Origin of the sequence: Pseudomonas sp. NFIX28 (assembly GCF_900107395.1) — a bacterium.
Lineage (GTDB): Bacteria > Pseudomonadota > Gammaproteobacteria > Pseudomonadales > Pseudomonadaceae > Aquipseudomonas.
Window position 1 is genome coordinate 1 of record NZ_FNPW01000015.1, and the last position, 57,142, is coordinate 57,142.

The 57,142-nt window shown below is 62.8% G+C and carries 51 protein-coding genes, 1 tRNA gene and 3 pseudogenes; 28 read left to right on the plus strand and 27 right to left on the minus strand.

Translation table 11 applies throughout. The annotated features are described in order from the left end of the window. Positions 1–273: 273 nt before the first annotated feature. From ycaC to BLV20_RS24325, 7 genes are all read right to left on the minus strand, one after another. Entirely contained in the window at positions 274–897 is a 624-nt protein-coding gene (gene ycaC / locus BLV20_RS24295; RefSeq protein WP_092304976.1) for an isochorismate family cysteine hydrolase YcaC, read from the minus strand. Between the two features lie 70 nt (positions 898–967). Next, positions 968–2,806, minus strand: a complete 1,839-nt coding sequence (locus BLV20_RS24300; RefSeq protein WP_092305123.1) for an amidohydrolase — start codon at positions 2,804–2,806, stop codon at positions 968–970. Between the two features lie 118 nt (positions 2,807–2,924). Then, a complete protein-coding gene (locus tag BLV20_RS24305; RefSeq protein WP_092304977.1) occupies positions 2,925–3,557 on the minus strand; it encodes an antibiotic biosynthesis monooxygenase in 633 nt (210 codons plus the stop codon). Beyond that, positions 3,550–3,966, minus strand: a complete 417-nt coding sequence (locus tag BLV20_RS24310; RefSeq protein ID WP_092304978.1) for a DoxX family protein — start codon at positions 3,964–3,966, stop codon at positions 3,550–3,552. The genes BLV20_RS24305 and BLV20_RS24310 overlap by 8 nt, the downstream gene beginning before the upstream one ends. A 112-nt stretch (positions 3,967–4,078) precedes the next feature. Then, on the minus strand, positions 4,079–5,002 hold the full coding sequence (locus tag BLV20_RS24315) for a LysR family transcriptional regulator (protein WP_092304979.1): 924 nt from the start codon (positions 5,000–5,002) through the stop codon (positions 4,079–4,081). Positions 5,003–5,048: 46 nt separating this feature from the next. Further along, positions 5,049–6,038 carry an MBL fold metallo-hydrolase gene (locus BLV20_RS24320; RefSeq protein ID WP_092305124.1) on the minus strand — a complete coding sequence of 330 codons (990 nt, stop codon included), beginning with the start codon at positions 6,036–6,038 and terminating at the stop codon, positions 5,049–5,051. 247 nt (positions 6,039–6,285) lie between these two features. Further along, positions 6,286–7,236, minus strand: a complete 951-nt coding sequence (locus BLV20_RS24325; protein ID WP_092304980.1) for a GlxA family transcriptional regulator — start codon at positions 7,234–7,236, stop codon at positions 6,286–6,288. A gap of 198 nt (positions 7,237–7,434) precedes the next feature. Between BLV20_RS24325 and BLV20_RS24330 the strand changes: the two are divergent. Further along, positions 7,435–7,637, plus strand: a pseudogene (locus tag BLV20_RS24330) (quercetin 2,3-dioxygenase); the annotation flags it as partial. Positions 7,638–7,724: 87 nt separating this feature from the next. On the opposite strand, the gene BLV20_RS24335 reads toward BLV20_RS24330, so the two are convergent. Next, positions 7,725–8,129, minus strand: coding sequence for a DUF3077 domain-containing protein (locus BLV20_RS24335; protein WP_092304981.1), 405 nt, complete (start codon positions 8,127–8,129; stop codon positions 7,725–7,727). 833 nt (positions 8,130–8,962) lie between these two features. On the opposite strand from BLV20_RS24335, the gene BLV20_RS24340 reads away from it, so the two are divergent. After that, positions 8,963–10,324 carry an OprD family porin gene (locus BLV20_RS24340; RefSeq protein WP_092304982.1) on the plus strand — a complete coding sequence of 454 codons (1,362 nt, stop codon included), beginning with the start codon at positions 8,963–8,965 and terminating at the stop codon, positions 10,322–10,324. Between the two features lie 72 nt (positions 10,325–10,396). Here BLV20_RS24340 and BLV20_RS24345 read toward each other — a convergent pair whose 3' ends face one another. Beyond that, positions 10,397–10,996, minus strand: coding sequence for a TetR/AcrR family transcriptional regulator (locus BLV20_RS24345; protein ID WP_092304983.1), 600 nt, complete (start codon positions 10,994–10,996; stop codon positions 10,397–10,399). A 146-nt stretch (positions 10,997–11,142) separates the two neighbouring features. On the opposite strand from BLV20_RS24345, the gene BLV20_RS24350 reads away from it, so the two are divergent. The 4 genes from BLV20_RS24350 (at position 11,143) to BLV20_RS24365 (ending at position 14,328) form a co-directional block, all read left to right on the plus strand. Next, the gene (locus BLV20_RS24350; protein ID WP_092304984.1) at positions 11,143–11,931 is read left to right on the plus strand and encodes an SDR family NAD(P)-dependent oxidoreductase; all 789 of its coding nucleotides are present in this window, start codon (positions 11,143–11,145) and stop codon (positions 11,929–11,931) included. A 102-nt stretch (positions 11,932–12,033) separates the two neighbouring features. Next, the gene (locus BLV20_RS24355) at positions 12,034–12,897 is read left to right on the plus strand and encodes an alpha/beta fold hydrolase (protein ID WP_092304985.1); all 864 of its coding nucleotides are present in this window, start codon (positions 12,034–12,036) and stop codon (positions 12,895–12,897) included. 78 nt (positions 12,898–12,975) lie between these two features. Beyond that, on the plus strand, positions 12,976–13,974 hold the full coding sequence (locus BLV20_RS24360; RefSeq protein WP_092304986.1) for an NADP-dependent oxidoreductase: 999 nt from the start codon (positions 12,976–12,978) through the stop codon (positions 13,972–13,974). A 135-nt stretch (positions 13,975–14,109) separates the two neighbouring features. Further along, entirely contained in the window at positions 14,110–14,328 is a 219-nt protein-coding gene (locus tag BLV20_RS24365; RefSeq protein ID WP_139192736.1) for a hypothetical protein, read from the plus strand. Between the two features lie 292 nt (positions 14,329–14,620). Here BLV20_RS24365 and BLV20_RS31135 read toward each other — a convergent pair whose 3' ends face one another. Further along, the gene (locus tag BLV20_RS31135) at positions 14,621–14,797 is read right to left on the minus strand and encodes a general stress protein (RefSeq protein ID WP_139192737.1); all 177 of its coding nucleotides are present in this window, start codon (positions 14,795–14,797) and stop codon (positions 14,621–14,623) included. A 151-nt stretch (positions 14,798–14,948) separates the two neighbouring features. Between BLV20_RS31135 and BLV20_RS24370 the strand changes: the two are divergent. From BLV20_RS24370 to BLV20_RS24380, 3 genes and pseudogenes are all read left to right on the plus strand, one after another. Further along, positions 14,949–15,089 (plus strand): annotated as a pseudogene (locus BLV20_RS24370) (general stress protein); the annotation flags it as partial. A gap of 321 nt (positions 15,090–15,410) precedes the next feature. Beyond that, positions 15,411–15,671 (plus strand): metallothionein, encoded by a 261-nt coding sequence (locus BLV20_RS24375; protein WP_092304988.1) that lies wholly within the window; start codon positions 15,411–15,413, stop codon positions 15,669–15,671. 159 nt (positions 15,672–15,830) lie between these two features. After that, positions 15,831–17,246 (plus strand): homospermidine synthase, encoded by a 1,416-nt coding sequence (locus tag BLV20_RS24380; RefSeq protein WP_092304989.1) that lies wholly within the window; start codon positions 15,831–15,833, stop codon positions 17,244–17,246. A gap of 93 nt (positions 17,247–17,339) precedes the next feature. Here BLV20_RS24380 and BLV20_RS24385 read toward each other — a convergent pair whose 3' ends face one another. Next, complete coding sequence (locus BLV20_RS24385; RefSeq protein WP_092304990.1) at positions 17,340–17,636, minus strand: hypothetical protein; 297 nt, start codon at positions 17,634–17,636, stop codon at positions 17,340–17,342. Between the two features lie 90 nt (positions 17,637–17,726). Beyond that, positions 17,727–17,981, minus strand: coding sequence for a DUF1652 domain-containing protein (locus BLV20_RS24390; protein ID WP_092304991.1), 255 nt, complete (start codon positions 17,979–17,981; stop codon positions 17,727–17,729). A 436-nt stretch (positions 17,982–18,417) separates the two neighbouring features. On the opposite strand from BLV20_RS24390, the gene BLV20_RS24395 reads away from it, so the two are divergent. From BLV20_RS24395 to BLV20_RS24415, 5 genes are all read left to right on the plus strand, one after another. Then, positions 18,418–18,801: an NUDIX hydrolase gene (locus BLV20_RS24395; RefSeq protein WP_092304992.1), complete on the plus strand. Its 384-nt coding sequence runs from the start codon at positions 18,418–18,420 to the stop codon at positions 18,799–18,801. A 132-nt stretch (positions 18,802–18,933) separates the two neighbouring features. Next, entirely contained in the window at positions 18,934–19,458 is a 525-nt protein-coding gene (locus BLV20_RS24400) for a DUF4142 domain-containing protein (RefSeq protein WP_175540258.1), read from the plus strand. Positions 19,459–19,510: 52 nt separating this feature from the next. Continuing rightward, positions 19,511–19,690, plus strand: a complete 180-nt coding sequence (locus tag BLV20_RS31140; protein ID WP_139192738.1) for a hypothetical protein — start codon at positions 19,511–19,513, stop codon at positions 19,688–19,690. Next, positions 19,687–20,187: a DUF4142 domain-containing protein gene (locus BLV20_RS24405; RefSeq protein ID WP_092304994.1), complete on the plus strand. Its 501-nt coding sequence runs from the start codon at positions 19,687–19,689 to the stop codon at positions 20,185–20,187. The genes BLV20_RS31140 and BLV20_RS24405 overlap by 4 nt, the downstream gene beginning before the upstream one ends. Positions 20,188–20,552: 365 nt before the next feature. After that, complete coding sequence (locus BLV20_RS24415) at positions 20,553–24,710, plus strand: CheR family methyltransferase (protein ID WP_092304996.1); 4,158 nt, start codon at positions 20,553–20,555, stop codon at positions 24,708–24,710. A 72-nt stretch (positions 24,711–24,782) separates the two neighbouring features. On the opposite strand, the gene BLV20_RS24420 is transcribed toward BLV20_RS24415, so the two are convergent. The 7 genes and pseudogenes from BLV20_RS24420 to BLV20_RS24450 all read right to left on the minus strand — a co-directional run bounded on the left by BLV20_RS24420 (position 24,783) and on the right by BLV20_RS24450 (position 29,626). Then, a complete protein-coding gene (locus BLV20_RS24420) occupies positions 24,783–25,034 on the minus strand; it encodes a hypothetical protein (RefSeq protein WP_371914337.1) in 252 nt (83 codons plus the stop codon). Between the two features lie 107 nt (positions 25,035–25,141). After that, a pseudogene (locus BLV20_RS24425) lies at positions 25,142–25,414 on the minus strand (hypothetical protein); the annotation flags it as partial. Between the two features lie 276 nt (positions 25,415–25,690). Further along, a tRNA-Gly gene (locus BLV20_RS24430) sits at positions 25,691–25,766 on the minus strand. Positions 25,767–25,829: 63 nt separating this feature from the next. Next, positions 25,830–26,390, minus strand: a complete 561-nt coding sequence (pgsA, locus tag BLV20_RS24435; RefSeq protein ID WP_009049612.1) for a CDP-diacylglycerol--glycerol-3-phosphate 3-phosphatidyltransferase — start codon at positions 26,388–26,390, stop codon at positions 25,830–25,832. A 257-nt stretch (positions 26,391–26,647) separates the two neighbouring features. Beyond that, positions 26,648–28,471, minus strand: coding sequence for an excinuclease ABC subunit UvrC (gene uvrC / locus BLV20_RS24440; RefSeq protein WP_092304998.1), 1,824 nt, complete (start codon positions 28,469–28,471; stop codon positions 26,648–26,650). A 2-nt stretch (positions 28,472–28,473) separates the two neighbouring features. Beyond that, complete coding sequence (gene uvrY / locus BLV20_RS24445; RefSeq protein WP_020295157.1) at positions 28,474–29,115, minus strand: response regulator transcription factor GacA; 642 nt, start codon at positions 29,113–29,115, stop codon at positions 28,474–28,476. Positions 29,116–29,260: 145 nt separating this feature from the next. Then, on the minus strand, positions 29,261–29,626 hold the full coding sequence (locus tag BLV20_RS24450; RefSeq protein ID WP_092304999.1) for a helix-turn-helix domain-containing protein: 366 nt from the start codon (positions 29,624–29,626) through the stop codon (positions 29,261–29,263). 81 nt (positions 29,627–29,707) lie between these two features. Between BLV20_RS24450 and BLV20_RS24455 the strand changes: the two genes are divergently transcribed. Next, a complete protein-coding gene (locus BLV20_RS24455; protein WP_092305000.1) occupies positions 29,708–29,938 on the plus strand; it encodes a DNA-binding protein in 231 nt (76 codons plus the stop codon). A 42-nt stretch (positions 29,939–29,980) separates the two neighbouring features. Here BLV20_RS24455 and BLV20_RS24460 read toward each other — a convergent pair whose 3' ends face one another. Further along, on the minus strand, positions 29,981–30,427 hold the full coding sequence (locus tag BLV20_RS24460; protein ID WP_092305001.1) for a GNAT family N-acetyltransferase: 447 nt from the start codon (positions 30,425–30,427) through the stop codon (positions 29,981–29,983). Further along, entirely contained in the window at positions 30,424–31,182 is a 759-nt protein-coding gene (locus tag BLV20_RS24465) for a carbon-nitrogen hydrolase family protein (RefSeq protein WP_092305002.1), read from the minus strand. The genes BLV20_RS24460 and BLV20_RS24465 overlap by 4 nt, the downstream gene beginning before the upstream one ends. 643 nt (positions 31,183–31,825) lie before the next feature. On the opposite strand from BLV20_RS24465, the gene BLV20_RS24470 reads away from it, so the two are divergent. From BLV20_RS24470 to BLV20_RS24525, 12 genes are all read left to right on the plus strand, one after another. Continuing rightward, positions 31,826–32,917 (plus strand): 3-deoxy-7-phosphoheptulonate synthase, encoded by a 1,092-nt coding sequence (locus tag BLV20_RS24470; RefSeq protein WP_092305003.1) that lies wholly within the window; start codon positions 31,826–31,828, stop codon positions 32,915–32,917. Between the two features lie 211 nt (positions 32,918–33,128). Next, positions 33,129–33,410 carry a peptidylprolyl isomerase gene (locus tag BLV20_RS24475; protein WP_092305004.1) on the plus strand — a complete coding sequence of 94 codons (282 nt, stop codon included), beginning with the start codon at positions 33,129–33,131 and terminating at the stop codon, positions 33,408–33,410. A 135-nt stretch (positions 33,411–33,545) separates the two neighbouring features. Next, positions 33,546–35,414 carry an extracellular solute-binding protein gene (locus BLV20_RS24480; protein WP_092305005.1) on the plus strand — a complete coding sequence of 623 codons (1,869 nt, stop codon included), beginning with the start codon at positions 33,546–33,548 and terminating at the stop codon, positions 35,412–35,414. After that, positions 35,414–36,475 (plus strand): microcin C ABC transporter permease YejB, encoded by a 1,062-nt coding sequence (locus tag BLV20_RS24485; protein WP_092305006.1) that lies wholly within the window; start codon positions 35,414–35,416, stop codon positions 36,473–36,475. Before BLV20_RS24480 ends, BLV20_RS24485 begins: the two co-directional genes overlap by 1 nt. Beyond that, positions 36,475–37,497 (plus strand): ABC transporter permease, encoded by a 1,023-nt coding sequence (locus BLV20_RS24490; RefSeq protein ID WP_092305007.1) that lies wholly within the window; start codon positions 36,475–36,477, stop codon positions 37,495–37,497. Before BLV20_RS24485 ends, BLV20_RS24490 begins: the two co-directional genes overlap by 1 nt. 17 nt (positions 37,498–37,514) lie before the next feature. Further along, a complete protein-coding gene (locus BLV20_RS24495) occupies positions 37,515–39,089 on the plus strand; it encodes an ABC transporter ATP-binding protein (RefSeq protein ID WP_092305008.1) in 1,575 nt (524 codons plus the stop codon). Between the two features lie 274 nt (positions 39,090–39,363). Beyond that, positions 39,364–40,782, plus strand: a complete 1,419-nt coding sequence (locus BLV20_RS24500) for a sigma-54 interaction domain-containing protein (RefSeq protein WP_092305009.1) — start codon at positions 39,364–39,366, stop codon at positions 40,780–40,782. Positions 40,783–41,057: 275 nt separating this feature from the next. Then, positions 41,058–42,449, plus strand: a complete 1,392-nt coding sequence (locus BLV20_RS24505; RefSeq protein WP_092305010.1) for a GntP family permease — start codon at positions 41,058–41,060, stop codon at positions 42,447–42,449. A gap of 7 nt (positions 42,450–42,456) precedes the next feature. After that, positions 42,457–43,242 (plus strand): 3-hydroxybutyrate dehydrogenase, encoded by a 786-nt coding sequence (locus BLV20_RS24510; RefSeq protein WP_092305011.1) that lies wholly within the window; start codon positions 42,457–42,459, stop codon positions 43,240–43,242. Positions 43,243–43,582: 340 nt separating this feature from the next. Next, the gene (locus BLV20_RS24515; protein WP_092305012.1) at positions 43,583–45,538 is read left to right on the plus strand and encodes an acetoacetate--CoA ligase; all 1,956 of its coding nucleotides are present in this window, start codon (positions 43,583–43,585) and stop codon (positions 45,536–45,538) included. 285 nt (positions 45,539–45,823) lie between these two features. After that, the gene (locus BLV20_RS24520) at positions 45,824–48,361 is read left to right on the plus strand and encodes a PAS domain-containing sensor histidine kinase (RefSeq protein ID WP_092305013.1); all 2,538 of its coding nucleotides are present in this window, start codon (positions 45,824–45,826) and stop codon (positions 48,359–48,361) included. 52 nt (positions 48,362–48,413) lie between these two features. Beyond that, positions 48,414–48,689, plus strand: a complete 276-nt coding sequence (locus BLV20_RS24525; RefSeq protein ID WP_007932676.1) for a peptidylprolyl isomerase — start codon at positions 48,414–48,416, stop codon at positions 48,687–48,689. Positions 48,690–48,878: 189 nt separating this feature from the next. Here the strand turns inward: BLV20_RS24525 and BLV20_RS24530 are convergent, their stop codons facing one another. From BLV20_RS24530 to BLV20_RS24550, 6 genes are all read right to left on the minus strand, one after another. After that, complete coding sequence (locus BLV20_RS24530; protein WP_092305014.1) at positions 48,879–49,796, minus strand: sugar kinase; 918 nt, start codon at positions 49,794–49,796, stop codon at positions 48,879–48,881. 145 nt (positions 49,797–49,941) lie between these two features. Then, the gene (locus tag BLV20_RS24535) at positions 49,942–51,174 is read right to left on the minus strand and encodes an amino acid deaminase (protein WP_371914338.1); all 1,233 of its coding nucleotides are present in this window, start codon (positions 51,172–51,174) and stop codon (positions 49,942–49,944) included. A gap of 36 nt (positions 51,175–51,210) precedes the next feature. Next, entirely contained in the window at positions 51,211–51,975 is a 765-nt protein-coding gene (locus tag BLV20_RS24540) for an IclR family transcriptional regulator (RefSeq protein ID WP_092305015.1), read from the minus strand. Between the two features lie 197 nt (positions 51,976–52,172). Beyond that, positions 52,173–52,562: a RidA family protein gene (locus BLV20_RS24545; protein ID WP_092305016.1), complete on the minus strand. Its 390-nt coding sequence runs from the start codon at positions 52,560–52,562 to the stop codon at positions 52,173–52,175. A gap of 644 nt (positions 52,563–53,206) precedes the next feature. Further along, a complete protein-coding gene (locus tag BLV20_RS31150) occupies positions 53,207–54,187 on the minus strand; it encodes a hypothetical protein (RefSeq protein WP_139192739.1) in 981 nt (326 codons plus the stop codon). A 2-nt stretch (positions 54,188–54,189) separates the two neighbouring features. Beyond that, positions 54,190–55,623 carry a DUF3696 domain-containing protein gene (locus BLV20_RS24550; RefSeq protein ID WP_092305127.1) on the minus strand — a complete coding sequence of 478 codons (1,434 nt, stop codon included), beginning with the start codon at positions 55,621–55,623 and terminating at the stop codon, positions 54,190–54,192. 666 nt (positions 55,624–56,289) lie between these two features. Between BLV20_RS24550 and BLV20_RS24555 the strand changes: the two genes are divergently transcribed. Then, positions 56,290–56,562: a hypothetical protein gene (locus tag BLV20_RS24555; protein WP_092305017.1), complete on the plus strand. Its 273-nt coding sequence runs from the start codon at positions 56,290–56,292 to the stop codon at positions 56,560–56,562. Positions 56,563–57,142 lie beyond the last annotated feature (580 nt).

A 57,142-nucleotide genomic window follows, 5' to 3' on the forward strand; every position in this document is an offset into this window, starting at 1 on the left:
ACGGCTGCGCCGCCGATCGCAGCCTGCGGCAGCGGCTACAGGGACCGCGATGCCTGTGTAGCCGCTGCCAAGCTTGCGAGGCTGCGAACGGCAACGCAGTTGCCGCAAAACCTCAGTCCGCGATCTGCCTGGAAAACCACATCGCCTGGTTTTACAACGGCTGCGCCGCCGATCGCAGCCTGCGGCAGCGGCTACAGGGATCGCGCTGTCCGCGAGGCAAAAAAATGCCCGCACGAGGGCGGGCATTCGTTTGCGGCAGCCGTGCAGCGCGGCTTACTTGGCGGTCAGCGCCGAGTAGCTGTTCATCAGGTTGCGATAGTTGGGAATGCGCTGGGACAGCAGGTTGCCCAGGCCTTCGATGTCGTTGCGCCAGTCGCGGTGCAGCTCACAGGCCACCGAGAACCAGTTCATCATTTGCGCGCCGGCTTCGGTCATGCGCACCCAGGCCGCCTGCTGCACGGTCTCGTTGAAGGTACCGGAAGCGTCGGTCACCACGAACACGTCGAAGCCTTCGGCCAGCGCCGACAGGGTTGGGAACGCCACGCACACGTCGGTCACCACACCGGCGATGATCAGCTGCTTGCGGCCGGTCGCCTTGATCGCCTTGACGAAGTCTTCGTTGTCCCAGGCGTTGATCTGGCCCGGACGCGGAATGTAGGGCGCATCCGGGAACATTTCTTTCAGCTCGGGCACCAGCGGGCCGTTCGGGCCGGATTCGAAACTGGTGGTGAGGATGGTCGGCAGCTCGAAGAACTTGGCCAGGTCCGCCAGGGCCAGGACGTTGTTCTTGAATTCGTTGGGCGAGAAATCCTGCACCAGCGAAATCAGGCCGGTCTGGTGGTCGACCAGCAGCACCACGGCGTCGTCTTTGTTCAAACGGTTGTAAGTCTTGCTCATGGGATGACTCCTTGTTTAGGGATAAGGCTTAGGCGCCGACACCGGCGCCTGGACAGGAAATTCACGTGACTCAGAAGGCGAAGCAGGAGCAGCCGAACGCCCCCCAGAAACCCTGGAAGTCGCTGACCGGCACGTTCGACAGGCGCGCCCGCTCATGGCTGTGCGAATGCACCGCACAGGGGCCGCTGCACTGGTGCACCTGGGCCGCCAAGGGCGAGGTCGGGCGCCAGTGGCCCGGCACCTTGACCACCGGCGACCAGTCGGGCATCACCGGCAGGCTGGCCGGGCCGAGCTTGGAGAAATCGCCGGCGGCATACACCACCTTGCCGTCGACCACCGTCAGCACCGACTCGATCCACTTGATCGCCTCTTCCTCGACGCTGAAGAAGTCCGCGGACAAGGCCGCCAGGTCCGCCAGCTGGCCGACCTTGATCTGGCCCTTCTTGCCCTGCTCCGAGGAAAACCAGGCGCTGCCATGGGTGAACAGCTCCAGCGCGGTCTGCCGTGGCAGGCCCTCGGCGTGCAGCTCCATGCCGCCCACGGTCTTGCCGCTGACCATCCAGTACAGCGAGGTCCAGGGGTTGTAGCTGGAGACGCGGGTGGCGTCGGTGCCGGCGCCCACCGGCACGCCTTCGGCGAGCATGCGCTTGATCGGCGGGGTCTGTTCGGCGGCCTTGGCGCCGTAGCGGTCGACGAAGTATTCGCCCTGGAACGCCATGCGGTCCTGGATCGCGATGCCGCCGCCCAGCGCCCTCACCCGCTCGATGTTCTTCGGAGTGATGGTTTCGGCGTGGTCGAAGAACCACGGCAGGCCATTGAACGGAATGTCGCGGTTGACCTTCTCGAACACGTCGAGCATGCGCGAGATCGATTCGTCGTAGGTGGCGTGCAGGCGGAACGGCCAGCGCTGCTCCACCAGGTGGCGCACCACCGGCTCCAGCTCCTGCTCCATGGTCTGCGGCAGGTCCGGGCGCGGCTCGAGGAAGTCCTCGAAGTCCGCCGCGGAGAACACCAGCATTTCCCCGGCGCCGTTATGCCGCAGGAAGTCGTCGCCCTGGTGCAGCTTGACGCTGCCGGTCCAGTTCTTGAAGTCGGTGAGTTCTTCCTTGGGTTTCTGGGTGAACAGGTTATAGGCGATGCGCACCGTCAACTGCTGCTCGCGGGCCAGTTGCTCGATCACCGCGTAATCGTCCGGGTAGTTCTGGAAACCGCCGCCGGCATCGATGGCGCTGGTCAGGCCCAGGCGATTGAGTTCGCGCATGAACTGGCGCGTCGAGTTGACCTGGTATTCCAGCGGCAGCTTCGGCCCCTTGGCCAGGGTCGAGTACAGGATCATCGCATTCGGCCGCGCCACCAGCATGCCGGTGGGGTTGCCATTGGCATCGCGGACGATTTCGCCGCCCGGCGGGTTCGGCGTGTCGCGGGTGTAGCCGGCCACGCGCAGCGCGGCGCGGTTGAGCAGCGCGCGGTCGTACAGGTGCAGCACGAACACCGGGGTGTCCGGCGCGGCCTGGTTGAGTTCTTCCAGGGTCGGCATGCGCTTCTCGGCGAACTGGAATTCGTTCCAGCCGCCCACCACCCGCACCCATTGCGGCGCTGGCGTGCGTTCGGCCTGGTCCTTGAGCATGCGCAGCGCGTCGGCCAGCGACGGCACGCCTTCCCAGCGCAGTTCCAGGTTGTAGTTCAGGCCGCCGCGGATCAGGTGCAGGTGCGAGTCGTTGAGGCCGGGAATCACCGTGCGGCCCTTGAGGTCGATGACCTGGGTGCCGCTGCCACGCAAGGCCATGGCCTCGGCATCGGTGCCCACTGCGACAAAGCGTCCCTGGCTGATGGCTACCGCACTGGCGCGGGGTTTCTCGCGGTCGACGGTATGGAATTGACCATTGAACAGAATCAGATCGGCGTTCATCGGATGTCCTTCTGAATGGGAAGAGGCAAGGGACAGCCGCGGCCAGAAAGCCGCCGCGGCGCTGAGCAAGGATCCGGCCGCGAGCAAGTGGCGGCGCAGCGGATCGGTCGGTTCGTCGTTATTGGCCATGGCCGGGCTCCAGGTGTCGATCGGCGACAGAGGCTTGCAACCAGGGGGCGAACAGCCGGGTCGCCAGGGGCATGCACAGGTAGACCACCGACAGCACGATGGTCAGGGTGATCAGAAAGGTCGCGACCACGTAGTTGGCAAGCAAGGGGTTGAGTTGCAGCACAGGCCCCCAGATCAGCGGCACCAGCAGGGTGTGCGGCAGAATCACCAGCATAGTCAACAGCGCCTGCTTCCAGCGTGGCGGTGCCGAGGCGCCATCGTCCTGGGCGGTAAACCAGAACTCGTGGACCGGGTGGACTTCGGTCTGGTCGCCGTCGGCCAGCATCGGCGCGGCCTCGGCCACCAGCGCCTGGCGCTGCGGCGAGTCGAGCCAGCGCTGCATCGCCGCGGTGGAGCAGAAACGCAGCACGCAGGTGAACAACGCGAGGCCGCCGCTCTTGCCGCGGATCACGTCCACGCCCAGGTGCCCCTCGTACTGCCCGGCGACCCCGACGATGCGCCGCAACCAGGCTTCATAGGGCGCCTCGGCACCGGCCTTGACCCGGTGCTTGACGATCAGGGTCACGACCTCGTCGGCACCCGGCAGCGCGCTTGCCGCGTCGCGGCGATTGGCATCAGACATAACGCAAGGCTCCAGCAAAACGATCATTGAGGGCCAGCCGTCCAGGGCCGGCGATAAGGATGCTGCCGAACAGGATCAACAGCAGCCAGGCGAACTGCCCTTCGGCCAGGCTCCACTGCGGATGCACCACCAGCAGCGCCACCAGCAGCACCGCCAGGATCGGCAGGCACGCCAGGCGCACCGCGACCCCGGCGACGATCAGCAAGGGGCACAGCACCTCGGCGAAGATCGCCAGCAGCAGCGTCGGCTGCGCGCCCAGCTGGAACGGGTCTTCGATGCGCTGCAGTTCGGCGTGGTAATCCAGCAGCTTCGGCAGGCCGTGCACCCAGAGCAGGAACAGCCCGGCACTGACTCGCAGAAACAGCAGCCCGAGGTCCCGGGCCCGGTCATCCCATGGTGAAGCGATCATTGGCGCCCCCGCTCAACGTGAAGAATCTTCGGCGTCTACACCGAGATTGCATGGTGCCGCCCCAGGGGCGGGAAAAATTGAATGGATGTGCTCTCTTCGCCAGCGGCAACGCCTAGGCGTTGTGGCCAGCCAAGGGCTCGGACATGAACCGGGCGATTCGCGAGCGCAGCCAGCGCTCGGCCGGATCGTTGTCGTGCACCCCGCTCCAGGCCATGGACAGCTGCGCCGCTTCGATCGGGAACGGCGGGTCCTCGGCACGCAAGGCGCAGCCTTCGACCAGCGCGCAGGCCGCGTAGTCCGGCACGGTGGCGATCATCTCGGTGCCGGCGAGCAAGGCCCGCAAGCCACTGAATTGCGGCACCCCGAGCACCACGCGGCGGCTGCGCCCGACCTTGGCCAGGTCGAGGTCGATGTTGCCGCTCAGGTCGCCGGAGAACGACACCATGGCGTGGGGTCGCCGGCAGTATTCATCGAGCGTCAGCGGCTCGGGCCGGGTGTCGCCGCGCAGCACCTTGCAGCCGATATCCCGCAGCTTCTTGCGCTTGGCGTTGGCCGGCAGTTCGGTGGTGTAGCTGACCCCGACGGAAATCTCGCCGGAGGCCAGCAAGGCCGGCATCAACAGGTAATTGGCCCGGCGCACCACCACCACGATGCCCGGGGCCTCCTCGCGCAACTGGCTCAACAGCGGCGGAAACAGACCGAACTCGGCATCGTCCGACAGGCCGATGCGAAACAGGTCGCAGCTGCTCGCTGGGTCGAATGCCTTGGCCCGGCTGACCGCGCCGGAAATGGCATCCATCGCCGGTTGCAGCTCCTTGAGGATCACCAGCGCGCGGGCCGTCGGCTCCATACCGCGGCCGTTGCGCAACAGCAGCGGATCGTCGAACAGGTCGCGCAGGCGCCCCAGCGCGGCACTCACCGCGGGCTGGCCCATGAACAGTTTCTCGGCGACCCGGGTCAGGTTTCTCTCGAACATCAGGGCCTCGAAAATCACCAGCAGGTTCATGTCGATGCGGCGCAGGTCGTTACGGTTCATGGGGCAGTCCCTTTGTGGTTGCGGCCAGGGGCGGGTCGGGCGGGCGTTACTCGATCAGTGGCACCTTGGCCGCCCGCTGGTACGGCCCGTACTCACCCGGCACCCACTGGAAATGCCCGTCCTGCGCGGCGATATGGCCCACGCCCGGAAACGGCAGGTGCGCCGCCGCGACCCAGGTCTTGCTGCTGGCCGCCTCGCTGAAGACCTCGGCCCGGCTCTTGATCGCCTGCTGGTTGTCGACGTCGAAGCGGATCGACACTTCGGGATGCTCGAACTGCACCGCCAGGTTATGCACCAGGTCGCCCATGAACAGGATGCTCTGGCCCTGGGACGTAAAGCGGTAGGTGCTGCTGCCCGGGGTATGCCCGGCCTCCAGCCGCGCCTCGATGCCCGGCAGCGGCGACTGACCGCCGGCGAAGGTCTTGAAGCGCCCGGCGGCGCGGTAAGGCGCGGTGGAGTCCTGGGCGATCTTGAAGTATTCGCGGGCACCGGCCGGCGCCTTGGCCAGCGCCTGCGGATCGAGCCAGTAATCGGCTTCGGCCTGCGCCGCGTAGACCGTGGCGTTGGCGAACAGCGGCTGTTGCTTGCCGTCCACCAGCCCGCACACGTGGTCCAGGTGCAGGTGCGTGAGCAGGATCGCGTCGACCTGCTCCGGGCGATAGCCGGCGGCCTGCATGTTCGCCGTGAGCATGCCGGCCGTGGCGCCGATGCACTGGCCGGCGCCGCTGTCCACCAGGATCAGTTGCTTGCCGGTGTTGACCAGGAAGGCATTGAAGGCGGTCTGTACCCCCGGCGCCTCGAGCGCACGGCGGGCCAGCAAGGCGCGGATCTGGCCCTGGCTCAGGCCTTCGAGCAGCTTCGGCGACAGGTCGTTGTAGCCATCGAACAACGCCGTCACTTCGTAATCCCCCACCGCCAGCCGGTAATAACCGGGGACCTGGGTGGCCTGGAGCGGCGCCTGCGCCTGGGCGCCAAGCGACGTCAGGGCCAATGCCAGGGCTGCTGCGCGCAGCGTGCAAACCAGAGAATGCTTCATGCCTTCACCTTTGATCGAATCAGTAAAAAACGGCCACAGCAGCACTGGCCGGACGAGTTCGATCATGCACCGGCCCTCTCCTTGAGAATTGCAAGCATGTGCTGAGTTGGCGCCCGCCCCGCCTGGCAGCGCGCCCCCCCCCGCGTGACCGGGAGTCGCCGACCATCTTGGCAGGCATCGATGACGGCACAACCGCCCTGGAGGGAGCGCAGCGGCCAACGCGCTGCGCCAGACGGACAAGCGGGCTTTAGCTGAACTGTTCGCGGTATTGGCTGGGGGTCAGGCCGAGTTTTTCGCCGAACAGGAAACGCATGTGCCGCACGCTGCCGAACCCGCTTTTGTAGGCCACGGTCTTGAGCGGCAGGTCGCTGGTCTCCAGCAGGTGCCTGGCGCGGTCGATGCGCGCGCTTTGCAGGAACTCCATGGGCGTCATCTTCACTTCACGGGCAAACACCCGGGCGAAATGCCGCGCGCTCATGTTCGCCAGGCTGGCCATGCGTTCGATGCCGAAGGCTTCGTCCAGGTGTTCGAGCACATAGTTCTGCACCCGCGTCACGGGCGTTTCCTGCGGCGCCACCTCGGCCATCAGCGGGCTGAACTGCGCCTGCCCGCCCTGGCGCTTCATCACCACCAGCAGCACCTTGGCCACGTCCTGGGCGACCTGCTTGCCGTGGTCCCGGGCGACCACCGCCAGGGCCAGGTCGATGCCGGCGGTGACCCCGCCCGAGGTGATCAGGTTGCGGTCCTCGACGTAGATCTGGTCGGTCTCCACCGTCGCCTTGGGGAAGGCCCGGATCAAGCGTTCCGTGTAATGCCAGTGCGTCGTCACCCGATAGCCATCGAGCAAACCGGCATGCCCGAGGATGAACGCCCCGGTGCAGATCGAGCCATACACGGCCGAGCGCTCCACGGCCCCCGGCAGCCAGTCGAGCAACGACGGATATTTTTCGTTGTAGGCCCCCGGGCCGCCCGGCACCAGCAACAAGTCATAGCGCTCGCACGCCTGGTCCAGGTGCACATCGGCCTGGACACTGACGCCGTTGGAAGCGCGCAACGCGCCGTGCTCGGTGCCGATGGTCGACAGCCGATAATGCGCGTCCGGCGGCAGGTAGCGATTGGCGATGGAAAACACCTCCATGGGCCCGGCCATATCGAGCAGGAGAAAGTCTGGAAACAGCACCATTGCCACGGTTTTCATGGGTTGGACATCACTGGAATCAAGAGGATGGAAGGTCTACGCCGACGCGGCACAGTATGCCCGGACGAGGTCTGGACTTCGGGCAAGAATACGTGATTCGGCGCACAAAATTGTCAACCAGCGAGGGACAGTCTTTCGCTTTCCAGCCACTTATTGCGCCGCTGGGTAAACATTAACCTTCTCCCCAAACGGGCCCATCAAAGCGCCACCCTGCACCTCGCCCCCCAGCGCTCCGCCTATGTGCACATGGCCCGCGGCTCGGTCGAGCTCAATGGCCTGCTCTTGCAGGAAGGCGATGGCGTGCGGGCCGCGAGGAACAGGCGCTGACCTTGAGCAACGGCGTGGATGCCGAAGTGCTGGTGTTCGACCTGCGGGCGCAGGAACTGCCGGAAATGCCTTGACCGGCAGCGGCCCGGGGGCTTGGGGCCCCCGGGGCTTTTTTCCCCTGCCCCGCTGCGGCCGTTCGGCGGGCGGGCGATGCTCCCTTCTCAAGACGTCTGCGCGTCTCCCTGCCTTCGCGCGCCATCGAGCAACGCATCCACCACCGCTCGCGCCATCTCCACCGAATGGATCATCGACCAGATCAAGCCCCGCTCGATCCCGCTGGCACTGGTGATCTCATCCGCCGTTTCCTCGGCGCACTTGAGCAACAACGACACATGCAACAACGCCTCCTCGGCACTGACGCCGGGGCGAACGGCGAATAGCGGACGGCCGTTGCCGTCGCGACAGCCGAAAGAGCTGCTGCCGGTTTCCTGCAAGCTACGGTGCAACGGCTCGCCGCCATCGCTGCGTTCCAGCGCCTGACGCAGGGTTTGATTGGGGATTTCCAGTTGGACGATCCGCTCGCGGCTGGGCGAAAGCATGGGCGGATCGGGGACGATCTTTTTCATGACGCAGCTCCTTCTTTGATGAAGACCGCCAGCATCACTTGCAGATGATGGGTGGCGGCTACGTGCAGGTCTGCAAGACCGGGAAGAAGAAGCAAACCCGGCAGACCCGAAAGTCTCCCGCACGCAGCCACCATAAATCGAGCTGATATCTCAACGATTCTGGGTGTGCGTCTAGCGCTTCTTGCTTGTTCGGGCTTGCAGTCCCGGTCGCTGATTTTGCAGCGACCGGGGCAGCCTAGCCCCGAACATTCAACAGGCACAAGACGCCAAAACCGCAGAAATGTAACCCCGCGATTCTCTCGGAAATACCTTACAAATCAAAGAGAAAAACCGTACAAGCCGCGAGCTTTTTTCCGCAAAAAATCGAGCATCGACCGCCTGCTCAAAGGACAAATGCACAACCTGAAAACGCCATCCCTGTAGCCGCTGCCGCAGGCTGCGATAGGACCGAAGGTCCTCCAGCGCTCTCAAGCCCCAGCGCCCGCCACCCGGGCAAATGCACAACCTGAGAACGCCATCCCTGTAGCCGCTGCCGCAGGCTGCGATAAGGCCGAAGGTCTTCAACGATCTCAAGATCCAACGCGCGCGACGTTGGTCCCGACGCTGCTCAAGGCGATGGCCGCGGGCAATTCAGCGGCGGGCACCCGTTCCGGGGTCCAACCGCCGAAGGCAGCACAGCCGTACAAGCCGCGCGCCCTGGAATACGCAACCATGCCTGGCCTCGATCCGATGGCCACGCCGAGCGGACGCGGGCAGACCGAAGGCGTGCCGACAGCCGCCGGAAACCAAGCCACGCGCGTTCCGGGCCGCCCACTTTGACGCGGGAACCAAGCATGCCGCTTGCATCGAAACACTGCACTGCGCCGGGCGCTGCGGGCTCCTGCCTGAAGCCGCTCTGGCTGCTGGCCGCGCTCACCGCCAGCGCCACGCCGGCATGGGCAACAGAGCCCGGGCAAAGCACGCCCGGCTTTCTCGAGGGAGCGCGGCTCGACGTGCTCGGCCGCAACTTCTACCTCAACACCGACTATCGCTCCCCGCCCCCGGGCGGCAAGAGCTACCAGCAGGAATGGGCCCAGGGTTTTATCGCTTCGTTCGAGTCCGGCTTTACGCCGGGCACGCTGGGCGTGGGCGTCGATGCCCACGGCTTTTTGGGCTTGAAACTGGACGGCGGCAAGGGGCATTCCGGGACCGGGCTGCTGCCGCTGGACCACGACGGGCGCAGCGAAAGCAGCTATTCCAGCGCCGGCGGCGCGCTGAAGTTCAAGGCCTCGCGCACCACCCTGGCGCTAGGGGAAATGACCGTGGCGACCCCGGTGTTCGACACCGCCGACAAACGCCTGCAACCGGAATACGCCAGCGGCCTGCTGCTCTCCAGCAAGGAAATCGAGGGGCTCGACTTGCAGGCCGGTCACTTCAGCGCCTTCAAGAACCAGGACGCCTCGACCGCCAGGGGCGATTTTTCCGGCTACGGGGCCACCACCCGCCACGCCAGCATCGACTTCATCGGCGCCGACCTGTTCGCCGGCCAAGCCGTGGGCGGCGCGCTCTACGCTTCGGCGCTGAGCGACACCTGGCGCCAGTACTACGCCAACCTGCACGCCAGCCTGGGTGCGCTGTTGCTGGACGGCAACCTGTACCGCAGCCGCGACCAGGGCCAGGCCAAGGCCGGCGCCATCGACACCACCGCCTACAGCCTCAGCGGCCAATACCGGCTCGGGGCCCAGGCGTTCACCCTGGCCTATCAGAAAATCCATGGCGACACGCCGTTCGATTTCGTCGGCGGCGACTCCATCTACCTCGCCAACTCGATCAAATACGCCGACTTCAACGGCCCGGGCGAACGCTCCTGGCAAGCGCGCTACGACCTCGACCTGGGCGCCCTGGGCGTTCCCGGCCTGAGCTTCATGAGCCGTTATGTGAGCGGCCGCGGCATCGACGGCAGCCATGCGCCCCAGGGCGGCGCCTACAACCTCTTCGATAGCCAGCGCGGCGCCTATAGCCCGCAACAGGGGCGCGGCGGACGCCATTGGGAACGCGACCTGGACCTGCGCTACATCGTGCAATCGGGCCCGGCCAAGGGCCTGTCGCTGCAGCTGTCCCATGTCAGTCACCGGGCCAACGCCGCCCAGGCCGGCGACGACATCGACCGGCTGTACCTGGTCATCCAGTACCCGCTCAAGTTCGGGCCTTTCTAAAACCGCGCGGGGCTGCGCGGCCTGCGGGCCGGGGGCGGCGCGGGTTCAACGCCCTTCAGGCGAAGCGCGCGCCTAGCCGTTGTCCTGCGGCTCGCCGGCCGTGGCCGCTGGCAATGCGGCCATGATCCGCGCCCGGCAAACGTCGAGAATCTCATCCGCCAAGGGCGAATCATCCGGGCAGGCACGCGACAGGATGAGCGCCCCGACGGCCTGCGCGAGCAGGTCGATCATGTCGGCCCGCACACCGGATTGCCCGCCGTCCTGCCCTGCCTCGTAGGGTTTGCCGAGTGCGGCCAGGGTGTGTTCCATGCCGCTGGCGAAGGTCGCCTTGAGGTCCGCGGGCTGACGCGCCGCGTCGCCGCACAGGGCCGCCATGGTGCAACCGCTGCCCCGGGCGTCGCGGTGTTCCCGCGACATATACCGATTGAAGAACTCCGGCACGCCAACGTCCGCGTGGTTGTGCAGCGATTGCGCAAGGCTGTGCGCGGCCGCTTCGGCCATCAGGTCGGCCTTGGACCCGAAATGCTTGTAGAAACCGCCATGGGTAAAGCCGGCGGCCGCCATCAGATCCGCCACGCCTACACCGTCGAAGCCTCGCTCGCGAAACAGCACTGAAGCCGTCTCGACGATGTGTTCCCGGTTTGCCTGTGCCTGGGCTTTGCTCACGCGCATTTTCCATCCCTCCGTACCGCGCTGAAATCTGCCGCCATGATACATAGATGTCGACCATAATCAAAACCGTTGACAGTTTAGATTTCGATCATCATCCTAATGAAAAGCAGGTGAATCCCCCGTCCAATCCTCAAGAGAATGAGCCCATGAACACTCGCCCAACGGTCCTTATCACTGGCGCCTCCACCGGCATAGGCGCCACTTACGCCGAGCGCTTTGCGCAACGCGGGCATGACCTGATCCTGGTTGCCCGCGACCAGGCGCGGCTGGAGGCGCTGGCAGCGCGGCTGCGCGACGCGCACAAGGTAGCGATCGAGGTGCTGCAGGCCGACCTGACGCGGATCGACGACCTGGCAGCCGTCGAGGCCCGCCTGCGCGATGACGCGCGTATCGGCATCCTGGTGAACAATGCGGGCACCGCGCAGGCCGGCAGCTTTATCGAGCAGACGCCCGACAGCGCCGCCCATCTGGTCTCGCTCAACACCACCGCCCTGGTACGGCTCGCCAGCGCCATTGCCCCGCGCCTGGCGCAGGCGGGTGACGGCGCGATCATCAATATCGGCTCGGTGGTCGGCCTCGCGCCGGAGTTCGGCATGTCGATCTACGGCGCGACCAAGGCGTTCGTGCTGTTTCTCTCGCAAGGCATGAGCCTGGAACTGGCGCCCCGCGGCGTCTACGTGCAAGCCGTCCTGCCGGCCGCGACCCGCACCGAAATCTGGGAACGCGCGGGCATCGATATCAATACCCTGACCGACATCATGGAGGTGGGCGACCTGGTCGACGCCGCGCTGGCCGGTTTCGATCGTCGCGAGCCGGTGACCATTCCACCCCTGCACGACGGCGCCCGCTGGGATGCGCTGCAGGCCGCCCGCCAGGGGCTGCTCGGGGAGATCAGGCAGTCCGAGGTCGCCGCGCGGTACCTGGCAGACGCCTGAATAGCCAGGCGCCTGCGGGGCGAGGGTTGATCCCCGCTGCAGGCGCCTGCTCCAAAGCCTTCCATGGGCATTCGCACTTCGCATCAGGGGCACGCAACAGACATGACGACCACAGACCAACACTCAGGCCCCGGATCGCCGTTCGCAGCGGCGGTGAATCGCTCGATCACGGTCGACGGCAGCGCCTTCGCCTACCGCGACATCGGGCCCCAGGGCGGCGTGCCGCTGGTGCTGCTGAACCATTGGGGCGCGGTTCTGGACCATTTCGACCCGCGGCTGGTCGACGGCCTGGCACGCACGCGGCGCGTCATCGCCACCGACTACCGGGGCATCGGCGCATCGGCGGGCACGGCGCCCACGACGGTCGCTGAAATGGCCGACGATGCGCTCCGGGTGATGCACGCGCTGGGCCTGGAGCAGGTCGACCTGCTGGGCTTTTCGCTCGGCGGTTTCGTGGCCCAGGAGATTGCGCTGAAAGCCCCGGAGCGGGTGCGCAAGCTGATCCTGACCGGCACCGGGCCGGCCGGCGGCGCAGGCATCGAGCGGGTCTGGTCGGTGGCGTGGCCATTGATGCTCAAGGGTCTGCTGACCCTGCGCGATCCCAAGTTCTATCTATTCTTCACGCCTACGGCCCAGGGCCGACAAGCCGCCACGGCGTTCCTGCAGCGGCTTAAGGAAAGAAAACGACAGCGTGACAAAGGCCCGACGCCCCGCGCCTTCCTGCGCCAGCTGCGAGCCATTGGCGCCTGGGGCCGGCAAGCGCCCCAGGACCTCGGGCGCCTGCGGATGCCGACGCTGATCGCCAATGGCGACAGCGACATCATGGTGCCCACCGCGAACTCCATTGAACTGGCGAAGCGGATCGCCCATTCGCAACTGATCATTTATGAAGACGCCGGGCATGGCGGCATCTTCCAGTACCACGCCGACTTCGTGGCCAAGGCCCAAGCCTTCCTCGATGCCTGACGAGGCGACCCGGCCGTTGGCCCATGCCGCGTCTTGACCGCCCCGCCACCGCCACTTGAAACCACAGAGCCTCTCAACATGAAAGCATTCTTCATCGACCGCTACGGCAAGGACACCGGACGCATTGGCGAGGTCCCCGACCCGCAGGTGGGGCCCAACGATGTCCTGGTCCAGGTCCACGCCGCCAGCGTCAACCTGCTCGATTCGAAAATAAGGGCCGGCGAATTCAAGGCGATCCTGCCGTATTCCCTGCCGCTGATACTGGGCAACGACCTGGCCGGCGTGGTGCTGCGCGTGGGTTCGGCGGTACGCCGCTTCCAGCCGGGCGACGAGGTCTACGGGCGCCCGCCCCAGGCGCGCATCGGCACCTTCGCCGAGCTCGTTTGCGTAAACGAACAGGCGCTTGCCTTGAAGCCGAGAAACATCGGCATGCAGGCCGCCGCGTCCATCCCGCTGGTCGCGCTGACGTCCTGGCAGGTACTGGTCGAGACCGCCCGCCTGCAAAAAGGCCAGAAGGTGCTGATCCATGCCGGTTCTGGCGGCGTCGGCAGCCTTGCCATCCAGCTGGCCAAGCATCTGGGCGCCTTCGTTGCGACCACCACCAGCACCGACAATGTCGAGTGGGTAAAGGCGCTCGGCGCGGACGTGGTCATCGACTACCGCAAGCAAGACTTTGCACAAGTGCTGCAGGGCTATGACGTGGTGTTGAACAGCCTGGGGGCCGATGTGCTGGAAAAATCGCTCAAGGTCCTGAGGCCGGGCGGCCAGCTCATTTCCATCTCGGGCCCGCCGACCCCGCAGTTCGCCGAAGAGCAGGGATTGTCCTGGGTGCTCAGGCAGGCCGTGCGCCTGTTGAGTAGCGGTATCCGAAGGAAAGCGCGCAGCAGGAATCTGCGCTACGCCTTTGTGTTCATGCGGGCGCAAGGTGCCCAGCTGGGTGAAATCACCAGCCTTGTCGAGGCCGGCGTGATCAGGCCGGTGGTCGACCGGTCTTTTCCACTGGAGGCCACGGCCGATGCGCTGGCCTATGTCGAACAGGGACGGGCCAAAGGCAAGGTGGTGATTGAAGTCAGGTAGCTGCCCGCCCCGGCCAGCCATTGGGCATATCGCCGGAACAACTGCCCATGCCCGGCGTCGCTATAGATACGTGGTTGCGACAAAAGCAGCCCGCCTGGCCAGCGCCCGTCAGGCAACCTGGCCATTGAGCAGCCCATGAACGCCCGTCGAAACCCCACAGGTGAACTCATGAACAGCCGGCATAAAAACCCGGGCAAAGACCACTTACCCAAGCCGCCGCCGCAGCTTGAGACCGAGGATCGCGGCGTTGGCTTGACCGACGATCAACGCGTGAGCCGCGAAACAGCGAAGGCGCAACAAGGCCCGCGGGTGCTGCCGGGGCCCGCCGACCTCGAGCGGCAGAAAAAGCCCTGAGCCTGTTCATGTCGCTCGGCCATTGCGCCCACCTTTGAGCCTGCGTCGCGAGGATCGGGCTTCATGGCAGTCACCTCCTCGGCCAAAGCCCGCCGCTGGCGGTGCCACGGGCTTATCAGGATGGACGTTGCGCAAGGGACGACAGTTCGGTTTTTTTGCCGCGCGCCCTGCAGATGGCACGCCCGCGGCGCGGCAGGCGCACGAAGGCGGCCGCCAATGCGAGGCGGATGGTTCTACACCAGCGCCAACAGCCGGTGGCCATTCATGCCACCGGCGCTATGCAAGACGGCTTTCAGCGCTCCTTGCCGTCGCGGTTGCCTCCATGGCTGTGCTGCCCACCGATACGCGCCTTTTCAGCGCGGTCGGTCTTGATCTCGGGCGCCGGATCGATTTTCTTGTCGGCGTTCTTCACTTTCTCGGGGTCGTCGGCAAAGGAATGGTCACTTCCAGGCTTGTCGTTCTTGTTCATTGGGGTTTCCTCTTTCAAGGCCGCCTCGCCTGATGCCTCGCGGAACAACACTACGCTCTATGCAATTCCTTGACGGCAGCCAGCGATAACACAAGGTTAACATCGCCGTTACGCCAGGCTTCACACGACACTAACAGACTCGACGAAAGGCAACTTTGCCAACGATCGCGAGAAGGCTTCGCAGGCAGGTAGAAAAGGCGGTCAGGCATGTTTCGCCTTAAACACATCAGGCGCGACAAACTTAAATAGCTGCAAACTGGATTTCATAAACCCGACTTTACACACCCCATAAAACCACCCATAACCCTTCAAATAATTCAGACAAATAATCACATCATGCTTTCCAACTAACCATACACTTTCAACCCACATCCAAACCTAAAACCAAAGTGCTTCCTAATCTTCAAAGCTATAACTTTGAAGAGCAGATAACGGCGCTATTATGCCGCCCCTTCATAAACACCGTTTATTCCCATCCGCTGCGACTTCGTTCCCCGGGCAAGACCATTCGTCAGGGCGATCGGATCTGGAAAAAACCTCTGCCGCTCGGCTCTTTCAAAGGATTAAGCGGCTGCAGATTTCTGCATCTGCCGATTGGATCTTCGGAGGAAACATGTCGACTTCCAGCCCCGGCCAACATTGCGCCTGTCCCGGCTGCTCCTGCCTCTGCCCTGAAGACCAGCCTTACCAGCGCGACGGAAAATACTATTGCAGCCAGGCTTGCGCGGACCTGCACCCGCAGGGCCAGCCTTGCCCCGCCGAAGATTGCCACTGCGAACAAGGCGTCAAGCTGCAAGAGCGCACCATCAGCGATTCGAAGCTGGATTCGGCGGTCGAGGAAACCTTCCCCGCCAGCGATCCCATCTCACCCTGAGCGATGGGCTCGCCTGCGCGGTGAGTGGCGCAGCTGCCCGCAAGGCCAGCAGCCAAGAACAGGAGGCAGTCGAAACGCTTATTGCAGACCGTCTTCGATGCCGCCTCGGGCAAGCCCGGGGCACCGCCGGGGCGCAACCTGCGGAGCAGGAGACAGATTATGAAAGCCGTTGCGCAACAGCCTTTTTCCGGACGCCTGCTGATGATCGGTTACGGCAGCATCGGACGAGGCGTATTACCGCTCCTGCTGCGTCATATCGCGCTCGAACCGGCGCGGGTGTGCATTATCTGCCCCTCCCCGGCCGCCCGCGAGGCGGCGCGTGAATATGGCGTCCAGGTGCAGGAGGAGGCGTTGACCGAAGAGAACTTCCATCAATGCCTGGAGCCGTGGCTGCAACCCGGCGACTTCTTGCTCAACCTCTCCGTGCAGGTATCCAGCCAGGCGTTGCTCGCGTTTTGCCAGGCACGCCAGGTGCTGTACCTGGACACCTGCACCGAACCGTGGGTCGGTGGCTACGACAGTGACGAGTTGCAACCGCAGGAGCGCACCAACTATGCCTTGCGCCATGCCTTGCTGGCGTTGCGCGGCAGCACCGATACCGCGACGGCGATCATCACCCACGGCGCCAACCCCGGCCTGGTCTCGCACCTGGTCAAGCAGGCTTTGGAGAATATCGCCCGCGACCTCGGCCAGACGCGCCCCTCGCCCACCCGCCGCGAGGAATGGGCGCAATTGGCCCGCTCGCTGGGGGTCAAGGTCATCCACATTGCCGAGTACGACTCGCAATATGCCGAGCGCCGCAAGGAGCCGGGGGAATTCGTCAACACCTGGTCGGTGGAAGGCTTTATCGCCGAGGCACGGCAACCCGCCGAACTGGGCTGGGGCAGCCACGAACGGGGCCTGCCGCCCGATGCGCGCCGACACCCTTACGGCAGCCATGCGGCGATTTACCTGCAACGACCGGGCGCCGCCACGCCCGTGCATACCTGGACACCGGGCGTGGGGCCGACCCTGGGGTTCCTGGTCACCCACAGCGAGGCCATTTCCATCGCCCAGTACCTGACAGTCGGTGAAGGCCCGCATCCGGTTTACCGGCCCACGGTGCATTACGCTTATCGGCCGTGCGATGACGCGCTGCTTTCGCTTCACGAGCTGGCAAGCCGTCACTGGCGGCCGCAACCGCGCCAGCGACTGCTGGACGACGATATTGTCGGCGGCCGCGACGAACTCGGCGTGCTGTTAATGGGGCACGCCCGCAACGCTTACTGGTACGGCTCCCGGCTGGCAATCGAAGAAGCCCGCGCGCTGTGCCCGCACAACAGCGCCACCAGCCTGCAGGTCACCGCCGGGGTGATGGCAGGCGTGATCTGGAGCCTGCGCAACCCGCAACGCGGCATCCTCGAGCCGGATGAACTGCCGCACCGGGAAATCCTCGACCTGTGCGCGCCCTACCTCGGCAAGCTCGAAGGTTTCTACAGCGACTGGACGCCTCTCGCGCAACGCCCGCCGCTGTTCCCCGAACCCGGCCTTTGTGAGGACGATCCCTGGCAATTTCGCAATTTCCGTGGCGGCTGACCGCTGGCGTTGGGCTTGGGCTTGGAGCTGGAGCTGGAGCTGGAGCTGGAGCTGGAGCGAGGCAAGCTGCGCGGCGGCGCTTGGCAAAGCCCCTCAGGCGTCTTTTTCGCCCCTGGGCGGCGTGTCGACGGCCGGCTGCTGGTCGTTATCCTGGGGCGGCCGGACGGCGGGCGGCGCCCGGTCGTCAGCAGGCCGTGGCGAAGAGCCGGAGGAGCCCTGGGCGTTTGCCCCTGGCTGGCGAGCGTCCGCGCTGGCGCCCTTCTTGCCCCAGTCGGTGGTGGCGTTGGGATCTTCGTCACGACCCGCCGTACCCAGCACGCAACCGTCGTCGTTGGGGTTGCTCAGATCCTCGGCGGGTTGCTCCTTGATGCTCGATGGATGCCGTTTCATGGAAGCCTCCAAGGCACGAGTGGGCTTCGCGGTTGAATGACGCCAGGGCCCGACGCAACGCCGGGCCCTGGTATTGGCCATTGGCTGGCCTCAGGCCTGCCGACACATCGGGCTGGCACTCGCATGCCGGGCCCTGGCTTCCTCTTTCAGCTCGGCGACGAAGTTGGCAATGGCGTGCGCAGTGCACAGTGTGGAGGCATCGATACCGGTCACCGTAAGTTCTTCGCGCGTATCGGCGTCGAGCAGTTGAACGGTCATGGAGTTGTCAGCGCTGATATGGCAGATGCACTTCATCGGCAGGAACGCCGCTTCGATAATATGTCGCAACTCTAGATGCGAAATCATGGAAGACTCCTTATCCAGTTTTGATACAGGCGCACCGCCTCCAAGATTGATACAGGCACACCGCTGGTATCCGTTGGTAGGCCTGTCAATTATAGGTCGGCGTCGGCCATGTTTTGTGCTGTTCGTCAGCCAGTAATGCGGGGGCTGGCCCGGTTTTCAAGGCCCTTTCGCGGCCTGCGCACGGGCAACGATCGCAACGCCTTCGCGGGCCTTGCTGGCTTGCGGGCCAGGGCTCTTTTTCGACCGACGGCGGGTGCCGCGCGAGCCTTGCCAAGCCGTTCTCGCCTTCGACCACTCGTCTTCCCAAGCCTGCTCCGGATTGAACAGAAGGCTGCCGGCGTGCTTCGAAAAACCATGGCGACCCTGTATTCAGCAGGTTTTATGGCCGTATGCCAGGCGTCGCTGGCGTCGTTTTTTTCGACAGGACGCAAGCCTTATGAAACGAAACAGACAGCGCGCGACAATCATTTGCTGCCAGGGACGCCATTGGCTGTATGTCCGCAAACCCAACGCTAGCTGGACCTTGCCCGGCGGCAAGATCGAAGACGGCGAATCTCCCGCGCAGGCGGCCTGGCGCGAACTGCGCGAAGAAACCGGCATGCACGCCGAAGACCTGAGGTTCCTCATGCTGTATCAGGTCGGCGACTCGGTGCACTACGTGTTCCAGGCTCGACTTGGCGATTGGGAGGCCGCCGCGCCCAATAACGAGATTGCCGACTGCCAGTGGGAAAAGGTCGACCGCCAGCCCTACGTGAAGCGGCGCATTCGCAAGCTGATCGATTCGGTGCTGGTGCAATACCCCGAGCTGCCGTCGGAATGAAGGCACGCTGCCGCCCCATGTGCGTTAACGGCGCGGGCGCGATCGAGCATGCGCCGGCCCGCCTTATCTCGATCACAGGAGGTACGTAACGATGTTCAGCCCCACGTCAATGGGCGCCACCCGGGAGGCGCCATGAACAGCCTGTTATCACGCGGATTGCTGCTCGGGCTGCTGAGCCTCGGCCTCCTGGCCGCCAGCCACGCGGTCACCCTGAACGCCTTTGTCGAAGCGGCGGCGCAACAGAACATCGCCGAAATGCAGAACGCCAGGATCGCCCTGGATAAAAGCCACGATGAGCAAGTCAAGACCTTGGCGCAGCAGATGCTCGACGAGCATGCCAAGGACCTGGCGGCGCTGAAGGCCCTGGCGAAAAAACTGAAGATGGACGTGCCCACCGAGGCCTCCCTGCTTGCCAAGGCGAATACCCTGAGGCTGGAAAGCCGCGACGAGTCGTTCGAGCGGATCTACCTCGACAATCTGGCCAACGGGCTTGAACAAAGGCTTGCATTGTTCAAGAAAGAGGCCAATTCCTCGGAAAACCCCGAGCTCAAGGGCTTCGCCCAACAGGCCCTGCCGCATATTTCCGCACAACTGGAGAAGGCCCGGCGGCAACATGCGCGCTTCAAGGCGTCCGCCAAGCAGCTGAGCCCGCCCTGAGGCGGGCTCGCTGGTCGAGCGACAGCCTCGGGCGCTCCAGGAGGCTTTGGTTGTGAACCCTGGCCAGGGCGAAAGTTGGGGAAAAACCCCGCGCCGCGTGACGAGCGGTCAGGCCTTCCGGCAAGCGGTAGGTGCGGGCAAAAAACCCTGGAAAAAAGTTAAACCTTTGGCCGCAGCCTTCTATCAACAGTCAGGCGACAACATGATCGCGTCACTCGGAGAAACGACATGAACAACCTGCTGATGAAACGATTGGGGCTGTTTTTCCTGCTGAGCGCGGGGAGCCTTTCGGGCGCCCTGGCGGCAACGTCCAGCGAGTTTGTCGAAGACGCCGCGCAGGGCGGCATCAACGAGGTCGAAAGCAGCAAGCTGGCCCTGGAAAAAAGCGCTTCGGCGGACATCAAGGCCTTTGCCACGCAGATGGTCAACGACCACACGCAGGCCAACCAGGAATTGATGGCGCTGGCCAAGAAGCTCGATATCCAGGTGCCGGACGAGGCTTCGCTGACGGCCAAGGCGAAGAAAATGATCCTGGAAATGCGCGATGAGTCCTTCGACAAAGCGTATATCGATAACCAGGTCCTGGCCCATGAGCACACCGTGGAGTTGTTCAAGAAAGAGGTGGCCTCCTCGGACAAGCCGGAACTCAAGGCCTTTGCCGAAAAGACCCTGCCCAAGCTGACCCATCACCTGGAGATGGCGAAGCAGTTGCAGGCGAAAACCAAGTGACGCAGCACAGCGATTGCTGCCATCAAGCCCCGCCTTGCGCGGGGTTTTTCGTTTGTCGCGCGCGGTGGTGCCTGAGGTTTTAGCCTGCGGCTCGATCGCCCGCCAGCCATTCAGCTGGCCGTCCGGCTACCCGCCGACAAAGGCCGCCACCGGCCAACCACTCGTCAGTCCGTGGAACATTGCAATAAACCTTTGCCGACTGTCCTCCTCCACCGTTGTATAACGAGCGGCATAGGACTGCTGCCAAAGCGCGCGAGCATATTTACCCTGGATGGCGTTATCCTGATTTATCCTTGCCGCCTCATCTGGAACTCCCATTTTGATGCGGCAACGTCCGATCCTTGCGTTGCTCCAAGGCCCTTACTATGAAGTCCTCCGTCAAGCGCTCCGCCAACGTCCCTCAACGCAGGGAACTGACGCCCAATACCATCCCGTTTCCTGTGGTGGGTATCGGTGCCTCGGCCGGCGGCCTGCAGGCCGTGAAGGCCTTTTTCGAGCATATGCCCAACGATAACGGCATGGCCTTCGTGGTTGTCCTGCATTTGTCTCCCGACCACCAGAGCGTCGCCGACCGGATCATCCAGGAATCCACCCGGATGCCGGTGCAGCAGGTGGAAGACACGACCCGCATCGAAAAGAACCGGGTGTACGTCATTTCACCGGGCCGGAACCTGACGATGAACGACGGTTACCTGGCCGTTACGCCCTACGTGCGTGAAGCCGGGCCGCACACGGCGATCGACCTGTTTTTCCGCGACCTGGGGGATGTGCACAAGGAGCGGGCATTCTGCCTGGTGCTGTCGGGCACTGGCTCCGACGGGGCGGTCGGTCTCTCGCGAATCAAGGAGCAAGGCGGCATTACCCTGGCGCAGGCCCCTGAAGACGCCGAATTCGATGACATGCCGCGCGCGGCCATCGACACGCAAATGGTCGACCTGGTGCTGCCGGTGGTCGAAATGCCGCAGAAGCTGCTGGAGCTGTGGCGCAACTCTCAGCTCATCACCCTGCCGACCGCCAACGATCCGCAAATCAAGGTCTCGGCGCCGGTGTCCAAACGCGATGCCGCGGCGGCGGAACAGCAGCTGCAAGACATCCTGATGCTGTTGCGCACCGGCACCGGCCACGACTTCAAGCATTACAAGCGCGCCACGGTGCTGCGGCGGATCGAGCGCCGCCTGCAGGTCACCGCCCAGCCGGACCTCGCCGCCTATCACGATTACCTGCAGATGCACCCTGAAGAAACCAAGGCGCTGCTGGGCGACATGCTGATCGGCGTGACCAATTTCTTTCGCGACCGCGAGGCCTTCGAAGCCCTGGAGCGCAATGTCATTCCCGCCCTGGTGAAGTCCTTGCAGGACAGCCAACCGCACCGTGAAGAGCTGCGCATCTGGTCCGCCGGCTGCTCCACGGGTGAAGAGGCCTATAGCCTGGCAATGCTCGCCAGCGAGCAGATGACCCTGGAGACCTGCAACGCCAAGCTGCAGGTATTCGCGACCGATATCGACGATCGTGCCATCGCCCAGGGACGCAAGGGGGTCTATCCCGAAGCGATCGTTACCGATGTGCCTCCGCAGCGCATGCGCCAGTACTTTTCCCGGGAAAACCAGCATTACCGGGTGCGCAAGGAGATTCGCGAAAAGGTGCTGTTCGCCAAGCACAGCCTGCTGGCGGATCCGCCGTTTTCGCAGATCGACTTGATCGTCTGCCGTAACCTGCTGATCTACCTGGACCGCGACGTGCAACGGGAGATCCTGCAGATGTTCCACTTCGCCCTGCGTCCTGGAGGCTACCTGTTCCTCGGTTCCTCCGAATCCGCGGACGGCTGCCAGGATCTGTTCATGCCGGTCGACAAGCGCAACCGCATTTTCCGGGTACGGCCCAACTCGGCCACGGTTCGCCGCGCGCCCACCATGCCGCGAGGCGGCTACATGCGCACCATCGGCAACCCCCACCCCGTGGAAACCAAGGTCTCGCGCAAAACCTCGTTCGCCGACATCCACCTTCGCGCCCTGGAAAAGTGCGCGCCGCCGAGCATGATCGTCGATGCCAACGCCGACATCCTGCATATGAGCGAAGGCGCCGGCCGGTTCCTGCGCTATGTCGCGGGGGAAATCACCCGCAACCTGCTGACCCTGATCCAGCCCGAGCTGCGCCTTGAACTGCGCACCACGCTGTTCCAGGTGCAACAGTCCGGTGTTGCGGTGACCGCGCGCCGGGTGCGCATCGAGCGGGAAAAGAAGCCTTGTTTCATCGACCTCACAGCCCGCCCCTTCAAGGACGAGGAAACCGACAACGAATATGTGCTGGTGGTGTTCGAGGAGACCGAGGCCGACCCACGGGAGCTGCGCGAGACCAGCGCCAGCCAGACGGAAAACCAGATGCTGGCCAACCTCGAGCGGGAGTTGCAGCGGACCAAATTGCATCTGCAGGACACCATCGAGCAATCGGAAGTCTCCAGCGAGGAGCTCAAGGCGTCGAACGAAGAAATGCAGGCGCTCAACGAAGAGCTGCGCTCGGCCACCGAAGAGCTGGAAACCAGCAAGGAAGAGTTGCAGTCGATCAATGAAGAGCTGCTGACGGTCAATTACGAGCTGAAAACCAAGGTCGAGGAAACCGACAAGATCAACGACTACCTGACCAACCTGATCGCCTCCACCGACATCGCCACGGTGTTCGTCGACCGCAACATGCGCATCCGCTGGTTCACCCCGCGCGCCACCGACATTTTCAGCATGCTGCCGGTGGACACCGGACGCTCGTTGCTGGACATCACCCACCGCCTGAACTACCCGGAAATGGCCGAGGACGCCGCGACCGTGTTCGAGTCGTTGAGCATGATCGAGCGTGAAGTCAACAGCGACGATCAGCGCTGGTACATCGCACGCCTGTTGCCCTATCGCTCCAGCGAAGACCATATCGACGGCACCGTGCTGACCTTCATCGATATCACCAAGCGCCGGCTGGCCGAGGAAGAATTGCGCCTGGGCGAAGAACGCATGCGCCTGGTCGCCGAAAGCACCCATGATTTCGCCATCATCATCCTCGACAACCAGGGCCTCATCACCGACTGGAACACCGGGGCGCAACTGATCTTCGGCTACACCAAGGACGAAGTGCTGGGCGCCTATTACGACCTGATTTTCGCGCCTGAGGACCGAGCCGGCGGCGTGCCGGAAAGCGAGCTGCTCACCGCCCGCGAACACGGCCGCAGCGACGATGAACGCTGGCATGTACGCAAGGACGGCGAGCGCTTTTTCTGCAGCGGCGAAGTCACGCGGCTCAAGGGTGACAGCCTGCAAGGCTACGTGAAAATAGCCCGCGACCTGACGGGCCACAAACGCATGCAGGACGAGCAGAACCAGAAGCTGATGGAGACCCAGACCCACAGCCACCTCAAGGATGAGTTTTTCGCGGTGATGTCCCATGAACTCAAGCATCCGCTCAACCTGATCCAGCTCAACGCCGAGTTGCTGCGTCGCCTGCCGACGACCAAGGCGGCCGCCCCTGCCCTCAAGGCGGTCAATACCATTTGCGAGGCTGTCTCCAGCCAGGCGCGGATCATCGACGACCTGCTGGATGTGGCGCGTTTGCGCACCGGCAAGCTCAAGCTGAAGAAACAGCCGGTGGATCTTGGCCGGATCCTGCAGGACATCCATACCGTGGTGCTCAGCGAAGGGCATCGCTGCCAGGTGACGCTGCAAGTGCCGTTGCCACCGCAACCGCCGTTAATGATCGATGCCGATGCGACGCGGCTGGAGCAGGTGATCTGGAACCTGGTGAACAACGCCCTGAAATTCACCCCGGCCAATGGCCTGGTCCAGTTGATCGCCCAGCGGGTCGAGGATAAGGCGCAGCTGGATGTCATCGACAGCGGCGTGGGCCTGGCCGAGGAAGACCAGAACAAGGTGTTCGACCTTTTCGGCCAGGCGGCCAACCAGCACGGCACTCATCAGCGCGACGGGCTGGGCATCGGCCTGTCACTGGTGCGCCAGCTGGTGGAAGCCCACGGCGGCTCGGTCAGCGTGCAGTCGAAGGGGCTGGGCCAGGGATGCACCTTTACCGTGCTCTTGCCCCTGAGCCACCCCAACGACAGCGCTCCCAAACAGCCCGCGCCGGGCGGTGTCGAACGCCTTGCCGGCATCAAGGTGCTGCTGGTGGACGACTCGCGGGAAGTCATGGAGGTCCTGCAACTGCTGCTGGAGATGGAGGGCGCGCAAGTCGAGGCCTTCCATGACCCGCTGCAGGCCTTGGGCAATGCCAGGAACAACAGTTACGACCTGATCATTTCAGACATCGGCATGCCGATTATGAACGGCTACGAACTGATGCAGAACCTGCGCCAGATCGCCCACTTGCACCATACGCCAGCGATTGCGCTGACCGGTTACGGCGCCAGCAGCGACCAGAAGAAGTCCCAGCATGCGGGATTCGATCGGCATGTGAGCAAACCCGTCGCTCAGGACCCGCTGATCGACCTGATCAGGGAGCTGTGCAGCTCGGGCTTGCGCTCGGCTGAGCACTGATGGTCTAGACCCGGCGAACCCACCTCGTCGCGCCTTGAGCGCGGCGAGCGCCATCGCCTGCTGGGCAGCTATTCACGCTTGCGGATCGTCGCGCCTGCGGGCCACCGCCTCTTTGATGGCTTGCTCATAGGCGGCGTTGGCCTGGTCCTTGAGCTTGAGCCAATCGTCCCAGTCGATCACGCCATTGCGCAGCAACTCCTCGGCCGCGCTTAACAGCGCCTGATGCCAGGCGTCCGGCGAGCCGGAACGGTAGTCACGGTCTTCCAGCAGGCCCCGCCAGGCGTCCAGTTCCGGTGTCTTGCGTTCATTGACCATGGCAGCCACGGCCTTCGTTCATTGCCGATAAATCGGCGAGTGGGTGGTGGGTTTCTCGGATATGCGCCCTGTCCTGCTCGAGAACGGCCAGGCCGCGACATTGCTCAACGGTCGGCGACCGGATGGAGCTCGAGCGGCATGCCATCGACCAGCGTCAAGGTCAGGTTCTCGATGGTGCCGGCGATCCGGTCCTTGAATACGGGTTCGCCGTCCGGATCCAACTCATCGTAGAAAAAGCGCGTGCCTTCGAGCCAGCCAATGGTCGTTTGCAGGTCCGGCCCAAGGTAATACTTGCCGTCAAGGAAAAACCCGGTAAAGGGCTCCACCCGCTCGCGATTCTCGATGACATAACGTATTCCAGCGTGCATACCTGTCGATTTATCGAGCATGGCGTCGATCTCCCAGCAGATGAATCCGGTAGACCGCGTGGCTTTTTCACTGTTCCTTTTGATTGCCCGCCCGACGCTGACGTCCTTGCTCACGCGTCCTGGCCGCATTGCGCGGCGAATGGGCGACGTCGAATCCGATCTGCAAGTGCCCAGCTAGCGGCCCGGCCAAGGCAATACGGGCTTCAGGTACGGCTTAGAAAGAAGAATGACGATTGGCTCGACATTATTTTTACGCAAAAAAATGGACCTCTTTTCAGAGGTCCATTTTTTAATATTTGGAGCGGGAAACGAGACTCGAACTCGCGACCCCGACCTTGGCAAGGTCGTGCTCTACCAACTGAGCTATTCCCGCGTCTTGGTGGTGTGCATTCTATAGAAATTCGAAACTGCGTCAACCCCTTGATTCAAAAAAGTTTTATTTCTTTTCTACATCGGTCTTCAGGTGCGGCCAGGCAGCGCGCAGGTACTGCAACATCGACCACAGGGTCAGCCCTCCGGCGATCAGCAGCAAGGCATAACCCAACAGCACCCAGAAGGTGAAGGCCGGCGGATTGGCCAGCAGGATCACCAGCGCCAGCATCTGCGCGGCAGTTTTCCATTTGCCCATGTTGGACACCGCCACCTGGGCGCGTGCACCGAGCTCGGCCATCCACTCGCGAAGGGCGGACACCACGATTTCACGCCCGATGATCACCGCTGCCGGCAGGGTCAGCCACAGGTTGCCGTGCTCTTGCACCAGCAGCACCAGGGCCACCGCCACCATCAACTTGTCGGCCACCGGATCGAGGAAGGCCCCGAACGGCGTGCTCTGCTCCAGACGCCGCGCCAGGTAGCCATCGAGCCAGTCGGTGGCCGCGGCGAACGCAAAGACGGAACTGGCGGCCATGTAGCTCCAGTTGTAAGGCAGGTAAAACAGCAAAATGAAGATCGGGATGAGCAGAACGCGTAGAACGGTGATCAGATTAGGGATATTCATCGGCACAACTGGCTACGAGGTGAGTTGGCAATCTACTCGGAAAAGACAGCAGATGAGGTAGGCACGGCCATTCTACGGGCTTCTCGCACAGCGTGTCTAACACTGTTCCAAGACTTCGGGCCGCTCGAAAGAGCAACTTCAGAAGGTCTACACGCGCAAAATAAGACATTCAGTTCTTCTGTAAGTACCGTGTAGATCGGAATCTATCAGCGGTGCCCCGCCAAAAAGGAAGCCTTGAAGCTTCCTTGGGCGCTCCCCTACTCGCTATGCAAGTTTGCATAAATCAGCTCAGCGAGCTTTTTACTGATCCCCGGCGCTTTGGCGATTTCCTCGATACTGGCGCGAGACAGTTCCTGCAACCCACCAAAGTGTTTAAGCAAGTCGCGGCGGCGTTTGGGGCCGACGCCGGCCACGCCTTCCAGCGTCGAGGTGCGGCGGGTCTTGCCGCGACGGGCGCGGTGGCCGGTGATGGCGAAGCGGTGAGCCTCGTCGCGGATCTGCTGGATCAGGTGCAGCGCCGGCGAGTCGCCCTTGAGGGTGAACTCATGGGCGGCATCGTTGAGGTAGAGGGTCTCGAAACCGGCCTTGCGTGTCGCACCCTTGGCCACACCCAGGAGGATCAGGTCAGGCACCGCCAACTCGTTGAGCACGTCGCGGGCCATGGACAGCTGGCCCTTGCCGCCGTCCACCAGCAGGATGTCCGGCAACTTGCCCTCGCCGTCCTTCAGTTTGCTGAAGCGCCGTGTCAGGGCCTGGTGCATCGCCGCATAATCATCGCCGGCGGTGACGCCTTCGATGTTGTAGCGCCGATAGTCGGACTTCAGCGGCCCTTCCGGACCGAACACCACGCAGGACGCCACGGTCGCCTCGCCGCTGGAGTGGCTGATGTCATAGCACTCCAGGCGTTGCGGCGGCTCGTCCAGGTTCAGCACTTCGGCCAGGGCCTCGAAACGCGCCGCCACATGCTGCCGGTTGGCCAGGCGTGCACTCAGCGCCTGTTCGGCGTTGGTCACTGCCAATTGCTGCCAGCGCGCCCGCGTGCCGCGCACCCGGTGGCTGATGCTCAGCTCGCGGCCACGCAGCTCCTGGATCGCCGCGATCAGGGCCGGGAAATCCTCATGGACCACGTTGACGATCAGCTCGCTGGGCAGGTCGCGCTCCGGGCTGCTGAGAAAGTACTGACCGAGGAAGGCCGACATGACTTCGGCCACCTCTTCCTCGATGCCCACCTGGGGAAAGAAATTCTTGCTGCCCAGCACCCGCCCGCCCCGCACGCTGATCAGGTGCACACAGGCGCCGCCCGGGTTGACGAAAGCGGCGACCACGTCGACGTCGCCGCTGCCGCCTTCCATGCTCTGCTGGTCCTGGACCCGTCGCAGCAGGGAAATCTGGTCGCGCAGCTCGGCGGCCTTTTCGAAGTCCAGGGTGCTGGCAGCCTGCTCCATGCCGGCCGACAGTTCGTCGGTCAGGGCATTGCTGCGGCCTTCGAGGAACATCACCGAGTGGCGCACATCCTCGGCGTACACCTCGGCCTCCACCAGGCCGACGCACGGCGCCTTGCAGCGCTTGATCTGATATTGCAGGCACGGCCGGGTGCGGTTCTTGTAGTAGCTGTCCTCGCACTGGCGGACCATGAAGGTCTTTTGCAGCAGGCTTAGGCTCTCGCGAATGGCTCCGGCGCTGGGGTACGGGCCGAAATACTTGCCCTTCTGCTTCTTCGCCCCACGATGGATGCTGAAACGCGGAAACTCGCCGTCCGAGAGAAACACATAGGGATAGGACTTATCGTCGCGCAGCAGGATGTTGTACGGCGGCCGCCATTCCTTGATCAGCGTCTGCTCGAGCAGCAGGGCTTCGGTCTCGTTGGCGGTGATGGTGGTTTCGATCTGCGCGATGCGCCCCACCAGGGCAGCGGTCTTGGGCGCCAGGCCGGTCTTGCGAAAGTAGCTGGCCAGGCGGCTCTTCAGATTCTTGGCTTTACCGACGTACAGCAGACGCGTATCGCTGTCGAACATGCGATACACGCCAGGACGGCCACTGCAGGTGGAAAGAAAAGCACTGGGATCAAACGGGTCGGTCATTGTCAGGCACTGGCATCGACCATGCCGTGGCGAACCGCCAGCAATGTCAGTTCAACATCGCTGCTGATCGAGAGCTTTTCGAAGATGCGGTAACGGTAGGTATTAACGGTTTTCGGAGACAGGCACAGCTTGTCGGAGATGATCTGCACTTTCTGGCAGCCGACAATCATCAGCGCAATCTGGATTTCCCGCTCGGACAAGGCGTCGAACGGTGAATCACTGGAAGGCTGGAATGACTTGAACACCAACTGCTGGGCAATTTGCGGGCTGATGTAACGCTGGCCGGCAAACACCAGGCGAATGGCCTGCACCATTTCATTGAGGCCCGCACCTTTGGTCAGGTAACCCGCCGCACCGGCTTGCAGCAAGCGGGTCGGGAACGGATCTTCTTCACACACGGTGACGGCCACGACTTTGATATCCGGGTGACTGCGCAACAATTTGCGCGTGGCTTCAAGACCGCCGATCCCGGGCATCTTGACGTCCATGAGGACCACATCGGGTTTCAACTCCCGGGCCTTGAGCAGGGATTCCTCCCCTGACTCGGCCTGGCCGACCACTTGCAGGCCATCGATGTCAGCCAGCATTCGTGTAATACCTGTACGAACGAGATCATGGTCATCGACTACTAGCACCCTAATCAAGCAGACACCTCGCGATTTGGTCTTATAGGTTGCCGGACACCTTAGCAAAAAAGCAGCGTGCTGACCTAATGACAAACACCATATAAAAAGCACTTGTTCATCAGGGGTATCCGGTGGATGGTTGATGCGCTGCGAACGCCCTGCCCTAAGGCTCTCGGGCGTCCGCCTTTCTTTTCATGAGGCTGGAAACCGAAAGCTCGGCAAGGGTATGGGTCAGGTGCCGGATCGCGTCCTGATCTTCCTTGTACAAGGCCCGATAACTGACGAGGATTTTCTCTTCGCTCTGGCTGAGGTTCTCAGCCCTGGTCGGGGTCCGCCTGCCGGTCACTATATAAAGGACATCGACCCCTTTTGCCGCCACCCGGGACAAGTAATCCGCCTTGGGCACACGGTCTCCACTTTCATATCTGCCTTGGGCATTGGCTTCCACGCCGCCAACTTCACCAAATTTTTTCTGCGACAACCCCAGGCGTTCCCTTTCCTGTCTCAACCGCGAACCGATTCCACTCATTTGGATGTATGATCCTTTTTTATGCACCCCTAGGGGTGTTACACCCTTCAAGCATTGAACAAATTTGAACGGTTTTGAACTATGCCCGGTATCCGCACTGCCGCACAAGCCAAGGCCTGGCTTGAACATCAAGGTAAATCGGTTCAACAGTTCGCTCGGGAACACGGGGTCGATCCAGCCACCACTTATCAGGTATTGGCTGGCCGCAAGAAAGGACGGCGCGGCGAGGCGCACAAGGTGGCCGTATTGCTGGGCATGAAAGACGGCGTCATCCTGGCCGAACCCGAGGGTCCCGACCAGACGCCCGCCTGATCTTCGAATGCCATCATCCTGCCGGGAAGAATCAACTGGCGGCTACGCCTCCACGGCGCTGCTTCGCTCCATCCGCAGAAAACACTCGTCTTCCCCGACCACTCTCAGCCCCATCCGCCCATAAAGCGCCTGCGCCGGATTGTCCTTGAACACCGTCAGCCGCAGCAGCCCACGCCGCTCGTCATGCGCCATCGCACGCACCTGTTCGATGGTCCAGGCCCCGACGCCTTGCCCGCGCGACGCCTCGAGCACATGCAATTCACGAATGTACAAAGCCTTGGCATCGCGACTCAGGCTGACGAATCCCAGCACCCTGGCGCCCTGGCAGATCAACAGGTTCTGCCGACCGGCCCAGGCCACATCGAAGGCCTCATCCAGCCACAACAGGTCGTGACAAATGTGATAACCCAGCATGGTGCTGCGGGTCAGGTCGCGGGCGAACACCAGATCCTCGTGGCTGCCGGCCGGACGTAGCTGCAGGCCGTTCAAGGCGCGTCAACCGGCAATGACTGGCCGCTCCAGCGCCCGGCATTGCGCCGGGCAATCAGCAGTTCGTCGCCTGTACCGGCCGAAGCCACGATCAGCCCGCCGTCGGCGCCCCAGATCGCGCTACGCCCCGCCGACACCCAGCCACCGGTCGGCCCACCGTGGTTGGCCATCAGCACCAGCATTGCATGCTCGGCGGCATACCCCTGCAACAAGGCACTGTCCGCGGCATAGCCTGCTTCGCCGATCAAAACGCCAGCGGCATAGATGCCGGCACCGGACTGCGCCGCCGCACGCGCGTGGCTGGCCTGGGAGAAGTCGGCGCACACCGCCAGGGCTACCTGGTCTTCGGCGAACCTCAGGTTTGCGCCACCGGTGCCGGGGCTGAATACCCGCTCCTCGCCGGCATGCAGATGCTGCTTGCTGTACACCGCCAGCGAACCATCGGCGGCCAGCACCAGGGCGCCGATCAACAGCGGCCCCTCGGCCGACAGGCGAATGGGCATGCCCACCACCGTTGTCACACCCAGCTCCCGGGCCAGGTCGCGCAACGGTTGCAACAGCGGGCTCTGCGGCAGTATCGCCAGCTCGACCGCCAGCGTGGGCTCATAACCGGTCAGGGACAGCTCGGGAAATACCAGCAATTGCACGCCCTGCTCCGCCGCGACGCGGATAAAGGCCTGGTGCCGGGCGATATTGCCCGGCAGGTCTCCGGCAACGGAAATCGACTGGGCGGCGGCAAGGGTCCGCATGGTCATGGTTCAACCTGAATCGGCATTCGGGAGGGCGTGGCGAGTGTGTCATAAAAAACTCAAAGCGCTTCACTCATAGACAGCGACTGAAAACGCAATAGGATTTTCTGATTGAACCGCGCCCCCGGCCTCTAGTAAGCTCGGCCCACTTCACGGAGAAACAGCATGTCGTCCCTCACCCTTACCATGCATCGTCACACTGCCAGCGCCGCGCGCTCCGGTGCGGCTGCCTGGGTGAAAAACGCCTGCGCTCCGGCGAGCTTTTATTTTGGGTATTGGTTTAGCCACTGGCGCGCCTGATACCCAAACGGCGCCCACTTGAACGGGTCGCCTACCAGAGAAAATCTCACCCCCGGTCGGCCTCCCGACCGGGGGTTTTGTTTTTCTGGGCCGAAGATTTTTAACCGCAATTTTTTAAGCAACACACCGAACTTACCGAGGATTGAACCATGAACTACGCCACCTATTACCGTTACGACACTTGCACCACCTGGCGATTTAGCAGCCTCCGTTCGGGACAGCCTGCCGCCTCCGATCGGTCACCTACTGGTGGCAAACATACCTGCACAGCCAATCCGGCCAATTGTCGAACACCCCAGTAGGGCCGCGCGCGGGAAATCACCCGCCGCCTGCCCAGGAAGCCTTGAACATGAATTCGTCCGTATCCGCCCTGCCGCTGTCCACCCGCAACTGCGCCAATGAATCCCTGACCCAGCGCCTGCCCAGCTCGCTGGAGCTCAAGCAGCAACTGCCGATCAGCCTGGCCCTCGGCCAGCAAGTCGCCGCCCATCGCCAAGCGGTGCGCGCCATCCTCAACGGTGAAGACTCCCGTTTGCTGGTCGTCGTCGGCCCCTGCTCGATCCACGATCCCCAATCCGCCCTGGAATACGCCAGCCACCTGGCCAGCCTGGCCACCGAGCTCAGTGACGAGCTGCTGCTGGTGATGCGTGCCTACGTCGAAAAACCGCGCACCACCGTCGGCTGGAAAGGCCTGGCCTACGACCCGCGCCTGGATGGCAGCGACGACATGGCCGGCGGCCTGACCCTGTCCCGTGAGCTGATGCGGGAAATGCTCCGCCTGGGCCTGCCGATCGCCACCGAGCTGCTGCAACCCATGGCCGCCGGCTATTTCGACGACCTGCTGAGCTGGGTCGCCATCGGCGCGCGCACCACCGAATCGCAGATCCACCGCGAGCTGGCCAGTGGCCTGGGCATGCCTGTGGGCTTCAAGAACGGCACCGACGGCGGCGTCGGCATTGCCTGCGACGCGATGCGCTCGGCGGCGCACCCGCACCGCCACTTCGGCATCGACAGCCAGGGCCATCCGGCGGTGATCCAGACCCCGGGCAACCCCGACACGCACCTGGTGCTGCGCGGCGGCCATCGCGGCCCGAACTACGATCGCCAGAGCGTGGCCCAGGTGCAGCACGACCTGCAGAAGCTGAAGATCCCCGCGCGGATCATGGTCGATTGCAGCCATGCCAACAGCGGCAAGGACCCGTTGCGCCAACCGGCGGTGTTCGACGAGGTCCTGGCGCAGCGCCTGCAAGGCGATTCGTCCCTGGTCGGGGTGATGTTGGAAAGCCATCTGTTCGAAGGCTGCCAGCCCCTGAGCCCGACGCTGCGCTACGGGGTTTCGGTGACGGACGGTTGCCTGGGCTGGGACGCCACCGAACAGCTGCTGCGCAATGCCGCCCGGCAGCTGCACAGTGCCCGCCAGAGCGCTCCGGCCTCCGCCTGACCCCGGCACGTAGGAGCGAGGCTTGCCCGCGATCCAGGCGACGCGAAAGATCAGTTACAGCGCGTCACCGTTCATCGCGGGCAAGCCTCGCTCCTACAGAATAAATGCCATCGACCGGCCATCTCTTGCGGCAACGTCTTGACGGAACTTTGGCGAGAAATAGGTCACACAATCCGGTAGGCTCACCACTTTCTTGAAAGGAGCAACCCCCATGGCCAAAGCCACCGCCCGTCATATCCTCGTTGCCAGCGAAGCCAAGTGCAACGAACTGAAAGCCGAGATCGAAGCCGGCGCCGACTTCGCCGAAGTCGCCAAGAAGCACTCCACCTGCCCATCCAGCCGTGACGGCGGCAACCTCGGCTCGTTCGGCCCAGGCCAGATGGTCAAGGAATTCGACACCGTGGTGTTCAGCGCCCCGGTCAACGTCGTGCAAGGCCCGGTGAAGACCCAGTTCGGCTATCACCTGCTGGAAGTGACCAGCCGCCAGGACTGATCCTGTCGCGATTCGCATGAACGACGGCCCACCCTTTGGTGGGCCGTTGTGTTTGGGCTACGGCCCGCGCTGGTCAGCAGCGCGCCGGTAGCGTACAAATCGTGATCATCGATCACCCGGCTCTTAAGGCTGACAATGCGACTGCTTTTCCCCTCCCTGATCTTCACCACCCTGGCCCTGCTGCTGGGGGCCGCGAGTGCCGGCGCCGCACCGCAACACGCCTTGACCGTCTATGGCGAACCGGCCAAATACCCCGCCGGCTTCAGCCACTTCACCTACACCAACCCACGGGCGCCCAAGGGCGGGAGCATGCGCCGCTCGGCCATCGAGATCGGCCGCTTCGACCATGTATTGCCTTATATCGACAAAGGCATCGGCGTCTCGCAACTCGACGGCTATATCTACTCGCCCCTGGCCCAGCGCTCGCTGGACGAGCCCTACACCGTCTACGGCCTGGTGGCAGAGAAAATGGAGCGCGCCGAGGACGGCCTGTGGCTGCGTTTCTACCTCAACCCCAAGGCCCGCTTCGCCGACGGCCAGCCCATCAGCGCCGAAGACGTGCGCTACACCTACAACTTGCTGATGACCCAGGGCAGCCTGCGCTATCGCACCCAGTTCGCCGACGTCAAAGGTGTCGAAGTCGAGTCGCCGCAGGTCATCCGCTTCGATTTCAAGAGCAACGAAAACCGCACCCTGCCCCTGGATATCGCGACCCTGCCGGTGCTTCCCGAGCACTGGTGGAAGAGTCGCGACTTCGCCGGCGGCGGTGGCTATGAAGCGCCCCTGGGCAGCGGCCCGTACAAGGTGAGCAAGGTCGACAACGGCAACAGCATCACCTTCACCCGCGATGCCGACTGGTGGGGCAAGGACCTGCCGGTCAGCCGCGGCCTGTACAACTTCGACCGCTTCAGCATCGAGTACTTCGGCGACACCGACGTGGCGCGCCAGGTGCTGCGCGGCGGCGCCTACGATTACAACCGCGAGTTCTCCGCCACCGGCTTCTCCATCGGCTACGACGGCCCGGCCCTGGCCGACGGCCGCCTGCAAAAGGCCCACCTGGCCAAGCAGGCGCCGCAATCGGCCCAGGGCTTTGTGTTCAACCTGCAAAAGCCGATGTTCCAGGACCGCCGCGTGCGCCAGGCCCTGGCCATGCTCTGGGACTTCGAGTGGAGCAACCGGCAGATGATGCGCGACATGTATATCCGCCAGCAGAGCTTCTTCTCCAACAGCGCCCTGGCCGCCCGGGCACTGCCGGATGCCGAGGAGCTGAAAATCCTCGAGCCGTTGCGCGGGCAGGTTCCCGACGAAGTCTTCAGCAAGGTCTTCGAAGCGCCGAAAACCGACGGCAGCGGCCTGATCCGCGATAAACAGCTGCAAGCCCTGGCCCTGCTCGAAGCGGCCGGCTGGAAGCCCGACGGCGACCAACTGGTCAATGCCGACGGCGAGCCGCTGCGCTTCACCTTCCTCAACAGCCAGAACGGCATCGAGCGCCTGCTGCTGCCCTACAAGCGCAACCTGGCGCAGATCGGCATCACCCTGGAGATCCGCCGCATCGACGCCTCGCAATACGTCAACCGACTGATGGCCCGCGACTACGACATGATCGTCACCGGCTACCCGGTGACCACCTCGCCGGGGCTGGAGCTGTACAATTACTTCGGCTCGGCGGCGGCCAACGACCCCGGCTCCAGCAACCTGATGGTGCTGAAAAACCCGGCGGTCGACAGCCTGATCACCGGCCTGGTCAAGGCCACCACCCAGCCGCAGATGCTGCGCTACGCCCACGCCCTGGACCGGGTGCTGCAATGGAATTACTACTGGATTCCCAATTACTACCCGCCGGGCACCTCCACCGTGTGGTGGAACCGCTTCGGCATGCCGGCCATTCCCGCCAGCAATGACGAAGCCATCGAAAGCTGGTGGGAAGTCAGCCGCACGCCCCTGACCAACGAACAAATGGCTGCCGAACGCATCCGGCGCGGCAAGCCCGGAGGGCCGCACTGATGCTGGCGTATATCCTGCGGCGCCTGCTGCTGATCATCCCGACCCTGCTGATCATCCTGCTGGTCAACTTCGCCATCGTCCAGGCCGCCCCCGGCGGCCCGGTGGAACAGGCCATCGCCCGCCTGCAAGGCATAGGGGGCGGCGGCAACCTCGGCGGTTCCAGCGACGCCGTCAGCGGCAACTCGCGGGCCAGCCGTGGCCTCGACCCGCAGCTGATCAAGGACATCGAGAAACAGTACGGCTTCGACAAACCGGCCCACGAGCGCCTGTGGCTGATGCTCAAGAGCTACGCGCAGCTGGACTTCGGCAAGAGCTTCTTCCGCGGCGCCACGGTCACCGAGCTGATCCTGCAGAAGATGCCGGTCACCCTTTCCCTCGGCCTCTGGGCGACGCTGATCACCTACCTGGTGTCGATCCCCCTGGGAATCCGCAAGGCGGTGCACCACGGCAGCCATTTCGATATCTGGAGCAGCACCGCGATCATCATCGGCTACGCCATGCCGGCCTTCCTGTTCGCCATGTTCCTGATCGTGATGTTCGCCGGCGGCACCTCGCTGAACTGGTTCCCGGTGCGCGGGCTGGTCTCGGAGAACTTCGAGCAACTGAGCACCGTCGGCAAGATCGCCGACTATTTCTGGCACCTGGTGCTGCCGGTGACCTCCCTGGTGATCGGCGGCTTCGCCACCCTGACCATCCTCACCAAGAACTCGTTCCTCAACGAGATCACCCGCCAGTACGTGGTCACCGCCCGGGCCAAGGGCCTGAGCGAACGCCGGGTGCTCTACGGCCATGTGTTCCGCAACGCCATGCTGCTGGTGGTCTCGGGCATTCCCCAGGCCTTTATCAGCGTGTTCTTCGCCGGCTCCCTGCTGATCGAGGTGATCTTCTCCCTCGACGGCCTCGGGCGCATGAGCTACGAGGCCGCGGTGTCGCGGGACTACCCGGTGGTGTTCGGCTCGCTGTTCATCTTCACCCTGTTCGGCCTGCTGATAAAACTCATCGGCGACCTCTGCTACACCCTGGTCGACCCGCGTATCGACTTCGCCGCGAGGAACGCCTGATGCTCAACCTCTCCCCGCTGGCGCGCCGGCGCTTCGAACGTTTCAAGAAAAACCGCCGTGGCTGGTGGTCGCTGTGGCTGTTTATCGGCCTGTTCGGCCTGACCCTGGGTGGTGAGCTGATCGCCAACGACAAACCGCTGGTGGTCAGCTACCAGGGCTCGCTGTATTTCCCGGTGTTCAAGCGCTACACCGAGCAGGAGTTCGGCGGACAGTTGCCATTCCAGGCCGACTACCGCAGCGACTACGTGCAGCAACTGATCCGCCGGGACGGCGGCTGGCTGCTGTTCCCGCCGATCCCGTTCAGCGAAGACACGCCCAACTACGACCTCAGCCGTCCGGCCCCGAGCCCGCCGAGCGCGGTCAACTGGCTGGGCACCGACGACCAGGCGCGCGACGTGCTGGCCCGGGTGATCTATGGCGCCCGGGTGTCGATCCTGTTCGCCCTGGCGCTGACCTTTATCAGCGCCCTGATCGGCATCGCCGCCGGTGCCCTGCAGGGCTATTACGGCGGCTGGGTCGACCTGCTGGGCCAGCGCTTGCTGGAAGTCTGGTCGGGGCTGCCGGTGCTGTACCTGCTGATTATCCTTTCCGGTTTCGTCGAGCCGAACTTCTGGTGGCTGCTGGGGATCATGGCGCTGTTTTCCTGGCTGGCCCTGGTCGATGTGGTGCGCGCCGAGTTCCTCCGTGGGCGCAACCTGGAATACGTCAAGGCCGCCCGCGCCCTGGGCCTCAACGACCGCAAGGTGATCGTGCGGCACATCCTGCCCAACGCCATGAACGCCACCCTGAGCTACCTGCCGTTCATTCTCACCGGGGCGATCTCCACCCTCACCGCGCTGGACTTCCTCGGCTTCGGCATGCCCGCCGGTAGCGCCTCGCTGGGCGAGCTGATCGGCCAGGGCAAACAGAACCTGCAAGCGCCCTGGCTGGGCCTCACGGCGTTTTTCACCCTGGCGCTGATCCTCTCGCTGCTGGTGTTTATCGGCGAGGCGCTGCGCGATGCCTTCGATCCACGATCTTGAATGAAGCGGCCCCTGAAATGACTGACAACCTGATCGAAATCCGCGACCTCAACGTGGCCTTCAACGGCCAGAAGGTGGTGCGCGACCTGTGCCTGGACATCCGCCCCGGCGAGTGCCTGGCCCTGGTTGGCGAGTCCGGTTCGGGCAAGTCGGTGACCGCCCACTCGATCCTGCAACTGCTGCCCGACTGCGATACCCAGAGCAGCGGCAGCATTCGCTATCGAGGCCAGGAATTGCTCGGCGCCGACGCGCGGACCTTGCAGAAGCTGCGCGGCGACCGCATCGCCATGATCTTCCAGGAGCCGATGACCTCGCTGAACCCGCTGCACAGCATCGAAAAGCAGATCGGCGAAACCCTGCTGCTGCACAAAGGGCTGGGTGGCAAGGCGGCCCAGGCGCGGATCCTCGAGCTGCTGCGCCTGGTGGGCATCCAGAAACCCGAGGAACGGCTCAAGGCCTATCCGCACCAGCTTTCCGGCGGCCAGCGCCAGCGGGTGATGATCGCCATGGCCCTGGCCTGCGAGCCGGAACTGCTGATCGCCGACGAACCCACCACCGCCCTCGACGTGACGGTGCAGCGCAAGATCCTGCTGTTGCTCAAGTCCTTGCAACAGCGCCTGGGCATGTCGCTGCTGCTGATCAGCCACGACCTCAACCTGGTGCGCAGCATCGCCCAGCGCGTGTGCGTGATGAAGGCCGGGCAGATTGTCGAGCAGGCGCCCTGCGAAACCCTGTTCACTGCGCCTAAACATCCCTACAGCTGCGTGCTGCTCAACGCCGAGCCCGAAGGCGAAGCCCTACCCCGGGACGAGCGCGAAGTGGTGCTGCAGGTGGACGACCTCAACGTGCAGTTCCAGATCGGCGGCGGGCTGTTCCGCCGCAAGCAATACCTGCGGGCGGTCGACGGCATCAGCCTGAGCCTGCAGCGCGGCAAGACCCTGGGCATCGTCGGCGAGTCCGGCTCGGGCAAGTCGACCCTTGGCCAGGCGATCCTGCGTTTGCTCGACTCCGAAGGCAGCATCCGCTTCCAGGGCGAGGCGCTCGACGGCCTCAACCAGAAGCAGTTGCGGCCCTGGCGCAAACAGATGCAGGTGGTGTTCCAGGACCCGTTCGGCAGCCTCAGCCCACGGATGTCGGTGCAACAGATCATCAGCGAAGGGCTGGAGGTGCACAGCCAGTCCACCGCCCAGCAATGCGAGCAGCAGGTGATCCAGGTGCTGGAGGAAGTCGGCCTCGACCCGGCCAGCCGCCACCGCTACCCCCACGAGTTCTCCGGTGGCCAGCGCCAGCGCATCGCCATTGCCCGTGCCCTGGTGCTCAAGCCGGCGCTGATTTTGCTGGACGAACCGACCTCGGCCCTCGACCGCACCGTGCAGAAACAGGTGGTGGCGCTGCTGCGCCAGCTCCAGGAACGCCACGGCCTGACCTACCTGTTTATCAGCCACGACCTGGCCGTGGTCCGCGCCCTGGCCCACGACATGCTCGTGATCAAGGACGGCAAAGTGGTCGAACGCGGCCCCAGCCACGAAGTGTTCGAAGCGCCGCAGCATCCCTACACCCGCGAACTGCTGGCCGCCGCCCACCCCGCCTGACCCCAACCGTAGGAGCGAGGCTTGCCCGCGATTCAGACATCGCGGTATTGCAGGCCCACCGCGTCAAGCCTATCGCGGGCAAGCCTCGCTCCTACAGAATCCCACCTGTAGCCGCTGCCGCAGGCTGCGATCGACCGGAACGGTCGTGGCGATATCACTGACGCCGGAAGACCCTGCGGGTCTTATCGCAGCCTGCCGCAGCGGCTACAAGGCAAGAGCCAGCCGTGAGGATTCCCGGCATAATCGGCGCCGCGCTCCCTCAAGGACCTAGCCCATGAACGACACCGAAAGCCTCAAGGATTACCAGCGGGTCCGCCAACTGGCGATCCGTTCGCTGTTCGAGATCATCGAGCAATCCAGCGAGGGCACGGTGATCGTCGACCGCGACGCCAATATCGTCTGGATGAACGAGCGCTATGCCCGGCGCTTTGGCCTGGAGTCGGCGGCGTTCGCCATCGGCAAGGCCTGCGAAAGCGTGATCCCCGGCAGCCTGTTGCGCGAAGTGGTGCGCACCGGGCGGCCGATCCTGCTGGACATGCAAGACACCCCCAAGGACCCGCTGGTGGTGATGCGCCTGCCGATCCACGACGACGCCGGGGCGGTAATCGGCGCCATCGGCTTTGCCCTGTTCGACGAGCTGCGCAGCCTGTCGCCGATGCTCAAGCGCTACCTGAGCATGCAGGAAGAGCTTGCTTCCACGCGCTCGCTGCTGCGGGCGCGGCAGGCCAAATACAACTTCGCCCACTTCATCGGCACCAGCGCCGCCAGCCTGGAGGTCAAACGCCGTGCCCGACGTAGCGCCAGCGCCGACTCGCCGGTGCTGCTGCAAGGCGAGACCGGCACCGGCAAGGAGCTGCTGGCCCAGGCCATCCACGCCTCGTCGCCACGGGCGCACAAGGCCTTTGTCAGCATCAACAGCGCGGCGATTCCGGAAGCCCTGCTGGAAGCCGAGTTCTTCGGCACCGCCCCCGGCGCCTTCACCGGCGCCGACCGCAAGGGCCGCGCCGGCAAACTGCAAATCGCCCAGGGCGGCACGCTGTTCCTCGACGAGATCGGCGACATGCCCCTACCCCTGCAAAGCAAGCTGCTGCGGGTGCTGCAAGAAAAAGAGTTCGAGCCGGTGGGCTCCAACGAGGTGATCCAGAGCGACGTGCGGGTAATCGCCGCCACCTCCACCAACCTCGAGGCGGCGATCAAGCGCGGCGAATTCCGCGCCGACCTGTATTACCGCCTCAACGTGCTGCCGATCCAGGTGCCGCCGCTGCGCGAACGCCTGGACGACCTGCCGGCGCTCAGCGAAGCCATTCTCGAAGAACTGCGCAGCCAGCACGAACTGGCCCCCGACGCCCTGGCCCTGCTCGGCCAGCACACCTGGCCGGGCAATATCCGCGAGCTGCGCAACGTCCTGGAACGCGCCGCCCTGCTCAGCGACGACCTGATGCTCAATGCCAGCGACCTGCGCGCGGCCATCGGCACCTTCAGCCCGGTGCCGCGCGCGGCCAGTGCCCAGGTCGTCGAGGTGCAAGCCAACGAAACCTTCGCCGCCGCGCGGGAGCGTTTCGACCGCCAGTTGATCGAGGCGACCCTGGCGCAATGCCGCGGCAAAGTGGTGGATGCCGCGGCACGCCTGGGGCTGGGGCGCTCGACTTTGTACAAGAAAATGGCGGCGCTGGGGATCGAAGAGTCTCAATAAAGAGACACGAATCCCCATACAGAGAAAGGCCCAGCGCTACGCGCTGATCGCGGGCAAGCCTCGCTCCTACAGACTCGTAGGAGCGAGGCTTGCCCGCGATAACGCCCTCCCAACCAACAAAAGTCTCAAAACAGAGACAAAACTCTATCTCCACTCTCCAGACCCATAAAAATATCGTTATTTATCAAACACTTACGTATATGGCACAAAACTCGCTATAGCCCCTCCCACACCCGCAACACCCTACAAAAATAACAATCCTGGAGAGACACACCATGAGTGTGATCATTGCCCTAGCAGCCCTCGCGCTGCTGATGTTGGCTGCTTACCGTGGCTACAGCGTTATTCTCTTTGCCCCCATCGCCGCCCTCGGCGCCGTCCTGCTCACCGACCCGTCCGCCGTGGCTCCAGCCTTCACCGGCGTGTTCATGGAGAAAATGGTCGGCTTCATCAAACTCTACTTCCCGGTGTTCCTGCTCGGCGCGGTGTTCGGCAAGCTGATCGAGTTGTCGGGCTTCTCCCGCTCGATCGTCGCGGCGGCCATCCGCCTGCTCGGCACCCGCCAGGCGATGCTGGTAATCGTGCTGGTCTGCGCCCTGCTGACCTACGGCGGCGTGTCGCTGTTCGTGGTGGTGTTCGCGGTCTATCCGTTCGCCGCGGAAATGTTCCGCCAGAGCAATATCCCCAAGCGGCTGATCCCGGCGACCATCGCCCTCGGCGCGTTCTCCTTCACCATGGACGCCCTGCCCGGCACGCCGCAGATCCAGAACATCATCCCCAGCACCTTCTTCAACACTACCGCCTGGGCCGCGCCCTGGCTGGGGGTGATCGGCACCGTCTTCGTGTTCTGCGCCGGCATGCTGTTTCTCCAGCACCAGCGCAACAAGGCGCACAAAGCCGGTGAAGGCTACGGCAGCGACCTGCGCAACGAGCCGGAAACCGCCGCCGACATCCAGCTGCCCAACCCCTGGATCGCCCTGTCGCCGCTGCTGCTGGTGGGCCTGATGAACCTGCTGTTCACCCACTGGATTCCGCAGTGGTACGGCAAGACCCACAGCCTGGCCCTGGCCGGCATGGCCGCTCCGGTGCAGACCGACGTCGCCAAGCTCACCGCCATCTGGGCGGTCCAGGCCGCCCTGCTGGTGGGCATCATCATGGTCCTGGTGTTCGGCTTCTCGGCCATTCGCGGCAGGCTCGCCGAGGGCAGCAAGAGCGCGGTCAGCGGCGCCCTGCTGGCGGCGATGAACACCGCTTCGGAATACGGCTTCGGCGCGGTGATCGCCTCCTTGCCGGGCTTCCTGGTGCTGTCGGACTGGCTGAAGAGCATCCCCAACCCGCTGGTCAACGAAGCCATCACCGTGACCCTGCTGGCCGGCATCACCGGCTCCGCCTCGGGCGGCATGAGCATCGCCCTGGCGGCCATGTCCGAGACTTTCATCAGCGCCGCCCACGCCGCCAACATCCCGCTGGAAGTGCTGCACCGCGTGGCCGCCATGGCCAGCGGCGGCATGGACACCCTGCCGCACAACGGCGCGGTGATCACCCTGCTGGCGGTCACCGGCCTGACCCACCGCCAGGCCTACAAGGACATTTTCTGCATTACGCTGATCAAGACCCTGGCCGTTTTCGTCGTGATCGCCACTTTCTACGCCACCGGCATTGTGTGAGGTATTCATGAGCAATCTTGCGGGCAAGACCGCCCTCGTCACCGGCTCCACCAGCGGCATCGGCCTGGGAATCGCCCTGAGCCTGGCCAAGGCCGGCGCCAACCTGATCCTCAACGGCTTCGGCGATGCCTCGACGGTGCTCGCCGAGGTCGCGCAACTCAATAAAGACAGCGGCGGCAAGGTCGGCCACCACCCGGCCGACGTCAGCGACCCGGCGCAGATCGCCGACATGCTGGCCTACGCCGAGCGCGAGTTCGGCGGCGTCGACATCCTGGTCAACAACGCCGGCATCCAGCATGTGGCGGCGGTCGAGGAATTCCCGGTGGAGCGCTGGGACTCGATCATCGCCATCAACCTGTCGTCGGTGTTCCACAGCACCCGCCTGAGCCTGCCCGGCATGCGCGCCAAGGGCTGGGGGCGGATCGTCAACATCGCTTCGGTGCATGGCCAGGTCGGCTCGGTGGGCAAGGCCGCCTATGTGGCGGCCAAGCACGGGGTGATCGGCCTGACCAAGGTGGTCGGCCTGGAAACCGCCACCAGCAACGTCACCTGCAACGCCATCTGCCCGGGCTGGGTCCTGACCCCGCTGGTGCAAAAACAGATCGACGACCGCATCGCCGCGGGGGTCGACCCGCAACAGGCGCAGCACGACCTGCTGGCGGAAAAACAACCGTCGCTGGAGTTCGTCACGCCTTCGCAGCTGGGCGAGTTGGTCCTATTCTTGTGCAGTGAGGCCGGCAGCCAGGTGCGAGGCGCGGCCTGGAATATCGACGGCGGCTGGCTGGCGCAGTAAACCGCTGTCGCCGCTGCCGCAGGCTGCGATCGGCTCCGCAGGAGACGTGCTCTTCAGGGCCCCGGAAGGCGCTGCGCGCCTTATCGCAGCCTTCGGCAGCGGCTACAGGGAGCTTCGTGCGGCATGGATATCGTCGGTGGCTGGCATGTGTAGCCGCTGCCGCAGGCTGCGATCGGCTCCGCAGGAGACGTGCTCTCGAGGCCCCGGAAGGCGCTGCGCGCCTTATCGCAGCCTTCGGCAGCGGCTACAGGGAGAGTTTGTGCAACGTGGATATCGACGGCAGCGGCTACAGGTAGAGTTTGAACAGTTTTGTGTGCATTAGAAAAACAAGAGGCCACCCATGTCCGAAATACTCTGGCAACCCAGTGCCGAGCGCATCAGCAAGAGCCGCATGGAAGCCTTCCGGCGCCTGATCAACCATCGTTACGACCTGGCCATCGACGACTACCCCGCCCTGCACCAATGGAGCATCGAGCGGCGCGAAGACTTCTGGCAGGCCATCGTCGATTTCTTCGACGTCGAATTTCATGCGCCCCCCAGCGCGGTGCTGATCGAAGGCCGCAGCATGCCCGCCGCGCAGTGGTTTCCCGACGCCACCCTGAACTTCGCCGAACACCTGCTCAAGCGGCGTGACGACGGCGTCGCGGTGGTGGCGATCAACGAGAACGGCCAGCGCGAACAGCTGACCTACAACCAGCTGGCGGCCCAGGTCGCCGGCATGCAATATAGCCTGCGGGCGGCCGGCGTCGGCCTTGGCGACCGGGTCGCCGCCTGCATGCCCAACACCTGGCAGACCCTGGTGGGCATGCTCGCCACCGCCAGCCTCGGGGCCATCTGGTCCAGTTCCTCGCCAGACTTCGGCACCCAGGGCGTGATCGACCGCTTCGGCCAGATCGAACCCAAGGTGCTGATCACCTGCGCCGGCTACCGCTACGCCGGCAAACAGATCGACCAGACGGCCAAGGTCAACGAAATCCTCGAGCGCCTGCCGTCCCTGCAACAACTGATCATCGTGCCGTACGCGCGCCCCGAGGCCCGCGTCGAAGACTTCCGCACGCCAGCCAGCGTCACCCTGTGGGACGACTTCTACCGCCCCGGCGGCGAGCCGGCGTTCGTCCCGGTGCCCTTTGCCCACCCGCTGTACATCCTCTATTCCAGCGGCACCACCGGCGTGCCCAAATGCATCATCCACAGCACCGGCGGGGTGCTCTTGCAGCACCTCAAGGAACACGGCCTGCACACCGACCTGCACGCCGGCGAGGTGCTGTTCTACTACACCACCTGCGGCTGGATGATGTGGAACTGGCTGGTCTCCGGGCTGGCGGTGGGCGCCACGGTGCTGCTGTACGACGGCTCGCCGTTCCACCCGGCGCCCGAACACTTGATCGACCTGATCGACCAGGAAGGCATCAGCGTCTTCGGCACCAGCCCCAAATACCTGGTGGCCCTGGAAAAAGCCGGCATCCAGCCGAGCAGCAGCCACTCCCTGGCCAGCCTCAAGACGATGCTCAGCACCGGCTCGCCGCTGTCGCCGCAGAGCTTCGACTACGTGTACCGCGCGTTCAAACAGGACCTGTGCCTGGCTTCGATGTCCGGCGGCACCGATATCGTGTCCTGCTTCATCATCGGCAACCCCATGCTGCCGGTGCGCCGCGGCGAAATGCAGGGCAAGGGCCTGGGCATGGCGGTCGAGGTGTGGAATGACCAGGGCCAGGCGGTGATCGGCGAAAAGGGCGAACTGGTCTGCACCCGCCACTTCCCGGCCATGCCCATCGGCCTGTGGCACGACCCGCGGCATCAGAAACTGCACGCCTCCTATTTCAGCCAGTTCCCCGGAGTCTGGGCCCAGGGCGACTACGCCGAGCAACTGGCCCATGGCAGCTGGCTGATTCACGGCCGCTCGGACGCCGTGCTCAACCCCGGCGGCGTGCGCATCGGCACCGCGGAAATCTACCGCCAGGTAGAGAAGCTCGAAGCGGTGCTGGAAAGCCTGGCCATCGGTCAGCAATGGGATAACGACGTGCGCGTGGTGCTGTTCGTGCGCCTGCAGGACGGCGTGCAGCTGGACGACGCCCTGCAGGAACAGATCCGCCAGGTCATCCGCGCCAACACCACGCCGCGCCATGTGCCGGCGAAAATCCTCGCGGTCAGCGACATCCCGCGCACCATCAGCGGCAAGATCGTCGAGCTGGCCGTGCGCAACGTGGTGCACGGCCTGCCGGTGAAAAACACCGACGCCCTGGCCAACCCCGAGGCGCTGGAGCAGTTTCGCGATCGCCTGGAATTGCGCGACTGACCCTTGCCCCGGTAGCCGCTGCCGCAGGCTGCGAGCGACCCGCAGGGGCGCGATCTCAGGACCGCTGAAGGCCCTGCGGGCCTTTACGCAGCCTCGCAGGCTCGGCAGCGGCTACAAGGGCTGGGCGCGGTGCCAGTTGTAGCCGCTGCCGCAGGGGCCGCAAAACCGGGCGACCCGGTCCACCTGCTGGGCCGGGGAGACCGCCCTCGCACGGTCTACGCCGTCGATCGCAGCCTGCGGCAGCGGCTACAATGCCGGCGTGATGCACGCTCAGGACACCCCGACATGAACGCCTCCCCCTCCGGCAGCGAAGCCGAAACCCTGATTGCCCGGCTGGACTGGGCCGCCACGCCGCTGGGCGCGGTCGACCACTGGCCGCAGAGCCTGCGCACCGCGGTGGACATCGTGATCCATTCGCCCATGCCGATGCTGCTGTTGTGGGGCGCGCAGCTGACGCAGATCTACAACGACGGTTTCGCCCTGCTGGCCGGCAACAAGCACCCTGGCGCCTTCGGCCAATCGACGCACCTGACCTGGCCGGAACTCGAGGACTTCACCGCGCCGATCTACCAAGCCGTGCTGCAAGGCCAGGTGCGTACCTTCAGCGAAAAACCCTTCACCCTGCAGCGCCACGGCCGCGAGTCGGACGTCTGGCTGGACCTGACCTACAGCCCGATCCGCGACGAGAGCGGCGAGGTCGCCGGGATCCTCGTCACCAGCATCGAAACCAACGAGCGCCGGCGCATCGCCCTGGAGCTGGAGCAGCGCTCGGCGGCCAGCCTCAAGGCCCAGCACGAAACCGAAGAGCGCCTGCAACTGGCCCTGGCGGCGACCGACGCGGTCGGCACCTGGGACTGGGACATCGGCGACGACCGCTTTATCGCCGACGCCCACTTCGCCCAGCTACACAGCATCGACCCGGCGCTGGCCGGGCAACTGCCCATCAGCGAATACCTCAAGGGCGTGCACCCGGAAGACCGCGGCATGGTGGCGCGCAGCATCAAGCACTGCATCACCCATGGCACCGAATACGCCGAGGAATACCGCCTGCAACAGCCCGATGGGCAGATCCGCTGGGTCTTCGCCCGCGGGCGCTGCTACAAGGATCACCACGGCCGGCCGGTGCGTTTTCTCGGCGCGGCCCTGGACCTGACCGACCGCAAGCAGATGGAACAGGCGCTGCGCCAGAGCCAGACCGAGCTGCAGCTGATCATCAACGCCATGCCGGTGCTGATCGGCTACGTCGACCACGAAGAGCGCTTTCGCCTGAACAACAGCGCCTACCTCGACTGGTACGGCCTGACCCCGCAGGAGCTGTACGGGCGGACCATCCGCGAGGTGGTGGGCGATGAAATCTACGCTACCCGCGCCGACAAGATCGCCGCCGCCCTGGCCGGCAAGCCTTGCAGCTTTGAAGCCAGCTCGCCGCACCGCGACGGGCGCGCGCGGCATGCGCTGATGAAGTACCTGCCGCGCTACGGCGCCGACGGCGCGATCAATGGTTTCTACATCTTCGTGATCGACGAAACCGAGCGCAAACAGACCGAGGAAGCCCTGCGCAACCTCAACGAAACCCTGGAAGAACGCGTGGCCGAGCGCACCCAGGCGCTGGCCGCCGCCAACCAGCGCCTGCAGAGCGAGATGTTCGAGCGCGAGCGCGCCGAAAACGCCCTACGCCATGCGCAGAAGATGGAAGCCGTGGGCCAGCTCACTGGCGGCATCGCCCACGACTTCAACAACATGCTCACCGGCATCATCGGCAGCCTGGAGCTGATGCAGCGCTACATCGACGCCGACCGCAGCGCGGAGATCGGCCGGTTCACTGAAGCCGCGATGTCCTCGGCCAAGCGCGCGGCGGCCCTCACCCACCGCCTGCTGGCGTTCTCCCGGCGCCAGTCGCTGGACCGCCAGCCGCTGGAGCCGAACCAGCTGGTGCGCTCGCTGCACGACCTGTTCAACCACACCAAGGGCGAACACATCGAGCTGAAGCTGGACCTGGACGCCAACGTCTGGCCGATCAACAGTGACGCCAGCCAGCTGGAAAACGCCCTGCTCAACCTGGTGATCAACGCCCGCGACGCCATGCCCGACGGCGGCGTGCTGACCATCGAGACCGCCAACAGCTACCTCAACGGCAGCGACCTGGGCACCCTGGAGCCGGTCAAGGCCGGCGACTACGTGATGCTCGGCGTGCGCGACAACGGCACCGGCATGACCCCGCGAGTGCTGGCCAAGGCCTTCGACCCGTTCTTCACCACCAAGCCCATCGGCCAGGGCACGGGCCTGGGGCTGTCGATGATCTACGGCTTTGCCCAGCAGTCCGGCGGCCACCTGACCATCACCAGCGAACCCGGCCAGGGCACCTGCGTGCGCCTGTACTTGCCGCGCCTGCACAGCACCGCGCCGATCGACAGCACCGGGCAAACCAGCCTGGCGGCGCCCTACGCGGTGGCCGGCGAATCGGTGATGCTGGTGGAGGACGACCCGGCGGTGCGCATGCTGGTGCTCAATGTGCTGGGCGAGTTGGGCTACGCCGCCTTCGAGGCCGAGGACGCCAAGAGCGCGCTGCCGCTGCTGGAGTCCGGGCGACGCATCGACCTGCTGGTAACCGACGTCGGCCTGCCGGGCATGAACGGCCGGCAACTGGCGGAAATCGCGCGCCAGCAGCGGCCAGGGCTCAAGGTGTTGTTCATGACTGGCTACGCGGAAAAGGCCGCCGAACGCCAGGGCTTTCTCGACGCCGGCATGGACCTGATCGCCAAGCCGTTTTCCATCGAGGCGCTGGCCCAGAAGATTCGCCAGATGATCGGCCGGCAGGGCTGATTTCAGGCATAATCCGCGCCCGCCGTCCGCACCGTTCCAAGGTAATTGCCCCATGAAAGCCCAAGCCCGCCACATCCTGGTGAAAACCGCCGAAGAGGCCGAACAGCTCAAGCAACGCATCGCCAAGGGCGAAGCCTTCGACGTGCTGGCGAAGAAATACTCCACCTGCCCCTCCGGCAAACGCGGCGGCGACCTGGGCGAAGTGCGCCCGGGGCAGATGGTCGGGGCCATCGACCAGGTGATCTTCAAAAAGCCCCTGCGCACCGTGCACGGGCCGATCAAGAGCAAGTTCGGCTACCACTTGGTGCAGGTGTTCTACCGCGACTGACCGCGTCGCTCACCACGCTTCGACCACGCCCCTGTAGCCGCTGCCGAGCCAAGGCGAGGCTGCGATCGACGGCGCAGCCGGCGCAAGGGCGGTATCCCCGATTTTTCAGCTAGGTCGCGTCGCCAGGTTTTGCGGCACCTGCGGTGCCGATCGCAGCCTCGCAGGCTCGGCAGCGGCTACAGGCTGGCGTCAGGGTCTTGGGATAAGGGCCCCCGGCACCTGGATCACCCGGCTCGCCAGGCGATGCCCGGCCTCTGCCGCTTGCTGCGGGCTGCCGCCCTTCAAGCGACACGCCAGATAGGCGGCGCTGAACGAATCCCCTGCCGCCGTGGTGTCCACCACCTGCTCCACCCGCTGCGCCGGCACCTCGAACAACTCGTCGCCACAACGGATCAGGCAAGGTTCGGCGCCACGTTTGAGCACCACTTCCGGCGTGTCTGCGTAGGCCGCCAATACCGCCTGGCTGTCGGCATAACCGAACAATGCCTGCTCGTCATCCTCCGTCAGCAACGCCAGATCGACATAGGCCAGCACCTGGCGATACGCGGCCTGTGCCTGCTCCAGCGAGGCCCAGAGCCGTGGCCGATAGTTGTTGTCGAAGACGATCCACGCCCCGCGCTTGCGTGCTTCAACCAAGGTCTCGACCAACTTTTTGCGACCCAGCTCGCCGAGCACCGCCAGGGTGATGCCGCTGAAATACAGCACCGCGTAATCCGGTAGCGCCGCGAGGATCGGCTCGGCCGCCGGCGTGGTGAAACAGTCGCGCACCGCCGCTTCGTTGCGCCAATAGAGAAAGCGCCGCTCGCCCCGGGCGTCGGTCTGGATGCAATACAACCCGGGCAAGCGCCCTGGCAGGCGCTGGACCAGGCCCAGGCCGATGCCTTCCTCGGCCCAGCTCTGGCACATCGCATCGCTGAAACTGTCGTCGCCCAGGGCGGTGACATAGTCGACATGGGCGCCCTCGCCCAATTCACGGGCCAGGTACACCGCGGTGTTCAGGGTGTCGCCGCCGAAGCTCTGTTGCAGGCTGCCGTCGGCGCGGTGTTGCAGTTCGATCATGCATTCGCCGATCAGGGCGATGCGTTTCCCGGTGGTGAAGGTGTTCATGGTGGAGGTGTCTCTGACGATTTTTTGTTGTTGGAAAGGACGTCTTCGCGGGCAAGCCTCGCGCCTACAAGGTTGGTGTCGTTTCCCATATCCGTAGGAGCGAGGCTTGCCCGCGATCACCTGCGCAGCAGGTGCCAGGCCTGCCTCAGAAACAGGTCTCCATGCTCTCCAGCACATCCAGCCGCTCATCCACCAGCAACCCGGTGCGCCACTTGTCGAAGGTCAAACACGGGTGCGAAGTGCCAAAAGAAATAATGTCCCCCACCCGCAACTCAACCCCCGGCGCCACCGTCATGAACGCATGCTGGTCCATCACCGCCGTGACCTTGCAGGCGCTCACATCATCGCCCTTGGCCGGCAGCACACCCGGCTTATAGCGCAACAACGGCACCGGCAAGCCGGCGTCGTAAGCCACGTCGCGCTTGCCCAGGGCGATCACCGCGAACCCCGGCTCCGGCAGGGACTGCACATGGGCCCAGACTTCCAGCGCCGGGCGCAGGCCTTCGTGCAGGTCGCTGCGGCGGTCGAGCACACAGCATTGCGCCTCTTTATAGATGCCATGGTCGTGGGCCACGTAACTGCCGGGGCGCAGCACGCTGAGGAAACGCCCCTGGGCGTTCTGCGCCTCGAAGGACTCGGCGATCAGGTCATACCAGGCCGACCCCGAGGCGGTGATGATCGGCCGGTCGATGGCGAACAGCCCGTCGTCCTGCAACTGCACCGCCAGGCGCACCAGGGACGCGGCAAACTCCCGAATGCCAGTCACCGCATGATCGCCATGGATCACCCCTTCGTAGCCCTCGATGCCGCACAAGGCCAGGGCCGGCTGCGCCTGGATCGCCTTTGCCAGCGCCAGCACTTCCTGCTCGCTGCGGCAACCGCAGCGGCCGCCGACCACGCCGTACTCGATCATCACGTTCAGGCGCACCCCGCGCGCGGCGAAGAACTGCCCGAGGTCGGCGACGTTGTCCGGGTGATCGACCATGCAATAGAAATCGAACGTCGGGTCGGCCAGCAGCTCGGCGATCAGCCCCATGTTCGGCGTGCCCACCAGCTGGTTGGCCATCAGCACCCGGCGCACGCCGTGGGCGTAGGCCGCGCGGGTCTGCACCGCGGTGGCCAGGGTGATGCCCCAGGCGCCCGCCTCCAACTGCCGGCGGAACAGCGCCGGGGTCATGCTGGTCTTGCCGTGGGGCGCCAGCTTGGCGCCGCTGTCGCTGACGAACTTTTGCATCCAGCGGATGTTGTGTTCCAGCGCCGCGCGGTGCAGCACCAGGGCCGGCAAGCTGACGTCGCGCACCAGGCTGACGCCGGGCTGGGCGGCGCCCTTTTCCACCAGCGCATGTTCCACCGCGGCATTGATCAAGGCAGAAGACATATTCGAACTCCTTATGGCGCAGCCACTGGGCCGGCGTTAATCGTTGATGCGACGGGCCAGGTTATTCGCGCTGTCGATCAGCACCCGGCGGTAGTCGGCGTAATTGTTCTGGGCATCGGCCCGTGGCGCGACGATGCACAGGGTGCAAATGCACACCCCGCGCTCGTCCCGCACCGGCGCGGCGAAGCAGTGGGTAAAGGTGTCGGCCACGCTGTCGAAGGAAAAGAAACCGTCCTCGGTGGCCTGGCGGATTTCCTTGAGGAAAGTCGCCACCGGCAGGCGCTCACCGTTGGGAAGAATGAAGTCGCGCTCGTCGATCAACTCGACAATCTGCTCATCGCTCAAATGCCCCAGCAGCAGCCGCCCGGAAGCGGTCCAGGGAATCGGCGCGTTCTCGCCGATATTCGAGGAAATGCGGAAATGCCGCTCGCCCTCCTTCATCAGCGCCACCGTGTATTTGCGCCCGTTGAGCAGGCACATCTGCGCGGTCTCGCGGGTCTGGCTGACGATCTCCTGCAAGGCCGAGTCGGCCTCGCGGGTCAGGTCGAAATGGCGCAGATGGGCCTGCCCCAGGAAGTACAACTGCCGGCCCAGGTACACATGCCCGTCCTGGCCCACCGGCTCGAGAACCCGCCGCTCCAGCAAGGACGCCACCAGCTCGTACACCGTGGACTTGGGGCTGCCGATGCCCTTGGCGATATCGTTGGGCCGCAGCGGCTGGCCGATCTCCTTGAGGAAATCGAGAATATCGAACGCCCGGTCCAACCCCTTGGCTCGGCGCTTGATGGTGTCTTCGGTCATATCTGTGCCATTTCCTACAAATCACGAAATTCCCGGCGCGCCCAAAATCCGGCATTGCCCCTATCCCTGTAGCCGCTGCCGAGCCTTAGCGAGGCTGCGATCGACCGCAACGCGGGCGCATGGATCTCAAAATCGCCGCGTCCCCTTCGGGACCGATCGCAGCCTCGCCAAAGCTCGGCAGCGGCTACAGGTCCGCGTCAGGCCTTCTTCTTGTAAGCCACGCAATCGATCTCCACCTTGCAATCCACCATCATGCTGGCCTGCACACAGGCCCGCGCCGGCGCATGCTCCGGCTTGAAATACTCCCCGAACACCTTGTTGAAACTCCAGAAATCCCGCGGATCCTCCAACCACACCCCAACCCGCACCACATCCTCCAGCCCGTACCCCGCCTCCTCCAGAATCGCCACCACATTGCGCATCGTCTGATGGGTCTGCTCAACGATCCCGCCATGAATAATTTCGCCATCCAGTGCCGGCACCTGGCCGGACACATACAACCAGCCATTGGCCTCAACGGCACGAGCGAAAGGACGAGGCTGGCCACCGCCGGCGGTGCTGCCGGTGCCGTAGCGAGTGATGCTCATGGGTGTTTCTCCTGATTGAAAAATGAATGGGTTGAAAACCTGGGTTTCTCTGAGACCGGACCAAATGCAGAGCCTAGCCTTCCAACAGCTACTGCTTGGCACCAGCGCTCTGCCAATTGCTATCCGCTCCCTGAAAATCCAGCAGTGCATAGGTACTGCTCCTGCCCAAAACCAAACTCCCGCACGGCAACACATCCTGAATAACATTCAGAACCGCCATCACAGAAACACACGCTCTTAACCAGAAAGATTCATGACTCATAACAAGCACTCTCGAATAACACTTTATCCGCTATAACGGAATAAAAAGCGTAGTAACAGAATAATTACTAAAGAGTGTGCCATGGGAAGTCGAGGAGAGAAATAGGAGGATGGGAAAAATCTTGGCCATCAAGGGAATTATGGTTGTATTCCGGAGGGGGATACGATAGGGACGGGATTTGTAGGGATCAACACAGTGCAATAGAGGCCCTGCTCGATAATACTCGCTCTTTTAGAATCTTAGATTTTAGATTAGAAAACACACCCGACCTAAGAACATTCACTCCTACTCCAGAAAGCAAGTACTCACTGCCTCATCTAATTTAATAGATCAAGGCAGCTCAACAGAAATTACGAAAAATAAAAACTCACCAACTACTCCCTCAAACCTCAAATATTTCATACCAAACAGAATCAGCCGCAGCTTTTTCTATTTCCATCGCACTGCTCTCGTATAACATCTTCACCGTAAAGCTTGTAGCCGGAACACCATGGCGTTCAAAAATTGACATCCCAACTCCTACTTGACAGACATGTTTATCAAATCTTAAATATCGATCATGAGCAAATCGCTTAAACTTTAACGTTTCCATAGACATCAACTTCAACCTTGATATCTTTTGCGCTAAAGGCGACGAGCCCATCACATATTTAGTAAAATAATTACAGACCTCATCATGCCTTGCACTGCCCTTAGCATCGCCATCCGAGAGAATTGTAATATTAAATTTCCTGCCAAGCGGGAGCATCTCTATAAATTTAACTATGCTGCTTTTACTATAGCCGCACTGCAGATCCCTAACAACACTTTCAAAAACATATCTATCAGAAATATATATCTTATTTTGACGCCTTACAAAGCCTTCAAATTTTTTCATCCAGACATCATTTATGTCTGCCCCATACCTGATATCCGTTATAGAACTTTCCCTAGATGCTTTGAAATTTTGCGACTCCGTAATAGAGCCAACACCAACCATTTCAAACAAAGTACTAGGACATTGCCTGAGCGTTTTATCATTATCGCAAATAACAGCACTCAAGGTGTCTTCCGCCACGGCCGTTTCAAAAAAACAGAAAAGCTCACATGCATTTTGAAAGGTAGAATATGAGTCGCACTGCCCCCAGCTATTTTCAGACTGATATTTAGAGTTGGCTGTAAAAGCCCCAACCCACCGCTGATGGAATTTTGGCGGGAGCTTCTTAATAGACTGAAGATAAGATGCTGCAGCACCGTCTGGCATTACTAAGACACCATACCTCTTCCAATAATCTATTATTGTGTCATGCACAGCACAAAATGACTCATCCTTCAATAAACCGGCTTCGAAAACACTTTCATCAAGATAAAAATCAGTCAACATGATTACAATCCAAAGGTTTCTTTAAAGCGCTCTTCAAAAAAACCCTCAGGCCATTCGACCAGAAAGTCCCCATCATCATCCATAGGAATCTCTATTATCTGAGCACCCGACTTAGTCGGCTGAACATATATCACCGAAACATCCGAAGGTGCTATTTCTTTCTGCCTAATCTTATTCTGCATTCTAAGCATTAAAGACTCACTATGAGTCTCTATAATCCATTGATTCGTTTTACTCGTCTCGATAAAAAAGTTCGCAAGGTGAGCTTGAAGCCTCGGATGCAAATGTATCTCAGGTTGTTCGACACATATAGTACTTTCACCCCTAACTATCCCTTCAACAATGATAGGCAACAGTTGGCCAATTCCAAAGCCGACATCCGAAGGCCCAACAACAACATCTGTCCTAAGGTCCTTTAACTGCAGACAAATTACTGAACCAGTAACAGCCGAACCAATGCTTTCCGCAGTCAACGTGTAAGGAATTTCAAAATTAGAAAACCACTCATTAATCTTCCCCGTTATATCCGGAGATTTTTCATATATAAATCTTGCTGTATTTTCACCCTGCTTACCTACAGAGCCACTCTGATCACCTTTCGGAGCATAAAATCTACTAGGATGACTTCTTAGAGGCCCCAAGTAAGTAATAGAATTAAATGCCTCCTGAATCTCCTTAGCAACTATAGTTACTAAATTATTCATTAGCGCGGCACCAAAGCCACTTTCAATTTTATCCTTTATCGTTACAGAAGATGGTGTAGCATAGTTAAGATCACTGCGAAAACTTACATCATTCAGACCTTTAACTATCTCTTTATGGTAGTCCTTAGATATACCCTTCATCCTAGAAAAAAAAGAGAAAATAGAGTCCCTACTTTCAGCAGTTGTAAAATGAAATCCTCGTGCGTGCTTCAGCCTTTGTGTTTTCTCTGCATTCTCCCTACTAATAAGATCCGACCGCAAATTTAGCTCAAAGGCATTATTTTTATCGTCACCATATGAGGTCTTTATATTACTTAAGTATGTAAATTCTTCATTCTTGCTTTTCTTACCCTTACCAGAAAGCATGTAAGTTAATTCATGAGTCGCTATCTGCCCTTTAGATCCTTTCGGTAGAGAAACTGATCCGGCGAACCAATCATGCCTGAACACATTTGACAAAGTGGAATAAGAATATGAGAACTTCATTTCACTATCAACGCTGTGATTATGCGCCATTGCTGCGTAATCACCCAAATCAACGTACTCACCATTTGAGACCAAACCACCTTGCTCACTTGGGCGAGTAAGCGACTGCTTCAACAACATCAAACTCTGTATCAGAGAGCTTTTACCTGATGAGTTAGGTCCATATATTAGAGTTATAGGCGCAAGCTTAACACTTTGTTTTGCCGAGAAACTTTTGAAATTCTCAACACTCAACATGTGAAACATGTCGAACTCCTGAATATCCTTAGAAAACACTATAAGCAACTAGACCAATTGGTCTATTGCTCTCGACTTCCTGATAAGCGACCAAGCAATCGAAAAAGCAAGAAATTGATAACCATCAGTCTTCTTGCATATCAACTCCAGACATTAGAACCAGAATTAGAAGCGAAGAAAACACGCGACATTCCGCAACAGCATATAGTGCACATATTCTGCATGATCAAAAATTCCCTTTTCATAACAGCATCCACTCAGGTGATGGCCAGTTGCCAAATGTGAATCCCTGTCCGCAACCTGTCAAGTGCAAGGGGGGAGCCATCCTGATACACACAATCATACTAATAACCATTTCATATGCACCTCAATCGTATTTATGCAGGCAATCCATCCACTTGCGCACGTCCCTCTCCCCCCCCTATAGTTCGCTAGTCGCTGCAAATTCAGCGACCTGACTTGGCCGTCAGCATTCCCGTAGCGCACAGGCGCTCACCATCCGAAAGGCAAGCGCTTTTTTTGCGCCTGCACGTTCGTGTTATGGCGACTGTGCGTGGGACACCTTCGGGTGTGCCGGGATGCTTCGGGCCCGGTCGGCCAACCCGCGTACAGTTGCCACCCTCCTTCGCTTGGCCGCGAACGGTGGTAACTCCCGAAGTTATGGAGTGTTACCCAATGGATTACCAAGCGTTTAGCTCCTCCAACACCACCGACCACCCTGTCGCCTTTATCAACCCTCAAGCTCCTTTGCTTGACCTGCTGACCTACGCCGGCCTGCGCATCCGTGCAGCCCGGGACATGCTGGACAGCGTGTCTGGCATGACCAGCCGCAACACCGACGACCTCGACCTGATGCGCTTCTCCAGCGTGGCAACCTTGTTGTTGCAGGACGGATGCGATGTGTTGCACGTGGTTGAACAACGGGCGATGGAGCTGCCAGAGCCTTAAACCACCGCGCCTAGCCTTTGCTCTTGCTGTGCTTTGGCTTTGGCTTTGGCTTTGGCTTTGGCTTTGGCTTTGGCTTTGGCTTTGGCTTTTTTTTTTGATCTTGATCCACCCGCCCCATCGGGAGGCCGAGTGGAGGTTCTGCGCAGTGGGCAACTCGGCAGGGATGCCGAGTTAGCCGCCCCAGGCCATGGATGGCCTGTGGCGGCGGCCCACGGAGCAGGACCGGAGCGAGGGAACCTGAGCGCAGCGAAGGCCGTACGCAGGGGCAAGCGTTTTTGCTTACTTTTTGCTGGGCCGGCATTCCGGCGTCTGAAAAAAGTGAGTCGCCGTAAGGGCGAAACCATAAGCCGCCATAACCGCAGGAATGGATATGTACCCCGTCCAAAAAAATACAGCGCCAGAGCGGGCGTCATCGCGGGCAATCGAGCGTCGACCGGCCGCTCCTACGGCAGCCGACAAAACGTGACTCGCCGTAAGGGCGAAACCGTAAGCCGCCGTGACCGCAGGAACGGATATGTACGCCGTCCGAAAAATGCAGCGCCAGCTAAGACGCCATCGCGGGCAAGCCTCGCTCCTACAA

Bases quoted from the DNA above. Each gene is read 5' to 3' on its own strand.
- ycaC (WP_092304976.1), bottom strand. From the start codon at position 897: ATGAGCAAGACTTACAACCGTTTGAACAAAGACGACGCCGTGGTGCTG.
- BLV20_RS24300 (WP_092305123.1), bottom strand. From the start codon at position 2,806: ATGAACGCCGATCTGATTCTGTTCAATGGTCAATTCCATACCGTCGAC.
- BLV20_RS24305 (WP_092304977.1), bottom strand. From the start codon at position 3,557: ATGTCTGATGCCAATCGCCGCGACGCGGCAAGCGCGCTGCCGGGTGCC.
- BLV20_RS24310 (WP_092304978.1), bottom strand. From the start codon at position 3,966: ATGATCGCTTCACCATGGGATGACCGGGCCCGGGACCTCGGGCTGCTG.
- BLV20_RS24315 (WP_092304979.1), bottom strand. From the start codon at position 5,002: ATGAACCGTAACGACCTGCGCCGCATCGACATGAACCTGCTGGTGATT.
- BLV20_RS24320 (WP_092305124.1), bottom strand. From the start codon at position 6,038: ATGAAGCATTCTCTGGTTTGCACGCTGCGCGCAGCAGCCCTGGCATTG.
- BLV20_RS24325 (WP_092304980.1), bottom strand. From the start codon at position 7,236: ATGAAAACCGTGGCAATGGTGCTGTTTCCAGACTTTCTCCTGCTCGAT.
- BLV20_RS24335 (WP_092304981.1), bottom strand. From the start codon at position 8,129: ATGAAAAAGATCGTCCCCGATCCGCCCATGCTTTCGCCCAGCCGCGAG.
- BLV20_RS24340 (WP_092304982.1), top strand. From the start codon at position 8,963: ATGCCGCTTGCATCGAAACACTGCACTGCGCCGGGCGCTGCGGGCTCC.
- BLV20_RS24345 (WP_092304983.1), bottom strand. From the start codon at position 10,996: ATGCGCGTGAGCAAAGCCCAGGCACAGGCAAACCGGGAACACATCGTC.
- BLV20_RS24350 (WP_092304984.1), top strand. From the start codon at position 11,143: ATGAACACTCGCCCAACGGTCCTTATCACTGGCGCCTCCACCGGCATA.
- BLV20_RS24355 (WP_092304985.1), top strand. From the start codon at position 12,034: ATGACGACCACAGACCAACACTCAGGCCCCGGATCGCCGTTCGCAGCG.
- BLV20_RS24360 (WP_092304986.1), top strand. From the start codon at position 12,976: ATGAAAGCATTCTTCATCGACCGCTACGGCAAGGACACCGGACGCATT.
- BLV20_RS24365 (WP_139192736.1), top strand. From the start codon at position 14,110: ATGAACGCCCGTCGAAACCCCACAGGTGAACTCATGAACAGCCGGCAT.
- BLV20_RS31135 (WP_139192737.1), bottom strand. From the start codon at position 14,797: ATGAACAAGAACGACAAGCCTGGAAGTGACCATTCCTTTGCCGACGAC.
- BLV20_RS24375 (WP_092304988.1), top strand. From the start codon at position 15,411: ATGTCGACTTCCAGCCCCGGCCAACATTGCGCCTGTCCCGGCTGCTCC.
- BLV20_RS24380 (WP_092304989.1), top strand. From the start codon at position 15,831: ATGAAAGCCGTTGCGCAACAGCCTTTTTCCGGACGCCTGCTGATGATC.
- BLV20_RS24385 (WP_092304990.1), bottom strand. From the start codon at position 17,636: ATGAAACGGCATCCATCGAGCATCAAGGAGCAACCCGCCGAGGATCTG.
- BLV20_RS24390 (WP_092304991.1), bottom strand. From the start codon at position 17,981: ATGATTTCGCATCTAGAGTTGCGACATATTATCGAAGCGGCGTTCCTG.
- BLV20_RS24395 (WP_092304992.1), top strand. From the start codon at position 18,418: ATGAAACGAAACAGACAGCGCGCGACAATCATTTGCTGCCAGGGACGC.
- BLV20_RS24400 (WP_175540258.1), top strand. From the start codon at position 18,934: ATGAACAGCCTGTTATCACGCGGATTGCTGCTCGGGCTGCTGAGCCTC.
- BLV20_RS24405 (WP_092304994.1), top strand. From the start codon at position 19,687: ATGAACAACCTGCTGATGAAACGATTGGGGCTGTTTTTCCTGCTGAGC.
- BLV20_RS24415 (WP_092304996.1), top strand. From the start codon at position 20,553: ATGAAGTCCTCCGTCAAGCGCTCCGCCAACGTCCCTCAACGCAGGGAA.
- pgsA (WP_009049612.1), bottom strand. From the start codon at position 26,390: ATGAATATCCCTAATCTGATCACCGTTCTACGCGTTCTGCTCATCCCG.
- uvrC (WP_092304998.1), bottom strand. From the start codon at position 28,471: ATGACCGACCCGTTTGATCCCAGTGCTTTTCTTTCCACCTGCAGTGGC.
- BLV20_RS24450 (WP_092304999.1), bottom strand. From the start codon at position 29,626: ATGAGTGGAATCGGTTCGCGGTTGAGACAGGAAAGGGAACGCCTGGGG.
- BLV20_RS24455 (WP_092305000.1), top strand. From the start codon at position 29,708: ATGCCCGGTATCCGCACTGCCGCACAAGCCAAGGCCTGGCTTGAACAT.
- BLV20_RS24465 (WP_092305002.1), bottom strand. From the start codon at position 31,182: ATGACCATGCGGACCCTTGCCGCCGCCCAGTCGATTTCCGTTGCCGGA.
- BLV20_RS24470 (WP_092305003.1), top strand. From the start codon at position 31,826: ATGAATTCGTCCGTATCCGCCCTGCCGCTGTCCACCCGCAACTGCGCC.
- BLV20_RS24475 (WP_092305004.1), top strand. From the start codon at position 33,129: ATGGCCAAAGCCACCGCCCGTCATATCCTCGTTGCCAGCGAAGCCAAG.
- BLV20_RS24480 (WP_092305005.1), top strand. From the start codon at position 33,546: ATGCGACTGCTTTTCCCCTCCCTGATCTTCACCACCCTGGCCCTGCTG.
- BLV20_RS24485 (WP_092305006.1), top strand. From the start codon at position 35,414: ATGCTGGCGTATATCCTGCGGCGCCTGCTGCTGATCATCCCGACCCTG.
- BLV20_RS24490 (WP_092305007.1), top strand. From the start codon at position 36,475: ATGCTCAACCTCTCCCCGCTGGCGCGCCGGCGCTTCGAACGTTTCAAG.
- BLV20_RS24495 (WP_092305008.1), top strand. From the start codon at position 37,515: ATGACTGACAACCTGATCGAAATCCGCGACCTCAACGTGGCCTTCAAC.
- BLV20_RS24500 (WP_092305009.1), top strand. From the start codon at position 39,364: ATGAACGACACCGAAAGCCTCAAGGATTACCAGCGGGTCCGCCAACTG.
- BLV20_RS24505 (WP_092305010.1), top strand. From the start codon at position 41,058: ATGAGTGTGATCATTGCCCTAGCAGCCCTCGCGCTGCTGATGTTGGCT.
- BLV20_RS24510 (WP_092305011.1), top strand. From the start codon at position 42,457: ATGAGCAATCTTGCGGGCAAGACCGCCCTCGTCACCGGCTCCACCAGC.
- BLV20_RS24515 (WP_092305012.1), top strand. From the start codon at position 43,583: ATGTCCGAAATACTCTGGCAACCCAGTGCCGAGCGCATCAGCAAGAGC.
- BLV20_RS24520 (WP_092305013.1), top strand. From the start codon at position 45,824: ATGAACGCCTCCCCCTCCGGCAGCGAAGCCGAAACCCTGATTGCCCGG.
- BLV20_RS24525 (WP_007932676.1), top strand. From the start codon at position 48,414: ATGAAAGCCCAAGCCCGCCACATCCTGGTGAAAACCGCCGAAGAGGCC.
- BLV20_RS24530 (WP_092305014.1), bottom strand. From the start codon at position 49,796: ATGAACACCTTCACCACCGGGAAACGCATCGCCCTGATCGGCGAATGC.
- BLV20_RS24535 (WP_371914338.1), bottom strand. From the start codon at position 51,174: ATGTCTTCTGCCTTGATCAATGCCGCGGTGGAACATGCGCTGGTGGAA.
- BLV20_RS24540 (WP_092305015.1), bottom strand. From the start codon at position 51,975: ATGACCGAAGACACCATCAAGCGCCGAGCCAAGGGGTTGGACCGGGCG.
- BLV20_RS24545 (WP_092305016.1), bottom strand. From the start codon at position 52,562: ATGAGCATCACTCGCTACGGCACCGGCAGCACCGCCGGCGGTGGCCAG.
- BLV20_RS31150 (WP_139192739.1), bottom strand. From the start codon at position 54,187: ATGTTGACTGATTTTTATCTTGATGAAAGTGTTTTCGAAGCCGGTTTA.
- BLV20_RS24550 (WP_092305127.1), bottom strand. From the start codon at position 55,623: ATGTTTCACATGTTGAGTGTTGAGAATTTCAAAAGTTTCTCGGCAAAA.
- BLV20_RS24555 (WP_092305017.1), top strand. From the start codon at position 56,290: ATGGATTACCAAGCGTTTAGCTCCTCCAACACCACCGACCACCCTGTC.